Origin of the sequence: Furfurilactobacillus milii (assembly GCF_009864005.1) — a bacterium.
In the GTDB taxonomy this organism is placed as follows: domain Bacteria; phylum Bacillota; class Bacilli; order Lactobacillales; family Lactobacillaceae; genus Furfurilactobacillus; species Furfurilactobacillus rossiae_B.
On record NZ_WEZQ01000001.1, the window covers coordinates 1 to 57,671 of the forward strand.

Annotated in this window: 59 protein-coding genes and 9 pseudogenes (1 of these 68 running past the window's edge); 24 read left to right on the top strand and 44 right to left on the bottom strand. The window is 42.1% G+C overall.

The features are described 5' to 3' along the window. A pseudogene (locus GB993_RS00005) lies at nt 1-118 on the top strand (IS30 family transposase); the annotation flags it as partial. Nucleotides 119-180: 62 nt separating this feature from the next. Here the strand turns inward: GB993_RS00005 and GB993_RS00010 are convergent. From GB993_RS00010 to GB993_RS12965, 3 genes are all read right to left on the bottom strand, one after another. After that, nucleotides 181-1,515 carry a dihydrolipoyl dehydrogenase family protein gene (locus GB993_RS00010; RefSeq protein WP_161002571.1) on the bottom strand — a complete coding sequence of 445 codons (1,335 nt, stop codon included), beginning with the start codon at nt 1,513-1,515 and terminating at the stop codon, nt 181-183. Between the two features lie 152 nt (nt 1,516-1,667). Beyond that, a complete protein-coding gene (locus GB993_RS00015; protein WP_005919347.1) occupies nt 1,668-2,198 on the bottom strand; it encodes an MFS transporter in 531 nt (176 codons plus the stop codon). Nucleotides 2,199-2,212: 14 nt separating this feature from the next. Continuing rightward, complete coding sequence (locus tag GB993_RS12965; RefSeq protein WP_238331548.1) at nt 2,213-2,596, bottom strand: hypothetical protein; 384 nt, start codon at nt 2,594-2,596, stop codon at nt 2,213-2,215. 217 nt (nt 2,597-2,813) lie between these two features. Here GB993_RS12965 and GB993_RS00025 point away from each other — a divergent pair, with 217 nt between their 5' ends. The 5 genes and pseudogenes from GB993_RS00025 (at nt 2,814) to GB993_RS00045 (ending at nt 6,296) form a co-directional block, all read left to right on the top strand. Next, complete coding sequence (locus GB993_RS00025; RefSeq protein WP_161002572.1) at nt 2,814-3,530, top strand: hypothetical protein; 717 nt, start codon at nt 2,814-2,816, stop codon at nt 3,528-3,530. 14 nt (nt 3,531-3,544) lie between these two features. Beyond that, entirely contained in the window at nt 3,545-4,183 is a 639-nt protein-coding gene (locus tag GB993_RS00030; protein WP_186337665.1) for a hypothetical protein, read from the top strand. Between the two features lie 128 nt (nt 4,184-4,311). Beyond that, nucleotides 4,312-4,608 carry a DUF5839 family protein gene (locus tag GB993_RS00035; protein WP_161001706.1) on the top strand — a complete coding sequence of 99 codons (297 nt, stop codon included), beginning with the start codon at nt 4,312-4,314 and terminating at the stop codon, nt 4,606-4,608. 380 nt (nt 4,609-4,988) lie between these two features. After that, entirely contained in the window at nt 4,989-5,168 is a 180-nt protein-coding gene (locus tag GB993_RS00040) for a hypothetical protein (protein ID WP_347877334.1), read from the top strand. A 3-nt stretch (nt 5,169-5,171) separates the two neighbouring features. Continuing rightward, a pseudogene (locus GB993_RS00045) lies at nt 5,172-6,296 on the top strand (hypothetical protein). A gap of 155 nt (nt 6,297-6,451) precedes the next feature. Here GB993_RS00045 and GB993_RS13220 read toward each other — a convergent pair. Together GB993_RS13220 and GB993_RS00055 are read right to left on the bottom strand one after the other, a co-directional pair. Continuing rightward, complete coding sequence (locus tag GB993_RS13220; protein ID WP_072672334.1) at nt 6,452-6,541, bottom strand: putative holin-like toxin; 90 nt, start codon at nt 6,539-6,541, stop codon at nt 6,452-6,454. Between the two features lie 140 nt (nt 6,542-6,681). Continuing rightward, a pseudogene (locus tag GB993_RS00055) lies at nt 6,682-7,631 on the bottom strand (magnesium transporter CorA family protein). A gap of 102 nt (nt 7,632-7,733) precedes the next feature. On the opposite strand from GB993_RS00055, the pseudogene GB993_RS00060 reads away from it, so the two are divergent. Beyond that, nucleotides 7,734-7,907 (top strand): annotated as a pseudogene (locus GB993_RS00060) (IS30 family transposase); the annotation flags it as partial. 376 nt (nt 7,908-8,283) lie between these two features. On the opposite strand, the gene GB993_RS12895 reads toward GB993_RS00060, so the two are convergent. The 6 genes from GB993_RS12895 to GB993_RS00085 form a co-directional block, all read right to left on the bottom strand. Beyond that, complete coding sequence (locus GB993_RS12895; RefSeq protein ID WP_003681696.1) at nt 8,284-8,424, bottom strand: hypothetical protein; 141 nt, start codon at nt 8,422-8,424, stop codon at nt 8,284-8,286. A 10-nt stretch (nt 8,425-8,434) separates the two neighbouring features. Beyond that, entirely contained in the window at nt 8,435-8,686 is a 252-nt protein-coding gene (locus tag GB993_RS00065; RefSeq protein ID WP_003680323.1) for a GlsB/YeaQ/YmgE family stress response membrane protein, read from the bottom strand. 14 nt (nt 8,687-8,700) lie between these two features. Next, the gene (locus GB993_RS00070; protein WP_161002574.1) at nt 8,701-9,243 is read right to left on the bottom strand and encodes an Asp23/Gls24 family envelope stress response protein; all 543 of its coding nucleotides are present in this window, start codon (nt 9,241-9,243) and stop codon (nt 8,701-8,703) included. 28 nt (nt 9,244-9,271) lie between these two features. Continuing rightward, nucleotides 9,272-9,457 (bottom strand): DUF2273 domain-containing protein, encoded by a 186-nt coding sequence (locus GB993_RS00075; RefSeq protein ID WP_003596522.1) that lies wholly within the window; start codon nt 9,455-9,457, stop codon nt 9,272-9,274. A gap of 11 nt (nt 9,458-9,468) precedes the next feature. Further along, the gene (amaP, locus tag GB993_RS00080; RefSeq protein WP_056946814.1) at nt 9,469-10,029 is read right to left on the bottom strand and encodes an alkaline shock response membrane anchor protein AmaP; all 561 of its coding nucleotides are present in this window, start codon (nt 10,027-10,029) and stop codon (nt 9,469-9,471) included. A gap of 541 nt (nt 10,030-10,570) precedes the next feature. Continuing rightward, nucleotides 10,571-10,786: a CsbD family protein gene (locus GB993_RS00085; RefSeq protein ID WP_057870351.1), complete on the bottom strand. Its 216-nt coding sequence runs from the start codon at nt 10,784-10,786 to the stop codon at nt 10,571-10,573. Nucleotides 10,787-10,939: 153 nt separating this feature from the next. Between GB993_RS00085 and GB993_RS00090 the strand changes: the two are divergent. Next, nucleotides 10,940-11,257: pseudogene (locus GB993_RS00090) on the top strand (HNH endonuclease); the annotation flags it as partial. Between the two features lie 150 nt (nt 11,258-11,407). Here the strand turns inward: GB993_RS00090 and GB993_RS00095 are convergent. Further along, nucleotides 11,408-12,094: an MgtC/SapB family protein gene (locus GB993_RS00095; protein WP_161002575.1), complete on the bottom strand. Its 687-nt coding sequence runs from the start codon at nt 12,092-12,094 to the stop codon at nt 11,408-11,410. 306 nt (nt 12,095-12,400) lie between these two features. Here GB993_RS00095 and GB993_RS00100 point away from each other — a divergent pair, with 306 nt between their 5' ends. Then, nucleotides 12,401-12,988 (top strand): recombinase family protein, encoded by a 588-nt coding sequence (locus GB993_RS00100; protein ID WP_010622482.1) that lies wholly within the window; start codon nt 12,401-12,403, stop codon nt 12,986-12,988. An 81-nt stretch (nt 12,989-13,069) separates the two neighbouring features. Then, nucleotides 13,070-13,786 carry a minor capsid protein gene (locus tag GB993_RS00105; RefSeq protein WP_161002576.1) on the top strand — a complete coding sequence of 239 codons (717 nt, stop codon included), beginning with the start codon at nt 13,070-13,072 and terminating at the stop codon, nt 13,784-13,786. Nucleotides 13,787-13,903: 117 nt separating this feature from the next. On the opposite strand, the gene GB993_RS00110 is transcribed toward GB993_RS00105, so the two are convergent. After that, nucleotides 13,904-14,152 carry a GlsB/YeaQ/YmgE family stress response membrane protein gene (locus tag GB993_RS00110; RefSeq protein ID WP_003606447.1) on the bottom strand — a complete coding sequence of 83 codons (249 nt, stop codon included), beginning with the start codon at nt 14,150-14,152 and terminating at the stop codon, nt 13,904-13,906. Nucleotides 14,153-14,496: 344 nt separating this feature from the next. On the opposite strand from GB993_RS00110, the gene GB993_RS00115 reads away from it, so the two are divergent. Next, on the top strand, nt 14,497-15,180 hold the full coding sequence (locus GB993_RS00115; protein ID WP_238331549.1) for a DUF4355 domain-containing protein: 684 nt from the start codon (nt 14,497-14,499) through the stop codon (nt 15,178-15,180). Between the two features lie 12 nt (nt 15,181-15,192). After that, nucleotides 15,193-15,756 (top strand): hypothetical protein, encoded by a 564-nt coding sequence (locus GB993_RS00120; RefSeq protein ID WP_238331550.1) that lies wholly within the window; start codon nt 15,193-15,195, stop codon nt 15,754-15,756. A 28-nt stretch (nt 15,757-15,784) separates the two neighbouring features. Here GB993_RS00120 and GB993_RS12900 read toward each other — a convergent pair whose 3' ends face one another. The 3 genes from GB993_RS12900 to GB993_RS00130 form a co-directional block, all read right to left on the bottom strand. Then, nucleotides 15,785-15,955 (bottom strand): hypothetical protein, encoded by a 171-nt coding sequence (locus GB993_RS12900; protein ID WP_162853996.1) that lies wholly within the window; start codon nt 15,953-15,955, stop codon nt 15,785-15,787. A 71-nt stretch (nt 15,956-16,026) separates the two neighbouring features. Next, nucleotides 16,027-16,335 (bottom strand): DUF5388 domain-containing protein, encoded by a 309-nt coding sequence (locus tag GB993_RS00125; RefSeq protein ID WP_161002577.1) that lies wholly within the window; start codon nt 16,333-16,335, stop codon nt 16,027-16,029. Then, a complete protein-coding gene (locus tag GB993_RS00130; RefSeq protein WP_238331551.1) occupies nt 16,328-16,792 on the bottom strand; it encodes a ParA family protein in 465 nt (154 codons plus the stop codon). Before GB993_RS00130 ends, GB993_RS00125 begins: the two co-directional genes overlap by 8 nt. A 100-nt stretch (nt 16,793-16,892) precedes the next feature. Between GB993_RS00130 and GB993_RS00135 the strand changes: the two genes are divergently transcribed. Beyond that, the gene (locus tag GB993_RS00135) at nt 16,893-17,879 is read left to right on the top strand and encodes an IS30 family transposase (protein ID WP_186337666.1); all 987 of its coding nucleotides are present in this window, start codon (nt 16,893-16,895) and stop codon (nt 17,877-17,879) included. Between the two features lie 9 nt (nt 17,880-17,888). Here the strand turns inward: GB993_RS00135 and GB993_RS00140 are convergent, their stop codons facing one another. Then, nucleotides 17,889-19,661 (bottom strand): oleate hydratase, encoded by a 1,773-nt coding sequence (locus GB993_RS00140; RefSeq protein ID WP_161002579.1) that lies wholly within the window; start codon nt 19,659-19,661, stop codon nt 17,889-17,891. A gap of 355 nt (nt 19,662-20,016) precedes the next feature. On the opposite strand from GB993_RS00140, the gene GB993_RS00145 reads away from it, so the two are divergent. The 4 genes and pseudogenes from GB993_RS00145 to GB993_RS00160 all read left to right on the top strand — a co-directional run bounded on the left by GB993_RS00145 (nt 20,017) and on the right by GB993_RS00160 (nt 22,985). Then, a complete protein-coding gene (locus tag GB993_RS00145) occupies nt 20,017-21,459 on the top strand; it encodes an IS5 family transposase (RefSeq protein WP_161002580.1) in 1,443 nt (480 codons plus the stop codon). Nucleotides 21,460-21,523: 64 nt separating this feature from the next. Next, nucleotides 21,524-21,637 (top strand): annotated as a pseudogene (locus GB993_RS00150) (recombinase family protein); the annotation flags it as partial. Then, a pseudogene (locus GB993_RS13160) lies at nt 21,636-21,962 on the top strand (DDE-type integrase/transposase/recombinase); the annotation flags it as partial. The pseudogenes GB993_RS00150 and GB993_RS13160, both read left to right, overlap by 2 nt. Nucleotides 21,963-22,056: 94 nt before the next feature. Next, a pseudogene (locus GB993_RS00160) lies at nt 22,057-22,985 on the top strand (IS30 family transposase). Between the two features lie 48 nt (nt 22,986-23,033). Here the strand turns inward: GB993_RS00160 and GB993_RS00165 are convergent. Together GB993_RS00165 and GB993_RS00170 are read right to left on the bottom strand one after the other, a co-directional pair. Next, complete coding sequence (locus GB993_RS00165; protein ID WP_161002581.1) at nt 23,034-23,333, bottom strand: hypothetical protein; 300 nt, start codon at nt 23,331-23,333, stop codon at nt 23,034-23,036. 1 nt (nt 23,334) lies between these two features. Continuing rightward, nucleotides 23,335-24,195, bottom strand: a complete 861-nt coding sequence (locus tag GB993_RS00170) for a ParA family protein (RefSeq protein ID WP_161002582.1) — start codon at nt 24,193-24,195, stop codon at nt 23,335-23,337. A gap of 881 nt (nt 24,196-25,076) precedes the next feature. On the opposite strand from GB993_RS00170, the gene GB993_RS00175 reads away from it, so the two are divergent. The 4 genes from GB993_RS00175 (at nt 25,077) to xylB (ending at nt 29,797) form a co-directional block, all read left to right on the top strand. Then, nucleotides 25,077-25,772 carry a D-lyxose/D-mannose family sugar isomerase gene (locus tag GB993_RS00175; protein WP_161002583.1) on the top strand — a complete coding sequence of 232 codons (696 nt, stop codon included), beginning with the start codon at nt 25,077-25,079 and terminating at the stop codon, nt 25,770-25,772. A 105-nt stretch (nt 25,773-25,877) separates the two neighbouring features. Further along, nucleotides 25,878-27,236 carry a sugar porter family MFS transporter gene (locus GB993_RS00180; protein WP_161002584.1) on the top strand — a complete coding sequence of 453 codons (1,359 nt, stop codon included), beginning with the start codon at nt 25,878-25,880 and terminating at the stop codon, nt 27,234-27,236. A 15-nt stretch (nt 27,237-27,251) separates the two neighbouring features. Continuing rightward, on the top strand, nt 27,252-28,292 hold the full coding sequence (locus GB993_RS00185; RefSeq protein WP_161002585.1) for an aldose epimerase family protein: 1,041 nt from the start codon (nt 27,252-27,254) through the stop codon (nt 28,290-28,292). Nucleotides 28,293-28,294: 2 nt separating this feature from the next. Beyond that, on the top strand, nt 28,295-29,797 hold the full coding sequence (gene xylB / locus GB993_RS00190; protein WP_161002586.1) for a xylulokinase: 1,503 nt from the start codon (nt 28,295-28,297) through the stop codon (nt 29,795-29,797). A 177-nt stretch (nt 29,798-29,974) separates the two neighbouring features. Here xylB and GB993_RS00195 read toward each other — a convergent pair whose 3' ends face one another. The 10 genes and pseudogenes from GB993_RS00195 to GB993_RS00240 form a co-directional block, all read right to left on the bottom strand. After that, nucleotides 29,975-30,778 carry a MetQ/NlpA family ABC transporter substrate-binding protein gene (locus GB993_RS00195; RefSeq protein WP_161002587.1) on the bottom strand — a complete coding sequence of 268 codons (804 nt, stop codon included), beginning with the start codon at nt 30,776-30,778 and terminating at the stop codon, nt 29,975-29,977. 443 nt (nt 30,779-31,221) lie between these two features. Beyond that, nucleotides 31,222-32,586 carry an MFS transporter gene (locus GB993_RS00200; RefSeq protein WP_161002588.1) on the bottom strand — a complete coding sequence of 455 codons (1,365 nt, stop codon included), beginning with the start codon at nt 32,584-32,586 and terminating at the stop codon, nt 31,222-31,224. Further along, entirely contained in the window at nt 32,579-33,127 is a 549-nt protein-coding gene (locus tag GB993_RS00205; protein WP_161002589.1) for a PadR family transcriptional regulator, read from the bottom strand. The genes GB993_RS00200 and GB993_RS00205 overlap by 8 nt, the downstream gene beginning before the upstream one ends. A 114-nt stretch (nt 33,128-33,241) precedes the next feature. Further along, on the bottom strand, nt 33,242-33,829 hold the full coding sequence (locus tag GB993_RS00210) for a DJ-1/PfpI family protein (protein ID WP_161002590.1): 588 nt from the start codon (nt 33,827-33,829) through the stop codon (nt 33,242-33,244). Nucleotides 33,830-33,902: 73 nt separating this feature from the next. Beyond that, entirely contained in the window at nt 33,903-34,292 is a 390-nt protein-coding gene (locus GB993_RS00215) for a hypothetical protein (protein WP_161002591.1), read from the bottom strand. Nucleotides 34,293-34,303: 11 nt separating this feature from the next. After that, on the bottom strand, nt 34,304-34,882 hold the full coding sequence (locus GB993_RS00220) for an NAD(P)H-dependent oxidoreductase (RefSeq protein ID WP_161002592.1): 579 nt from the start codon (nt 34,880-34,882) through the stop codon (nt 34,304-34,306). Then, nucleotides 34,872-35,471 carry a TetR family transcriptional regulator gene (locus GB993_RS00225; protein WP_161002593.1) on the bottom strand — a complete coding sequence of 200 codons (600 nt, stop codon included), beginning with the start codon at nt 35,469-35,471 and terminating at the stop codon, nt 34,872-34,874. The genes GB993_RS00220 and GB993_RS00225 overlap by 11 nt, the downstream gene beginning before the upstream one ends. A 133-nt stretch (nt 35,472-35,604) precedes the next feature. Beyond that, nucleotides 35,605-36,975 carry a branched-chain amino acid transport system II carrier protein gene (brnQ, locus tag GB993_RS00230; RefSeq protein WP_161002594.1) on the bottom strand — a complete coding sequence of 457 codons (1,371 nt, stop codon included), beginning with the start codon at nt 36,973-36,975 and terminating at the stop codon, nt 35,605-35,607. 516 nt (nt 36,976-37,491) lie between these two features. After that, nucleotides 37,492-37,749, bottom strand: a pseudogene (locus GB993_RS00235) (tyrosine-type recombinase/integrase); the annotation flags it as partial. A gap of 322 nt (nt 37,750-38,071) precedes the next feature. Then, on the bottom strand, nt 38,072-38,629 hold the full coding sequence (locus GB993_RS00240) for a TetR/AcrR family transcriptional regulator (RefSeq protein WP_161002596.1): 558 nt from the start codon (nt 38,627-38,629) through the stop codon (nt 38,072-38,074). Between the two features lie 108 nt (nt 38,630-38,737). Between GB993_RS00240 and GB993_RS00245 the strand changes: the two genes are divergently transcribed. After that, nucleotides 38,738-39,559, top strand: a complete 822-nt coding sequence (locus tag GB993_RS00245) for a DAPG hydrolase family protein (protein WP_161002597.1) — start codon at nt 38,738-38,740, stop codon at nt 39,557-39,559. 342 nt (nt 39,560-39,901) lie between these two features. Here GB993_RS00245 and GB993_RS12975 read toward each other — a convergent pair whose 3' ends face one another. The 3 genes from GB993_RS12975 to GB993_RS00255 are packed head-to-tail and all read right to left on the bottom strand — an operon-like array spanning nt 39,902 to nt 41,976. After that, entirely contained in the window at nt 39,902-40,918 is a 1,017-nt protein-coding gene (locus GB993_RS12975; protein ID WP_347877331.1) for an MFS transporter, read from the bottom strand. Further along, nucleotides 40,911-41,450: an MFS transporter gene (locus GB993_RS12980; protein WP_238331552.1), complete on the bottom strand. Its 540-nt coding sequence runs from the start codon at nt 41,448-41,450 to the stop codon at nt 40,911-40,913. Before GB993_RS12980 ends, GB993_RS12975 begins: the two co-directional genes overlap by 8 nt. Next, a complete protein-coding gene (locus GB993_RS00255) occupies nt 41,434-41,976 on the bottom strand; it encodes a PadR family transcriptional regulator (protein WP_161002598.1) in 543 nt (180 codons plus the stop codon). The genes GB993_RS12980 and GB993_RS00255 overlap by 17 nt, the downstream gene beginning before the upstream one ends. A gap of 174 nt (nt 41,977-42,150) precedes the next feature. Between GB993_RS00255 and GB993_RS00260 the strand changes: the two genes are divergently transcribed. Both GB993_RS00260 and GB993_RS00265 read left to right on the top strand, forming a co-directional pair. Further along, complete coding sequence (locus GB993_RS00260) at nt 42,151-42,612, top strand: NUDIX hydrolase (RefSeq protein WP_161002599.1); 462 nt, start codon at nt 42,151-42,153, stop codon at nt 42,610-42,612. A 19-nt stretch (nt 42,613-42,631) separates the two neighbouring features. Beyond that, nucleotides 42,632-43,306: a hypothetical protein gene (locus tag GB993_RS00265; protein ID WP_161002600.1), complete on the top strand. Its 675-nt coding sequence runs from the start codon at nt 42,632-42,634 to the stop codon at nt 43,304-43,306. Between the two features lie 92 nt (nt 43,307-43,398). Here the strand turns inward: GB993_RS00265 and GB993_RS00270 are convergent, their stop codons facing one another. From GB993_RS00270 to GB993_RS00325, 12 genes are all read right to left on the bottom strand, one after another. Then, nucleotides 43,399-44,226, bottom strand: coding sequence for a histidine phosphatase family protein (locus GB993_RS00270; RefSeq protein WP_161002601.1), 828 nt, complete (start codon nt 44,224-44,226; stop codon nt 43,399-43,401). 122 nt (nt 44,227-44,348) lie between these two features. Continuing rightward, nucleotides 44,349-45,389: a zinc-dependent alcohol dehydrogenase family protein gene (locus GB993_RS00275; protein ID WP_161002602.1), complete on the bottom strand. Its 1,041-nt coding sequence runs from the start codon at nt 45,387-45,389 to the stop codon at nt 44,349-44,351. A gap of 16 nt (nt 45,390-45,405) precedes the next feature. Further along, on the bottom strand, nt 45,406-46,011 hold the full coding sequence (locus GB993_RS00280) for an NAD(P)H-binding protein (protein ID WP_161002603.1): 606 nt from the start codon (nt 46,009-46,011) through the stop codon (nt 45,406-45,408). A 69-nt stretch (nt 46,012-46,080) separates the two neighbouring features. Then, entirely contained in the window at nt 46,081-47,415 is a 1,335-nt protein-coding gene (locus tag GB993_RS00285) for an MFS transporter (RefSeq protein WP_161002604.1), read from the bottom strand. A gap of 161 nt (nt 47,416-47,576) precedes the next feature. Beyond that, on the bottom strand, nt 47,577-47,990 hold the full coding sequence (locus GB993_RS00290; protein WP_161002605.1) for a MerR family transcriptional regulator: 414 nt from the start codon (nt 47,988-47,990) through the stop codon (nt 47,577-47,579). A 108-nt stretch (nt 47,991-48,098) separates the two neighbouring features. Continuing rightward, nucleotides 48,099-49,418 carry a HEPN domain-containing protein gene (locus tag GB993_RS00295; protein ID WP_161002606.1) on the bottom strand — a complete coding sequence of 440 codons (1,320 nt, stop codon included), beginning with the start codon at nt 49,416-49,418 and terminating at the stop codon, nt 48,099-48,101. Next, complete coding sequence (gene pepI / locus GB993_RS00300) at nt 49,411-50,289, bottom strand: proline iminopeptidase (RefSeq protein ID WP_161002607.1); 879 nt, start codon at nt 50,287-50,289, stop codon at nt 49,411-49,413. The genes GB993_RS00295 and pepI overlap by 8 nt, the downstream gene beginning before the upstream one ends. A 376-nt stretch (nt 50,290-50,665) precedes the next feature. Next, the gene (locus tag GB993_RS00305; protein WP_161002608.1) at nt 50,666-51,676 is read right to left on the bottom strand and encodes a WxLIP family cell surface protein; all 1,011 of its coding nucleotides are present in this window, start codon (nt 51,674-51,676) and stop codon (nt 50,666-50,668) included. 41 nt (nt 51,677-51,717) lie between these two features. Beyond that, nucleotides 51,718-52,446, bottom strand: coding sequence for a WxL domain-containing protein (locus GB993_RS00310; RefSeq protein WP_161002609.1), 729 nt, complete (start codon nt 52,444-52,446; stop codon nt 51,718-51,720). 111 nt (nt 52,447-52,557) lie between these two features. Further along, a complete protein-coding gene (locus tag GB993_RS00315; protein ID WP_161002610.1) occupies nt 52,558-55,050 on the bottom strand; it encodes a pectate lyase-like adhesive domain-containing protein in 2,493 nt (830 codons plus the stop codon). 516 nt (nt 55,051-55,566) lie between these two features. Then, entirely contained in the window at nt 55,567-57,099 is a 1,533-nt protein-coding gene (locus tag GB993_RS00320) for a glycosyltransferase (RefSeq protein ID WP_161002611.1), read from the bottom strand. After that, nucleotides 57,096-57,671, bottom strand: partial view of a glycosyltransferase gene (locus GB993_RS00325; RefSeq protein WP_161002612.1) — the 3' end only. Its footprint extends 1,005 nt past the window's final position; the window shows 576 of its 1,581 coding nt (coding positions 1,006-1,581); the start codon falls outside the window, past its right edge; the stop codon is at nt 57,096-57,098. The genes GB993_RS00320 and GB993_RS00325 overlap by 4 nt, the downstream gene beginning before the upstream one ends.

The following is a 57,671-nucleotide window of genomic DNA, read 5'->3' on the forward strand; positions in this document are numbered from 1 at the left end:
TAGTGCTCAAGATTTAACGACGACGTTACTCCAAATTAACCAGCGACCGCTTAAAATACTCGACTGGCAAACACCGTATCAGGTTATGCTGACAAATTTTTCCAAAAATTCGGATTAAATTTGCAATCTACCAAATAATAAAAAAATGCCGAGTCTCCTTAAAAGAGGCTCAGCGTTTTTTTAAATCTGTGACCAGACGTCCGCTCCCAAAGTAGGGAAGAGAGGTACGATGCGGCCTAGTTGTTCAGCTGTATATTGAAACTCAATTGCTGGTAATAAAACGTTAATTGCATCGGCAGCATGTTCACTAACTTCAGCTGCTCCTACAAGATGATGGTCTTGATCGTAAATCAAGGTGTTATCACCAATTGTTTCCTTATCAACTTGGCGGAACCATCCGTCAGGAAGATGATTAGTTTTAATGGTGTAATCAGGATTTTGCTGAGCTTCTTCGACGCTCATACCAACCTGTGCGATTTGTGGTGAGGTAAAAACAATGGTTGGGATGGGCGGATAGTTGATTGCGTCAGTAGTCTTTCCTGTGAAAAGTTGGGTTAAATAACTAGATTCAAAGATCGCAGTCGGGGTGAGCTTAGGCTGTTCTTTATCAAGCACATCACCAGAAGCATAGATGTTATCAATGTTAGTTTGAAGATGATCGTTAACTTCGATCCCGTTAGCATTGTAACTAACGCCTACTTCGTCTAATCCGATGTTTTCGATGTTAGGAATTCGTCCGGTAGCATCCAAAATCCAGTCGGTGGTGAGGGTTTCGTGATCGTTATAAGACACGGTAAAATGAGAACCGTCTTCCTCAAAACGATCCACCTGAGCGTTGTAAATGAACTTCACCCCTCGTTTTTCGAGGTCGGCAATGACTTGTTTTATGTAATCTTGATTAAATTTGCGCAACGCCCGATTATGGCGTAAAAGTACAGTGACGTTCGCGCCGGCAGCATTGGCAATCGTGGCAAATTCCATGCCGATATAGCCCGCGCCAATAATTACGATATTTTCAGGAAGCTGTTTGAGGTTCATAAAATCGGTACTGTCATGCGTAAGTTCTGAGCCCATAACATCTAGATGGTGGGGACGTAGCCCCGTTGCAATCACGATTTTGTCAGCGGTGTAGCGCTGTTGATCCACTTCGATGGTGTGAGCATCAACAAATTTTCCACGACCGTGAATAATTTCGATGTCAACAGAGTCGAGTAAACCAGTAATCATGTCCGGCAAGCCGTCGATGACTTCGTGTTCATGTTCTACATTGGCAGTCCAATCCAGCTTTAAGTCACCATTTACAATGCCATCAAGGCGTTCTTGGTGGCGTAAAAGTTGAACCGGGTTGTCCAGCGTAATTTTCGCGTTGCATCCACGGTTTGGACAAGTTCCCCCGATTTTGTCCGCTTCGATAATGGCGACTTTTTTACCACTATTAGCTAGTGGAACCGCCCCGTCGAAGGCACCATGCCCCGCGCCTAAGTACAAAACATCAAATTGATAACTTTCAGTCATTTAATTACCTCAATCCTAAATTTAGGTGAATAAACAATTACCATTGTTGGCACGAGCATAGCAGAGGATAGGTGCGAGTTGCAAGCGATTGCAACTGAAGAGAACAAAAAGCAATCCTTAACTTTAAATAAGGATTGCTAAAAAATATCTTACTAACGTTTTAATGATTTAATCGATAGCATTGAAATACCACCAATCAAGGAAAAAATAAATGAAACAATAAAAATTCCAGAATAACCAAAAAGACTTATGACGGCAGCGGCTAAAACGGGTGCGATAGCTTGTGTAATTGTATTACCTAAGTTGTAAACACCTAAGAAAAATGCAACACGATTTTGATCGGGGATAACTTTTAAGTTTAATAAATTATCAAGTGCGTTCCATAAGCCCATTCCTAAACCGGCAGCTAAGGCGTAAAGAATAATACCAGTATTATTTCTTAAGAAGAACAGGGAGAGACCTGCAATTGCTAATAAGATAGTTGAGAGACCTACTGGTAATTTCAGTATTTTAAATTTATTAGATAGTGGCCCAGCGACTAATCCCATCAAAATGCCAAAAATAAGCATAATCATGTTAACAAGTTGGATAGAAGATTGAGTTTGATTACCACGATGAAGAAAGTCGGTCATTATATATAAAATGTATCCTGTAATTGCAAAGTTTCCAACTCCCTGAAACATTTTTCCTATAAGAGCTAGGTAGTAGTCGCACCAATTTGCCAAGAAGGAAAAATTAACTTTACATTTTTTAAAGAAAGCTTTTCTTTCTTTTTAGTTGAGGTTTCATCTAAATTAGAAGGCTCATGGACAATCAAAGTTGCAATTAATACGCCAGCAAATGTGAATATACCAAAGACTATAAATCCTAGTCGAAACTGGCTAAGGAACAAAGCACCGATAACGTTAAATTCGTTATTACCTAAAGCCATGCCTAGACCACCATAAGCAGAAGAAGCAGTCCCCTTTCCATCTTCAGGTGCAAAGGCTAATCCAGATTTGAAAAAGCCAAGAGCTAAAAAAGCCCAACAAACTTTACAACAATAATCGTAAAAAGCGCCTAGAAATAGGCGTTTTTTCATGTTTTGACGTTTGAGAAACGCATTCTAAGTCCAGTTTTTATTAATAAATGGGTTAATGTCCGCTAAATGAATATATAAACTGCGTCATAACTTAAGAGTTATGTGCTGACTGATAAGGTTCAAAAAGAACTCACCATTAATCAAGCAAAAACTACCAAGCCCAATACTAGGATCGGTACCAGAAGCTAAGTTAGTCACAACCGTCAATGCCGACAATGTGACCATTAAGAGTCAATTCAATACGAAGATCAACGATGTGACCACGAATTCAAACACGCCAAGTAACTCAGTTGAGAAGCTTTCACCATCATTAGTGGCCAAGCGCGTGGAAGATGCCCAAGGCAAGCTCGCAACAACGAGTGACAACGTTAATATCTTGACGGGTAAGGACGTTTACTTTGATATTTTCAATCAGTACGATAACAACTCACATACTGACGATTTAACGGATACTGATCAATTGCCGAAAAATGTGCAGGTTGATACCAGTAAGATCAAGGTGATGATGAGCGATGGGAAGGCCGACGCCTTTAGCATGACGGCTGATAAGCTCACGGGGCTGAGCTATACGAAAGACGTGACCAGCGATGTTACGATTGCTTATAAGGACGGTAAGTTAACCGTGACGCCGAAAGCGGGTAAGGAAAATGAGTTTAAGAGCCAGCAAACGAAGGTCCGGTTTGCGGCTAGTTTGCCAAAGGATAAGACCGATAGTGAGTTAACTAAGAAAGATAACGATTATACCTGGTCAAATAAGGTAACTAAGGGCGATAAACCATCAAATGATGTGGCATATCATTCAGAAAAGGATCCGGACTTGATTGTGAAAAAGGTTGAAACACAAGATGGTAAGTTAGCTGACAAAGTGGCCAATGCTAATATTATCAATGCCAAAACCGTTCCTTTCAACATTTTAACCAGTATAACAATTTAGGTGAAACCCAATATATGACCGATACCGATCAACTACCAAAAGATGCGAAAGTTGATTTGAAAGCGGTGAAAGTTTATCTAGCTGATACCGCAACAAGCGATACCAATTCATCATCTAAGGCCGATGACGAGTCAGCAGGTGCGATGAGTGCCAGTTCAGCAACTAAGACTGACCAATCATCAAGCGCAACGAGTGCTAGTTCGTCAGCTAAAGCTGATGATCAGTCGGGATCAACTAGCAAGATTGATGCTAAAACAAGGACTAAGGAAAAACTAGCGACATTGACTTACACTAAAGATGTGCCCGCTGATTTCACAGTCAAATTTGAGAACGGTCAGCTAACCGTGACGCCAAAAGCTGATAAAATCGCTGAGTATGCTGGTAAGCAAACTAAAACACGCTTTGTTGCGAGTTTGCCAAGCGACAAAGCTGATCGTGAGTTGACCAAGCAAGGTCAGACCTATAATTGGAATAACCAAGCCTCTAACGGTAAGGACAAGACCAGCACGGTTAAGTATCATACCGACAAGCCGGTAACTCCGGCCAAACCAACGACTCCAGCACCTAAGCCAACGGTTACTAAAATAGTTAAGATGGCCCAAATTGGTCATCACCAAACTTGGTTTGATCGATTGGTGGCTTGGTTCAAATAATTGCTAGTCTGAGGTTCAGCACGTATACTAAAGATATTAAGGAATGACCGATGGCCAAAAAATGGAACAATGTAATCCTTACATTCCAATAATTCCACCAACTTTCTTTTTTCTTAGGAGGAATCAACATGGCTGATAATGTGTTAATGGCCTATCATATTGTGCATGATCCTGATGAGCGGGCAAAACATGTTTTGAATACGAAAAAGTTGTATAAGTGGCGGATTACCGAAAAGACGAAGGGCACCCCGGTGGTTGGTAATGTGGCGTTAGTCCAAACCCAGTTTGCGAAGCGTACCCCAGTTATGATTTATGCGACAAAGGAAGTTGCCAATGATTTAAGTGACTTACAACCAGTTAAAGCATTTACGAACTATCGTGATCAAGAGACGGTTAATCAAACGTTTGATGACCTGATGAAATAACTTAACGGCCCATAACAATGTGGAATCAGTAACATTGTTATGGACCATTTTTGCTAACAAGAAGTGCTAATGTAAAACATACTTGAAATAGCCATGGTGGCAGTTATGAATACATGTTTTGCGCCCAGTATGTAAGTTTAACTTAGCTATTATTCAATTAGATCTAGAATGCTGATACTTGCTGATGGATATAAGAATTTAAATAAATTGATAGAATGATGGTAGTAGTCGCCAAAAAAATTGACTGGTTAACAGTTGATTTATATGTGCCAGTTATGTTGATGGACTATTCTCTAATGAATAGTGGATCCTATACATGTAATAAGAGTGAAGGTCTAATAAGCTTGAGCAACTTAAAAAATAGTTTTTGTTCAAGCTTCATTCGGATTGATTTTACAATCTACCATAAGTATTTAAAAGAAATTACTGAAAATGGGGCTTATTATCAAGTGGCTTGGCAAAAATTAGCCGATGGCTACGTTGCCCCTTATGGCACGACCCCGATTCAAATAAGATCATTGCCGACATTGAATGATACTTTTGAAGATGAGGAGGGGTAGACAATGCCGAGTAAAGCCGACGTTAAAGCCTGGAAAGCACAATTAGTCGCCCAGGCTGAACAGCAAATCCTAAAATTAACCGATAGTGACCGATTTAAACAGTATCTCAATACCCTGGCTAAATTTCATCGTTATAGCGCCAGAAACATTGATTTAATTTATGCGCAAAATCCTCAAGCCACTCAAGTCGCCGGTTTTAAGCAATAGCAGAAGGCTTTTAACCGCACCGTCAACCGGGGCGCAAAAGCGATTCGGATTGCGGCTCCGATCATTAAGAAGCTAACACCAGCCGAGCAGAAGCATCTTGATACCACCGATGAGCGCGCCATTGTCGGTTATCGCTATCTACCCGTCTTTGATGTGGCACAAACTAGCGGTGAACCAGTGTTAAGTGCTAAAGACTTTGTCAAAGAAAATTTGGCCGATCATCAGAATGTGACAAGCTTGTATAACGCATTCAAGGACTATCTAAACCAGCAAATCGACCTTAAAGTCAGTGAAGTGCCCTTAGCAACGCTAAATGGGGCTAAAGGGTATTTTCAACCCAGCACTAATGAAATTGTTATTGGTGGTGATGAATCCGATAATGCTTTAAAATTGAAGACGTTATATCATGAATATGCACATAGTCAGTTACATGGATTAAAATCAGCCTTTAAAGATCGGCCACGAGCCTATCAGGAAACCCAAGCCGAAGCGGTTGCGTATGTTGCCATGCAAAATATTGGCGTTGATACCAGCAACTACTCACTCGGTTACGTGGCCACCTGGGCTAAAGATAAAGCCGTGATCCATAGTGCTTTAAGTGAGATCCAGCAAGTGAGCAACAAAGTGATTGAGCTTAGCGACGGGTTAACCAAACAATTAGGCTTACAAGAAGCCCAAAAAGAGCCTGAGCATGATCTAAAAAAGTTATCAGCCCATGATCTTAATAAGTCCTATCAAGGCTTGCAACAACAAATTCAACAAGCAACTAGTCCACAACAGAAAGCACAATTTAAAAAACAGTTAAACGATGTGCATCAGGAAATCAGTGAGCGAACACAGAAGCAACTGAAATCCTTTGCTGAACAGCATCCAGAAATCAAACAACCAGATTCTGAACCTGATCAAAGCCTAAAACGTTAGCCAGTTTTTAAGGGACATGCTATAATGTAATAGAAAAAGGAAGTCTTGCGCTAACAAGACTTCCCGCGCAAGCCGCTTCAAAGGCGGTGGCATTAGTTAAGAAATGATAGTTGAGTCACCCTGTAACCTAGCCAAAGTTACGCAGGGCGGCTTTTTTATTTGTTCCTTTTGTCGATGTATGTTAGCAACGCTAAAATAAACATTGCAAACAGCAACATCAACGAGAGTGTCTGGAAGACGCTCATTGACTGTGAAACCTTCCTGAAGATTATTCCATGTTCCCATGGGCCTCACCTCGCAAGGGAAAAGACAGCCACCGCCCTTAAAACTTCCTGCGTAATCCATGCAATTCTGCTTTAAATCATATTAGGGTATCACAAATACTTTACAAATATTTTTTGCGTCGCATCAAAAACCAGCAAATTAGGCTTAGTATAACAGAGATAATCAGCACAGCAAAAGCACCATAAAAAGATTTTTCAAACGGGACATCGACATTGATTCCCCAAAAGCCAAAAATAATCGCTGGAATAGTCAAAACGATTGATATCTCTGTTAGAGTTTTCATAATCATGTTAAGCTGATAAGAAATCATATTGTTTATCATATCTTCCAAATCATCCAAATATTGGCTGTAACCTAAAATAATTCTATCCATTGTGTCGCTTGTATCGTATATCTCATCAATTATTTTTTTGGTGGTAAAATCAATATCATTAATAGTTGTGAAATTTTTTTAACGAAATCCAGCGCTTTGTGATTAGCGCCATAGGTTGTTGACAAAGCTATCATGTATTTTTGAAGAGTCAATAAATCATTAAACGTTGGTCTGAGTGGACCGGACGTTGATATTTTTGAGTCTAAATCATCAATTTTTTCCTTGACTCCACGAAGGTTGTTAAGCATCACATGGAAATCTTTTTGCATGATCTTTAAAAGTACTTCCTCCATGAAATTATTGACATCACGTAAAACCATATTGGATAAGAGTTCGGGAATGAATTTTAATTTTTGTTTTGTAAAAATTATCAACTTATTTTTAAATACCAAGAAAACAACAGATGTCATCAGATTATCTAGATGCCCACCTTCATGTACCTCGGGAAACAAAAAACTTACGAGCAAACTTTTTTCATCGTTCTGATCTATCATCGTGTCATATGCAACTTGATCATCAAACGTTAGTATATTGCCTATTTTAAAGTTATATTTATGTTCAAAAGATTCGATATATTCTCGTTCGTCACCATAAACATAAACAACAGAAGAATTTTTGATATTTGATTCTGACGAAACTTCTAATGTATCTTTTGTTAAAGAATAAGTTTTCAGCATTGTAATCCTCCTGCTTTATATTTTTATCAAAAATAAATGCCTAATTGTTGTGAAATAAATACGTTATCAGTTTTAAAAACATTTTATCTTATGGTAGATTGCAAATTTAATCGGAATTTACGTTATTTTTATCCTAAAGGGACTCGTTTTGAGCACATTAGTGCTCAAGATTTAACGACGACGTTACTCCAAATTAACCAGCGACCGCTTAAAATACTCGACTGGCAAACACCGTATCAGGTTATGCTGACAAATTTGTCCAAAAATTCGGATTAAATTTGCAATCTACCTTATGGGCTTTAAAGGTTTAACACCATAAGCACCACCTCCGATTGGAAATAGCCACCGCCTTAACTTCTCTACTGGATCTATTATACAGGCAGTCTAGCTCTTTAACCAAATATAAAATTAAAGAATCAGTAAGAATACTATATTTATATCTGTAAAAACAGTTTTTAACTGCTAGGTCATAATGTATAGATAAATAAAAGCAAGCACCTATGTAAAAAAGTGCCTGCTTTGATTAATTATCGAAAAAATTCCAATCTATATTTATAAAGGGTCATCTCACCAATTTAAATATTGATTAACTGATCTTCAATTGCTCAATTATTTACGTTCTAAGAAGCCTAATACAGATAAATTTGGCTAATTATCCATGTAATTTTTGTTGCAATGTATCACCAATGCCATCTACTTTCTTAGCAGCCAAGACGGTGCCACCGATGAGGACACCACCTACAATGAGCGTAGAAGCGATCATAAACTTAAATACACTTTTCAAGACGTCCATAAAATTCCCCTTACTTTTTACTAGTTCGACCAACAACTAATGAAACAATCAGAACTAAAATAATTGCCCCGATGATCGATGGTATCAATGCCATGCCAGCTAACGAAGGGCCCCAAGTGCCAAGGAGCCCTTGGCCAATCCACGCACCGATTAAACCAGCTACGATGTTTGCAATCCAGCCCATAGCAGCACCACGGTTAGTGATTGCGCCAGCAATGGCACCAATGATTGCCCCGACGATTAATGACCAAATAAGTCCCATATTTACTCACTCCTTTAGTTAACACGACTAGATTTATTGTCAGACGTTACTTTATCAACGCTGTCACCTAATGTTTCCTTCGATTTCTTTGCGCCCTTACTGACGGCTTCCTTCGTTTTGTCTGTGGCATCGCTCACGCGATCTTGCAGAGAAGTCGAATCTTTTTCATATTGCTCCTTTGTCTTGATATCAACAACATTCACATTTACCTCAATTACTTCTAATTCGGTCATATTCTTTACTTCCCGAACGATAACATTTTTGATCTTGTCATACAGTTTAGAAATATCAATGCCGTATTCAGCAACAATGTCGAGATCCGCTGCAACCTGCTTTTTTCCAACCTCTACATCAATTCCTGATGTGACATCTGAAGTATTAACTAGTTTTTGAGCAACATTTGAGAAAAAGCCGCCATCCACGGTTAATAAGCCATCTACTTCAGAAAGTGCGATACCAATGATCTTTTGAATAACCTTATCATCAAATGTTAAATTGCCTTTAACACCAGACTTTTCGTTAGTTGTTGTTTTCTCACTTGGCGTTCCATTCTGCATAATTTTTCCTCCTTATAATTCAAACAAGTTATTTAAAAACATTTGTTAAGATACCAGTTTTTTGAATATAATAACCCGCGGTAATCCCGATTGCCATAAAAATCAAAACAAAAAGCGTCTTGAAAAATCCAAAAGTGATGATAAGGACCGCTAAGAGCAATCCCATAATTCCACCAATTAGTGGCCAAAAATAGGCTTTAATGAGTTCGGTCACGATATCACCTCCTAGACAACTCGAGATTTATGCACATTAGCGTCCAACTCATTAAAATCAACGAGTCTGATTTTAATTTTTTTCTGTTCAGAAATTCCAAGACAAATACGCAAATCTTTTTTTAATTGATTAAGAAAATTTGCAGTCTGTTGCTTGGCATTGACTGAATTTAGTAGATCACCCGATATTTTAAGTGTGATCCCTTTTCGTGATAACTTAGATGATACCTTGGGGTTGCCAATAAAGGGTTCATGTTGAAGTGCTGAAAGCGCAAAATGTTCAATAGCTTTCTTACTGATGGTCACTTGACCATCAGACTTTTGATGAAGATATAATGATTGTGACCGTGGCCAAAAAAGTGTGATAAGCAAAAAAATAATTAACAGTACCGCCAGAATTACTCCACTCCAAAAGAGATATATCGGTTCGTACTGCTCCAACCAACCAAGCTTTAATGACATGGGTGTACTAGTACCAATGGCCGTTGACCAATTTTTAAAGACAAGAACTATGGATAAAGGAAATGCAAGGATAATAACAACTACTATTAATGCCTTAAATATAAATCGCAAATCATCACCTCCTTTGCCATAATTATAGCACAACAGGTAGTGATGATTTGCGATTTATATGTTCTTATAAGGAACCAATTAAGATTTTTGTTTGACTAAACCAATCTAGCCAATAGGGTATATTTAAAATTAAAACATCCAGCTCGCTATGATAAATACCTGTTGTTGGAAAAATAAAATAGCGCTAAATTATTTATTGAGAAGATAAATTCAAATATATATTCAACGATTGATACTAAATAACTAAGAGCCACAACCGATATAAAATTGGCTGTGGCTTTTTATTTTTATGATGCAGCATTTCTTGAATTTTGTACCATTAAAACCAGAATAAAGCCGATGGTTGCTAGTGGTATCAAGAGCTAAGCGCACAGATTACGGATTGGTCAGTTGCCAGTATGAGCGTGACGTGATTGCTGGAATTGACAGAAAATGGGAACGGGAGCGTCGTGCTAAACAGCATGGCGCTTTTAGTTTGCATAAAAAAGTGTACAAAAAAGACGGAGCGCCCACACAAACTCCATCTACGTTACATTAACTATTAATCTTTATTATCGGACAACTTTTCTTTTACACTTTCTGTAGCACCTTTTACCGTATCTTTTGCATCGCCAAGTTTTTCCTTAGCTTTACCAAGCACACCCTGAGATTTTCCTTCAGCTTCCAATTCTTTGTCACCGGTCACTTTTCCACCGACTTCCTTAGCCTTACCAGCTAATTGATCCTTTTTGCTCTCAAACTTTTCCTCTTGAGTCATAAATGAATCTCCCTTCGTTGAAAATGTAGTATGTGTACATCATTAGAATAACAAATATGTATTTAGCTTATCAAAAGATACGCTTGAAAGGAAAAAATATGAAATGGTTAATGATAATTCTCACGGCGGAGATGCTTTTATCTGGTAACTCACATGACTAGAGTGCGTAGGTGTCGTCAACAAGGATGCCATCAGATGGTGGAACTACCGGATCATTACTGCGCTAAACACTATGCGCACGAGGCGGAGTATCTAGCATCCCGGCAGAAGCGGGCGCGGTCAGGCGACCAAATGGCGAGGCACAAGTACAACACAGTCACTAGGTATCGCACGTATGACAAGCGAGAACAGTATCAATTCTATCGTGGCAAGCAATGGCAATCATTGCGCCAATTGGTATTGGACCGTGACCACTATGTCTGCCAGTACTGTGGACGACCGAACAGCAACACGGTGGATCACATTGTGCCAGCTGGTTGGCTTTTTGCTGTAATAAAGTTTTGGCTTGCTCAATAAAGGAATTTGTTAGGGAACAAACTGATACGATGCCAGGAAGCAATACGACATATTTTTAAATAGGTCGTATCTACCAATTCATAATCATTTTTTTGTTTGTCATTGTTAATCCAGCACATCAATCTTTTTCACATCGGCCAAATGACTCATTTTCAAAATAAAATCATCAGGGTCAGTTCGGCGGACTAATCTAATTTGCATTTCAAGGAAAAATGAATCCGGTTTGTATGCCAGAATTCGCATGTGGACGTGACTGCTGCCAATGATTTTTAGTCTTTCTGGTAAGGCGTCCATGTCACTTAGTTTGCCATTAAGCGTAACTTGTAGGCGGATCATCGAACGATTCGGGTAACGTTTAAGCGCCTTGATTCGCCTAACAATTGTTTGGGCGATTAGGATGCAGAGCGTCCCGGCAATACCGATTACGTACATATCCGCGCCAACTGCCAGACCAATCGCGGCAGTCGCCCATAAGCCAGCTGCAGTTGTTAAGCCGTCGATCTTGTGATTAACGGTCATGATGGCTCCGGCGCCGATGAACCCGATGCCAGTGACAACCTGTGAGGCAACTCGGGATGGATCCAGGCTGACAGAATTTGCATGATTGAGGACATCAAAGAATCCATATTTGGAGATGATCATGAAAAGAGCGGCTCCTACCGCAACCAACATATGAGTCCGCATCCCAGCGGTCTTTAGGCGGACCTTTCGTTCATAGCCGACAAGGTCGCCGCAGATTGCCGCCACAAATAGCCGTAAAACCCATTCTAGTTGATATAACCAGTAAGCCATCACCATCCACCTCCTTGTTCCTAAATGGCTGTATAACAGTTATTATACTGCGTTGTGTCGTCAAGGTAAAAAATGCCGTCTAATCTCAAAATAAACCACCCATATTTAACTTGCCAGTTAAACGGGTCTAGAATTTTTGGTGTTGGAAAGTATTTCCATTCCAAAAGTACTAGGCCCTAATTTAAAAAGCCATTGATAATGGATCAAAAAAAGGCCACTAGGGTATACCCTATTGGTCTTTTTTATTTCTGTGCTATACTAGGAATTACAAGTGTTCATTAGAACTGTCCAAAAGGAGAACTGGAAATGGCTAAAATCGGTTATGCGCGTGTGAGTTCCAAGGAGCAACATTTAGATCGACAGTTAGCGGCTTTAAAAGACGTTGATAAATTATTTACGGATAAATTAAGTGGGGCTAACACTAATCGGCCAGAACTGCAAAAAATGCTGGCCTATATTCGTGAGGGTGATATTGTAATGGTCACTGAATTAGATCGCTTAGGCAGAAACAACCATGATTTGACTAAGATCATGAACTCCATTCAAAATAAGGGTGCCACCCTAGATGTGTTGAATTTACCGTCCATGACAGGGATTGCTGATCCTAACTTACGTCAACTGATGACTAACCTCATCATTGAACTGTATAAGTATCAGGCTGAAAGCGAACGTAAGCGGATCATTGAGCGCCAGCAACAAGGGATTGCATTAGCTAAGCAGCAGGGTAAATATCACGGGCGCAAACCCCAATACACCCAAGACGATCCCCGCTTGCAACATGCTTTTAAGCTTTATCGAGCTGGCATGAGTGACATTGATGTGTCCCGAAATACAGGTATTAAACGGACGACCTTTATTCGATACCGTGTGAAATACGGTATTAAAAGAAAATAGGGCCCCCTTTTGGTTAGCACATATTAACTGAAAGGGTCCCTATTTTCTTTACAATCTACCTTTTACCAAGCAATTGATGAAATGCTAGCTAACGCTAGTCCTAGTGACAAATTGTCTAAACGCTTGCAAGCAATCTTTGCCCAAGCATCTATTTCTCGGCGTGATATGTTGGGTGCAATGATTGGCGCCGGTATGAATATTGCTACAGCAAAAAGTGAATCATTTGCAGTGAATGAACTCAAACAGCAGTATATCGATGGCTATAATAATTCAAGCCCTAATAAACTATCAACAGTTCCAGATAAAGTAGCCAACCAAGCTGAGAATTCTCAACGAATTTGGGTGCATGGCGACGTCATGACGACACGAATGAAAGAAACCCTGAACAAGGGTTTGAGTCGCCGCATGAAAAAATCAGACATCAATAAAATGACCCGCAGTATTCCTCAAAGCGGTGATCGAATTGATGACAATTTAGCAACGCCTATGAACCAAATGCTATCCAGAATTCATACGTTAACAACTAATGAAGCTATACGCAATAGCAACGGTGGTAAGAATAGAGCGTATGATGAACAGAATGTTCAGTATGTGATGTGGTTAACCGAGGAAGATGATCGTGTTTGTGATATTTGTGAACCACTTGATAGACAAACATTTGCCTATGGACAAGCACCGATTCCAGTCACGGATACTCATCCAAGGTGTCGTTGCCAGCTGGTAGCCTGTGATGAAGATGGGAATCTGCTGTCTGGTGAACTTAATAGGGTATTTAAGGAACAAAAAAAGCCCACTTAGTTTAAAACTAAGTGGGTCAGGAATATTATTAATTGGCTTCGCTCACAACAAAGTCGAGGGGTGCTAACTAAGTTAGCATCTATAATTAGTATAAGAACCTTAAATGAAGCTTAAAAACTAATTCTTTGATTTACCGACAAAGAAAGAAACTACAGCAACAACAATTACTGCTCCAATAATTGAAGGAATAATTGCCATTCCGGCTAATTGAGGACCCCAAGATCCGAGTATAGCTTCTCCAATAGAGGAACCAACTAATCCGGCAACAATATTAGCAATCCACCCCATTGATTTTCCTTTGCTAGTAATTGCTCCAGCAATAGCACCAATGATGGCACCAATAATTAAAACCCATAACCAATGCATAAAACATCATCCTCTCTTATTTTTCGAAGGATGTTTTTTAGATTTGTTATAGTTTTGAATTTCTTTAAAAATGGCTAATAAAAGTTGAGATATAGAAATGATAATTGATATTTTTGACCAAAGTCTAAATCTTTTCATATGAAATCCTCTATTATCTAAATTGCATCCTTCTAAATCTAATTATAGACAATTGAATATTTGCATACAAGTTATTCGATTGTGCCATTCTTTTTAAAATAGGAATTTTTGATTTGCCTTTTTCTCAATTACAGGCGTTAAAGAGTAATCGATTTATTTATTGCGCTTACAAACAATTTAGCATACGGACTTAAAAAGGAGTTTTGATGATGAAAACAAATTTGCAATTTTTTGCTGATCCTAACCCAGAACCTAAGCCAAACGATTCCAACCCAAATCCTGATGGTAAAAATCCAAAGCCAGCTGGCAAGACCTACACACAGGATGATATTGGAAAGATGATGGCCTCTAAGGCTAAAGAAGTAGAAAGCAATCTGCGGGATGATTTTGAAAAGGAGCTTAAGCAAAAGGAACAAGAATGGCTTGAAAAGGAGCTTAAGCAAAAGGAACAAGAATGGCTTGAAAAGGGTGAAAAACGAGCCAGCATGAATGCTAGTGAGAAGGCCCAAGCCGATTTAGAAGAGCAACGACAAGCTTTAAAAGAACAGCAAGACCGTCTTCAAGAAAAATTAGATGAAGCTGATCGTAAGGATGCTTTAGCTGCAACTAAAACTGTTCTAACTGACCAGCACATTCCAGCTGAATTTGCGGAGTTTATTAGTGATGTTAAAGAAGATGTTCGCAACAATAACTTAGATAAGTTCACAAACTTATTTAACAAAGCAGTTCAGGAAGCTGTTGAAAAGAAGGTTATGGGTAATCAATCACCACAGAATGGCGGTCAACAATTTAACGTTTCTATGACACGCGAAGATTTTGCGCAGATGAGCCTTGAAGAGCAGACTAACCTTTATCGTCAAAAACCAGATTTGTACAACAAACTTAAATAGGAGATGTAGGTAATGACCGTAATTAACGGAAACCCTACGACTTTTAGTAATTTAATTGAACCAACAGTCTTTCTAGACTGGATCTATCGTCAAAATACTCAAACTAATCGATTTGTTCAATCTGGTGTGCTAAAAAACGATCCAGTATTAGGTGGCCGATTGCTTCAACCAGGACGATCAGTCGAGATCCCTGCAATGAATGATTTAAGCGGTGATGCAGATGAATGGAATGATACTAACGATATTCAAACTAATGGTGTTGATTCTGCTATGGAATACGGCATTAAGATGTATCAAAACAAGTCATTCGGTAATACTGACTGGGGAGATTTAATTTCTGGTGCAAGTACCCAACAGCAGATTGCTAATCGCTTTGGCAACTGGTGGACTCGCCAAGATACAAAGATTCTTTTAGATACTGTTAAAGCCACTTTTAACAATACTGATATCGCGACTGCCAAGACTTATGGTGTGGGTTCTGAAAAAGAATTATCCGCCTCAGACTTTGTTAAAGCACTTGCCCGCATGGGTGATGTAATGGATAACGCCTTATCGACATTAGTTGTTAACTGGTAGATTGTAATAAACTTCCGAACATTTTTCATTATCTCTTCTCTTTATCGGCCTCATTAGGGACCATTGCACTGGCAACATTATCTAGCCAGTCCTCATTAGAAGACTCCTTATTAGTATCGTAAATTCCTTGGATGAAGTCTTCAAACTTTTTATCGGCCAACCTTTGTTGTTCTTCTTTCTTTTTATCTTCTTCATTCATGCGTTAGCCTCCCATTTATCTCTCTACTATTAATAGTATAACGATTCCATCTAAATTGTGATTATTGCTAGTTATTTTGAGCGTCTGCTAGTATATATCTTCTTCACCGTTCGATATTCAGCACGTTCCTCATTTGTTAAACCTTCTAGCGTGCTATTAATTGTGTGTTCAAGCATCTCATCCACACTTTTAAAATTAAGCACTGCGGATAATGCATTTAGCATATCGGCTGTCTCAACTGAGCATCTAATTGTAGTAGTTTTAGGCTTAGACTTTTTAGTGTTTGCTTTCACTTTCATGTCCCGCGAAAATATATTGCTAGGTTTCGGAACTTGAGTAACATCTGAGTTAAGGCTTTTCTTGAGCAGGTCTTTACTCATCTTTACCAACCCTTTCAACAAATTCATTTGTAATTTTCTTATATAGCGCATCTACTCGCATATCATGCATATCATGTTTTTGTGTTTTTAAATCTGGATCAACAATGCCAATAATGTCATAACGTTTTAGCCGTTCCATATTTTTAACAACATTTTTAAAAATATTATCCTTGTCAAACTCAGCCTCGGCTTGTTCTAGTATCGACTGATCAACCTGGCTGTTGTTCTTTAGCAGAACCGGTAGTATTCCTGCAATGTTGAAATCTGCGTCATAATTAGAGACAAGCTCTTGCAGGTAAGATATAAAGGCCTCAGCACCTACATACGACCGTTCTTGAGTTTGAAGCACAATTATAACGCTGTCTGAGGCCATTAACGCTGAGTCAGTGTATACACTAACAGTTGGTGGCGTATCAATGATAATGTAATCGTAGTCATCTTTAATTTTATCTAGCAAAGGCGAATTTACAATTGAAATGCAACACAAAGTAAAAAAATAAACCCATACCGGGTAGAATATGTTTAACGACCAAATCAAACAATTCGAGGTATCCGGTATGAGCTATAAACATCTTACTATAAAAGAACGTGAAATACTTATGTTTTTACGAGCTAAGGGGTTATCTATCCGGGCTGTTGCGTTACGGCTGGGGCGAAATCCAAGCACTATTTCACGGGAGTTAAAACGTTGTGCAGGTAATTATTCCCCAAGCAAAGCAGATAATGACTATCATCAAAAGCGGCAGAATTGTCACAAGAAGCGGCTATTAGACAGCCATCCACAATTACGCCGTCAAATTGTTCATCACATCTTAGATCTGCACTGGTCACCAGAGCAGATTACCGCTCGCTTTAATAAGGAACATCAATGGTGTGTTAGCTACAACACAATTTACCGTCATATCTATCAACACAATTTAGGTGAGAAGTACTCCTCACGTGGTGATACCGGTATTCAGCGCCATCTCAGACATAAACATCGGACTCGGCATTCAAAGAATACTAGACGACATCGAGAAGTACAGACCGACTATATCTCGATCCATGAGCGCCCTGGTTTTATCAACCAGCGTCAACGTATAGGTGACTGGGAAATTGATACTGTGATTGGTCGAACGGGTCACTCCATCCTTTTAACGGTTGTCGATCGGCTTAGTCGGCTTACGCTTATCAAAAAGGTTGTGCAAAAGGACTCGCAGGAGATAAATAAAGGCTTAGTTGAACTGTTAGGGGCCATTCCTAAAGAATTTGTTCATTCTATTACACCAGATCATGGGACTGAATTTCTTCATCTTGATGAAATCAGCGAAAGGTTAGGTGTTACTGTCTATTGGCCCGATCCATATTCGCCTGAACAGCGTGGAACAAATGAGAATACAAATGGATTAATCCGGGAATATTTTCCCAAGCGAACAGATATTGGTAATTATACAGAACAGGACGTTGAACACTGCCAAAAGCAGTTAAATCAACGTCCTCGCAAAGTGTTAAACTATGAAACCCCATATGAAGTATTTTTTGACAAACCGTTGCACTTAGTTTGACAATTCACCCTAAATTAAATGGGCCTCTTCCAAAAGCTCCTTAATCCAAGTTTTTTCAACCTTCTTCAAGCCTAATTTTCGAATCGGCTTTGGTAATGGTAGGTCAATTTCTTCGAGTTTTTTCTTGTCGTTCATATAATATACCGATTTCAGCAACTCACGAATATCATAAACTGAGCCAAATACCTCTGGAACCCCTCGTTCAATATTTAAGAGCGTATAGACAGATTCCATAGCTGTTCTAACCGAATATTCCGTTGTAAAAACCGTATCTCGAGATAGTGATTCAGCAAAATTCCCAATAAAGGCTAAATTAACCGATCCAACCGGCACCACTTTTGGTCGATCACCCTTAGCTCTGGGCATAAAATAACTGGTAATAAACGGCATATAGACTGGTACTACATTGATATACTCCTGACTTGAAAGTTGATCGATCTTGCTCTCCGGAACGCCTAGATGATAAAGAAACTCTTCAGCAATTTCTTTTCCTGAACAATTTTCAATTGGTTTTCGAATGTAATTCCCATCGACATCTGAATACAATCCATAGATCCAAACGGTGGTTTGATTTGGCTTTTGTTCTTTAAAATGAGGTTGCCGATGAACCGCAAAACTCATCATCCAATTAGAATCAGTGACTGTAATAATCCCGCCCGAATTGATTTTGTGGGCATGCAGATCCCGTTTGGTTAATCGTTCAATGTAAGGGTCCAACTCGTCGTTTTCAATCGTTGCCGTTGCGGACACAAACCAACTCTTCTTCGGCAAGTTCTGATAGAAGACTTTAGGATGACCAAAATCATCAGATTGAGCTGCCAAATTTTCCCACAGCATCCATGAACCACCCGGTTGATCAGTAATCGGCGCCGGTTTATCATGACTACCATAGGTTGAACTTTCCGTAATTGATCCATTGGTGACAAATACCAAATCATTTGGCGTTAACGTCACGGTTTGTTTTTGACCACTAACGGTGAGTAACAATTTCCTGGCAACTTTCTGGTTTCCTTCTAAATCAACCAAAACATTATCAACCGTTGTCTCAAATTGGACATCGACATGGTGATCGGTTAAATAAGCCATTAACGGTTTAACCATCGATTCGTACTGATTGTATTTATTGAATTTCAGTGCCGTGAAATCCGGCAAGCCATCAATGTGATGAATGAATCTCATCACATAACGTCTCATTTCAACAGCTGAATGCCACTTTTCAAAGGCAAACATGGTTGACCAGTACACCCAAAAGTTACTCTCAAAAAACGCATCAGAGAAAAATTCTTGAATGGTTTCGGTACCCAATTTTTCTTCCGGCGTCAATACCAACTTGATTAGTTCTTTTGAGGTCTTACCAAGCGTGTACTGACCATCGTCTGGAACCTCATTACCACGATTATAGATTAAACGGCAATTAGAAGAATTCGGATCATCTTTATCCAGCCAATAATATTCGTCCAAGTACGAAGCACCTTTAATTTCAAGAGACGGGATGGACCGATACAAATCCCACAAACATTCGAAATGATCTTCCATTTCTCGTCCACCACGGGTTACAAAGCCAACATTGGGCCGATCTGTGCCATCCAAAGAACCGCCAGCTACCGGTAATTCTTCATAGATATGGATTTTTTCACCGGCCATCTGCCCATCACGAATTAGAAAAGCTGCAGCAGCTAAACCAGCCAGCCCCGAGCCGACAATATAAGCCGACTTCTTCTCGACGTCTTTAGGTTTTCGGGGCGTTGCAAACGCCTCATAATTTCCTTTACTATAATACACGAGAAAGACCTCCTCATTTTAAAACAGAGAATCAATCAACTTGAACTACGCGATAAATGAATTTATCGTTACATTTGTTATTATCATATTCTTAATAGGCCAACTATTTCAAGCTTTAAGCATCTCTGTTTTGATTGCGCCATCATAAATTGTCCTGATTCAATCTATTACAAAAGCGTCAACCAATTTGGTTAACACAACTTATTAAATGTAAAACACATTCTTAGTGTCTCCTGAATAACCATTTTTTAGCATTAGGTCGCCTTTTAGACGGCTTTTTGATTATAATGGATGCAGTAGTTTTGTTGGAATTTTAGAAAAAAGTTGGTTCTGAAAACTTAGAGGCGAATCATTCATGTATAAAAAGTTAAACTCGATGCAAATTTCTTTAGATGATTTTGGTCAACCGGCTGGTATGCATCTTTCACCAAACAATCGTTGGGTGCAAAAAGCCGCCGCAATTCCTTGGCGCACGTTAGAGAAAGATTACGCCAGACTTTTTCCCGCCCACACCGGCAACGTCGCTAAAACCTTTCGCATGGCGTTTGGCGCACTGATCATTCAAACCAAATACCATTATCCCGATGAAGAATTGGTCCAACAGATTCAAGAGACGCCGTATCTGCAGTACTTTATCGGCTTACCCAAATACACCGAAGAACCGCCTTTTGATCCCTCAACAATGGTTTGGTTTCGTAAACGCCTGCCAATTGATCAGTTAGCGGCCATCAATGAACAGATCATCGCCTTCAACCAACGGCGACTAGCCGCCAATTCAGATCAGGCAAAGGGTTCTGAGCACCCAAAAGCTGACCGCCCGGATGCGGCCAATCCGCAAGGATTGCCTAATCGGGGCACCTTAACTCTGGACGCAACCTGTGCCCCGGCAAATGTGGCTTATCCTCAAGACATCAATCTCTTGAATCAGACCCGCCAGCACTGTGAAAAAATCATCGACGCCCTTTATAAAACCGGTGCGTTGACGCGGCGACCGCGCATTTACCGTCAAAAGGCTCATAAAGACTACTTGGCGTTCGCTAAAACCAAACGGCGATCAACCAAGAAACGCCGCCGCGCTATTCGAAAGAAACTTCAGTATATCCGTCGGGATCGCAAAATCATTCATCAGGTGATCGCTCAAGGGACCCAGTTAACTCAGCGCCAGGCGCAGATTTTCGACATCTGTGAGCAGATTTACCAACAACAGCACGCCATGTATGTCCAAAAGACCCATCGAATTGGGCAGCGGATTGTCAGTTTTCAACAGCCTTATGTTCGGCCGATCGTCCGAGGAAAAGTTAAGAATCCCACCGAGTTTGGTCCCAAGATTAATGTTAGTAAGAGTGACGGTCTCTTACGGATTGAACGCTACAGCTATGAAGCCTTCAATGAATCGAAAGATTTAATCATGGTCATTGAGCGTTATCACCAGCGCACTGGTGTGTATCCACAACGAGTGCTGGTTGATCAAATTTACCGAACGCGGGAAAATCGCCGTTACTGCCACGACAAGCACATTCGGATCAGCGGTCCCAAGTTGGGCCGGCCAGCGAAACACGATCAACAAAATCTAAAAGTTGAACATCAAGACGAACGTGATCGGACGCAAATCGAGCGCGACTTCAGCCTCTCTAAGCGTTGTTATTCTTTGGGAGGACTAAAAACCAAGCTGACAAACACCAATCTCAGGCAGGTCGGGCTGTCAATCCTCTGTGTTAATTTAGACCGGCTCCAGTGCGTTGTTTTGGTATGCCTATTTTTCGAAAAACGGGCTCTCACCAGTGATTTGACCGCCTGAAAGTACATAATATTCATTGGATTCGTATAAAATACTACCAGCATTAACTATTACGGTTATTCAGGAGACACTATTTACGGATAAATTAAGTGGGGCTAACACTAATCGGCCAGAACTGCAAAAAATGCTGGCCTATATTCGTGAGGGTGATATTGTCCTGGTCACTGAATTAGATCGCTAAGGCTAGTGGAACCACTCCAGAAATGATCCATACGGATCGTGGAGCGGCATATACGTCCACCAATTACAACGAAGCTCTCCGTCAGGAGAAAGTAAGGCATAGCCTATCGGCGCCTGGGACACCAGCGGATAACGCCGTAATGGAACACTGGTGGGCAGATTTTAAAAGCATCTGGCTCGAGCATCGTCCAAAGGCGCAAACTCTAGCAGAGTTACAGGAACAGGTTCGTGCTGGAATAATGTACTTCACGAATCAGTTCATTTCCGCTAAAAGAAATGACCAAACCGTGGCGGAATATTACCACGATTTGGTCGGATGGTAGATTGTAAAATTAATCCGAACGCTGTTCGGACAAAAAAGATCAGCTTCCTTTAAAATGGTGTTTACCACAAACCCATCTTTTAGGAGCTGATCTTTTGTCTAGTATAACCTATTCCAAACGAATTAAAATCGAAACCTTTTGTGAACTAGGGCTGTCCAATATCCAAATGGGCGTTCGGCTGAACCGATCACCGTCAACAATTTCTTATGAATTATCTCGATGTCAACCTTATCAGGCTGAATTAGCCCAAACAGATGCCGAATACAAGCGATCACGATGTGGTCGGAAAACTAAGCTGAGCGATGAGTTAAAGCAAAAAATTCTCAACCATTTACGTCTAAGCTGGTCACCAGGAATGATTGCTCACGAATTTAAACTAGCTACTAAATCTATTTATAATTGGCTAAATCAGGGGAGAATTGATTTCTCCTTGAATGATCTACCTGAACATGGCGTACCCAACGGCGTAACGTTGACCAACGATCCAAATATAATCAATCTTTGGGGCGATCAATTGAACAGCGTCCCATGATGATTAATCAACGTAAGCGCATCGGCGATTTTGAACTAGATACAGTCGTTGGTCCTCGTGGGCATAGTAAGGCAGTTTTATTAACTTTAATCGATCGCAAATCACGGTTCCTTTGGGCATACCGGTTAAAAGATCGGACGACAGCGACTGTTAATGAAGCACTAACTAAGTTCCTAACCACTTTTAATGGTCCGGTGCACAGCTTTACTGTGGACCGTGGCACTGAGTTTAGTAAGCTAGTATCACTTGAATCACAATATGGTATTAAGACCTATTACTGCCATGCTTATACGCCAGCTGAACGTGGTAGTAATGAACGCTTTAATCGGAATTTACGTTATTTTTATCCTAAAGGGACTCGTTTTGAGCACATTAGTGCTCAAGGCTTGAAAACCACCTTACTCGAAATTAATCAGAGACCGCTTAAAATACTCGACTGGCAAACACCGTATCAGGTTATGCTGACAAATTTGTCCAAAAATTCGGATTAAATTTGCAATCTACCATTACTTCTTTCTTTTATTTTAATGTAGCACTGCTTACATATTCTCCCGCAATACGGTATACCTGCGCTGTTGTTCCTCGGTCATATCCTTGTAATACTGGTCAATAAGAAGCTGGATAATCTCGTAGTCGAAGCTAACATGTTCAATTGTCTTCAGGACTTTCATATCCTTGTAAGTCTCTGCGGATACCTTAAGGGATTTTTTCTGATTTTTTGGTATAGAGGAAGATCTATTCTCTTTTTTCGTAGCATTATCTGTTGCATGGTACTCTTCTGATGGCTTTACCGCTCCGGTAACCCTTCGTTGAAGAATATTAGGCTTTTTACTTGGCATCTTACTTGGCCTCCTTATCATCTATAAATAAGCCAATCCGGCTTAATAACTCATCGGTAACTTGCTGGTACTTGTCTAACACTCGCTTATCGAAGCGGTCCTTATCGGTAATTCCATTAATTGGGAATCGTTTAATCCGGGCCATTTGAGTAACAATATTTGTGAATACATTTTCTGCTCCAAACTCATCCTTAGCAGATTGTATGATTGTCTGATCGACACCGTTACGGGCATCGTGAAGCATTGGCAAGATACCAATTACCTCTATATCTAGCTGATACTCTTGCTGAAGTTTGGAAAGGGTATTCACATACTCTTCTGCACCGGATAGACTATCATCGTGTGTTTGCAAGCTGATAAGTGCAAAGTCTGAGAAGATAACAGCATTACGGGTAATCTCAATACTAAATGGTGGCACATCCAACAGAATTACATCATATTTCTTCTTCAATGGATTAAACAAGGGTTCCAACAGATGTGTTTCTTCGTACTCATTATTCGTATTCTGATATAAATATTTCGTGAAATCTTGGAAATCAATATATGAAGGAATTAGGTCAAGGTTATCCATTATCTTAACTGGTAAGTCTGTTAGATCTTTCTCCTGTACGCCTACCATCAGAGTTTTTTTAATTGAGTACACGGTATCTTCCTGCTGACTTTTCGTTAACATTAGTGTTTTAGTGGCGTTGGCTTGTGGGTCTAAGTCTGCAACCAACGTATGTATTCCCATTTTAGCTAAGGTATAAGCGATGAGATACGTGTTAGTTGTTTTTCCCACGCCACCCTTTTGATTACCAATCACAATGGTTAATGCCTCATCACGAGACTGTATAGCCTTTACTACGTCTGGAATATCCATAACAACGACCTCCAATTGATTTTTAATTAGTATACCACAATTTAATAGCAAAAGGGAAATTTCCCTAAATAGTTATTTAGATATATAGAATTAGGGATATATAGAAATTGGGATAAAGGGAAAAAGGGATACTTATCGACTGAGAACACTGTTAGAATGGGAATTAAAAATATCCCTAAATAGAAAAAGGGATATAGGGATAATTCTATTTAGAGATAATTCTATTTAGGGAAAAATAGATAAAGGGAAAAAGGGAAATTAAATATAATTGTTGACAGATATCCTATGAAAGGGCTATAATCATTGGTATTGACAGTCCTATTATATGATGTGCTTTTAACATTATTTCCACCGTTTGCTGTACTAACTGTGAATCATGGGGGACACTGTCAGTAGTTCAAAAGAAGTAATACCTAAAAAACTGCATAAAAAAAAACACCCACCGACTGGCATCGGTGAGCGCCACATAAAAGTCAACTTGTTTAATGACTATTATATCATGGCCGGTGCGATTTTTAAAGCCCTAGGGGACAAGCTGGGGTCTAAATCCAAGGGGACACGTTTGCCAGTGCGACTTCAATAAGTCTGGCTATACCACAACAAGGCTATCTGTACGGCTGGGTGGTGAATGGTGAGCGCGACCATTAACGGCGCGGGTGGTAAAACGAAGCTTCGGCTTGGTGCCACTGATTAGTTGGTGATCGAACTCACAAAAGGTTTCAATTTTAATTCGTTCAGAATAGGTTATACTAGACAAAAGATCAGCTCCTAAAAAATGGGTTTGTGGTAAACACCATTTTAAAGGAAGCTGATCTTTTTTGTCCGAACAGCGTTCGGATTAATTTTACAATCTACCTTATATCTAAGGAGATTTATATATCATGAAACGTTCACAAATTAACACCATTTTGGACAACTTAATTGCTTTTGCCTCAGAACACAAAGTTTATTTCCCAGAATTTGCCAACTGGACAACCGAAGACGTGAAGAATGCCGGCCCAGAATATCAGGAAATCTTTGACAACATGTTGGGATGGGATGTCACAGACTTTGGCAGTGACGACTTTGCTAAACGTGGCTTGGCTACGTTCACTTTCCGTAATGGTAATTTCAATGACAAAAAAACTTATCCAAAACCTTACTGTGAAAAAATTTTGATCCTTGAAGACGGTCAAGAATTACCAATGCACTTCCACAAGATTAAGGAAGAAGACACTATCAACCGTGGCGGCGGTATTCTCGACATTACCGTTTACAACGCAACAGCCGATGAACAACTCGATAAAGAATCAGATGTGCATTTAGTTAAGGATGGCAAGAAAATCACGGTTCCTGCCGGTGGCGTCATTTCATTGGAACCCGGAGAAAGTGTCACGATGACACAACGTATCTATCACCGTTGGATGGGTCGTAAAGGCACAGGCAAGATCATGGTTTGGGAAGTTTCTTCATCAAATGATGACAACGTCGACAATCGCTTCTTTGAACCAGTACCACGTTTTTCGAACGTGGACGAAGATGAACCTATTCGTCATGTTCTATTCGCTGATTATCCCACACTGCGTGGTAACAAATAATCGTCTTTTAATAGCTGGTATTCATGTTCTAACTAATGTTTGAACATGCCGTGTCCTCGTTCCCGAGTTAGGAATAAGGACACTTTTCTTGAAAGGAGAAGCATCATGACAAACAAAACGGCAAAAAGCCGCAGCAGTTGGTATATTTACTTTTTTGGTGCGCTAGGCGGATTATTATTTGGTTACGATACAGGTGTTATCTCTGGTGCATTGCTTTACATTCGAGCAGAAATGAAACTTACCTCCCTTGAGCAGGGCCTGGTCGTTAGTGCTGTTCTTTTAGGTGCCATTATTGGGGCTGCTATCATCAGTCCAATGTCCGATCGGTTCGGGCGCAAGAAAATGGTGATGCTCTCAGCATTAATTTTCTTAATTGGTGCCCTACTATCAGGTTTTTCACCTGATGTGATAGTCTTGGTCATCGCCCGGGTCATCTTAGGTGTCGCCGTCGGTGGTGCGTCGGCACTAGTACCAATGTATCTAGCTGAAATCTCGCCTGCTCGTATCCGGGGCACGCTTTCCAGTCTTAACCAATTAATGATTATGACTGGTATCTTACTGGCCTACATCATTGACTATAGTTTTGCTAACGTCACGAACGGCTGGCGTTATATGTTAGCATTTGCTGCACTACCAGCGATCATCCTATTGATTGGTGGTGTATTGCTACCTGAAAGTCCACGATTCTTATACAAAGTTGGGCGAACTGAGGATGCTAAAAATGTATTGATGCGTCTCCGGGGAGACAATGAAAAAGAAGTTAACGATGAACTCTCAGTTATTGAAAAAGCTAACAAACAAGAATCCGGTACTCTAAAAGACTTATTCTCAAAACTTGTCCACCCCGCATTGGTAATTGCTGTTGGACTATGTATCTTCCAACAGATTACTGGATGTAACACCGTTTTATATTACGCTCCAACCATCTTTTCACAGGTGGGTCTCGGAAATTCGGCTGCCATTTTAGGGACTGTTGGGATAGGTGTCGTTTCCGTTATTACCACCGGTATTGCTGTCATTATCATGGATAAGTTTAACCGCCGCACGCTGCTTAACTTTGGTTCCGTTGGTATGGCGGTCTCGCTATTTACACTTGCAATCGTGACTAATTTTGCTGAAAAAGGTTCTGGACTCTCTGCCTGGATTGTTATGATTGCTCTTGCCGTGTACATTGTTTTCTTCTCTGCAACTTGGGGACCAATTGCTTGGGTCGTAATGGCAGAAGTCTTCCCGTTAAATGTGCGTGGGTTAGGAACTGGTTTCGCGAGTGTTATCGACTGGTTTGCTGACTTAATCGTTTCATTAACTTTCCCAATTTTATTAACTTGGTTAGGAACATCAATCTTCGCTATTTACGGGATCATTTGTATTTTAGCAATTGTATTCGTCTCAAAATTCGTGTTCGAAACTCGCGGCCGCAGCCTTGAAGACATTGAACAAGAGCTGCATAATCGCGCTAAATAATGGTAGGAGGACATTATGATTACTAATAAAATCGAAGAATTTGATCATCATAACGGTCATCTTATTAAGAAGTTTACATTAATCAACAAACGTGGTTCGAGTATTAGTGTATTGGATTTTGGGGCAACCTGGTACGAATACCGTTTAGCACGTCATGATCAAACGACACAAAATGTGTTATTAAATGAACCTGATATTGCGCATTATTTAAACAATCCATTCTATTTAGGCGCCACAATTGGCCGTGTAACCGGTCGAATTAAAAATGGTCGCTTTACACTTGGTGGAAAGCAGTTTCAACTACAACAAAATGAAGGCGCTACCACTCTGCATGGCGGCCCCCACGGATTTGCTTATTTACAGTGGGAAGGAACTATTTTGTCCACGGATGAGGGTGATAACTACCTTCAATTCAGTCGACAAGTAGACCAGTCTTTGGACGGCTTCCCTGGCACCATGACAGTCACAGTCACTTATTCGCTTTCAGAAGACGACACTGTTGACATCACTTACCAAGCCATCTGTGATACTGACACTTTGTTCAGTCCCACTTGTCACGCCTACTTCAACTTAAATAAGGATAATCAAGATATCAGAAACCATGACATAAAGAGTAATGCTCAATTTGTTGAAGCATTGGATGAGGAACATGTGCCAAACGGCATTCTGGCCCCTATTGACAACGACATGTATGATTATAGAAATTTTAAAAATGTTGGTCAGGCAATTAAAAGCATTATTGACAGTAATCACGGCGCTGGGATTGATGATACTTTTCTCACGCCTGCAGGTGCCGACGTTACCATTCGTGATCAAGAAAGCAACTTAACATTGCAAACGACTGCGGATCGTAACGGGGTTACTATTTTTACAGCCAATGGGTTTACACCAACCATGCAAACTAATAAGGGTGCAGGAAAACCATTCCTTGGTATTGCAGTGGAACCACATATTCTTTCCAATGCGATTAACCTCGAAGGTTTTGGTAACATGATTTTAAAAGCAGGCGTTAATCAAACCTACCACGCGCGGTATCATGTTTCTGAGGGGGTCTAAGCATGAGTTATGTATTGGGCATTGATCTTGGCACCAGTGCAGTCAAGGTTTCAGCCGTTAATCAGGAAGGTGTGATTGTTGCTCAGCAATCGTTTGATTATCCACTCAACCAACCACATCCTGGGTACAGTGAACAAAATCCTGAAGACTGGGTATCTGGGACTACTGTTGCCATTGTAAATTTAATCTTGAAAGATCATCTCAAACCAGAAGACATTGAAGGCATCAGTTATTCCGGTCAAATGCACGGCCTCGTCCTGCTTGACGAAAATCATCAAATACTGCGGCCTGCAATCTTGTGGAATGACACCCGCGCAGCAAAACAGCGTCATGAAATTACAGACATTTTGGGTGATCGTTTTGAAACAATCACTAAGAATCAGCCTTTAGAAGGGTTCACGCTGCCCAAGTTACTGTGGGTCAAAGAAAATGAGCCAGAAATTTATAAACAGATTGCCACAGTTTTGCTTCCCAAAGATTATGTTCGTTTTAGAATGACTGGCAAATTAGCTATTGACTACTCTGATGCCACTGGAACGGTCATGCTTGACGTTAACGAAGACACTTGGAGCAAAGAAATCCTGGATGCATTAAACATCGACATCGATTTATGCCCGCCGTTAATTAATTCCACGGATTTCGTCGGCAATATTACGAGCAGTTACGCATCCTTCTCTGGTCTATCTACTAGCACTAAAGTCTTCGGAGGTGCAGCAGATAACGCTGCAGGCGCGATTGGCGCCGGTATTGTTGATGACAAACAAGTTATGGTAAGCATTGGGACCTCTGGCGTTGTTCTGAAGACGGAACCTAAAACAAGCAATTACCGTGGTGTGCTTCAATTTGAAGATCATGGGATCACTGACCAATACTATTCCATGGGCGTTACCCTAGCCGCGGGTTACAGTCTTGGCTGGTTCAAACGAACTTTTCTTCCAGACCATTCTTTTGATGAGCTCACTAGTCTGGCCGCCGAGCGGCCAATCGGCGCAAACGGGCTTATCTTTACACCATACATTGTAGGAGAGCGAGCACCCTACGCAGATGCCGATATTCGCGGCAGTTTTATTGGCGTAGATGGTGTTCAGACTCAAGACGACTTTATTCGATCAGTGCTGGAAGGAATCACTTATTCTTTTAAAGATATTTTGCAAATTTATCAGAACAACCATCGTACATTTTCACAGGTTGTCTCTATTGGTGGTGGCGCCAAAAGTTCGTTTTGGCTGCAACTACAGGCAGATATTTTTAATGCACCAGTCACCAGCCTTGTTAATGAACAGGGTCCTGGATTAGGAGCTGCCATGATTGCCGCCATGGGATTGGGTTGGTATCCTGACTGGAAAAATTGTGTCGCAAAGTTTGTTCAATACGGTAAAATATATCAGCCGCAACCGGAGCATGTCGCACAATATGAGCAATTTTACGCTGTTTACCATCAAGTTTACGAGGCAACGGCATCTCTAAGCCATCAACTGTTGCAATTGCGTCGTCAAAACAGTTAGTCAGTGTGTGACTAACCTTACACTCGTGCACGCATGACTATTGATTCATGTTACACGTGGAACATTTATTAACTGCTTAGACATTAAATACCCCTGAATGAATCTCGAATCGGATTCATCCAGGGGTATTTTTGTGTCTGATGAAGTTCTCAGATACTCGTTAATTTGGCATTAATTCTACCAGGCCGGTAACGTATTTCCTTTGTAGTACTTCTTCAAATTCTGCTTAGTTGCCTCCGTCTGGTAGGCCTTCACGATCTTTTTGTACGTTGCGTTGTTCTTATCTTTCTTCAAGGTTGAAACAACATTGATGTACTGACCACCTGTCTTTAAGTGTTCAGCATACAGAGCATCCTTAAGTGTCAGCTTAGCAGCCGAAGCGTAATTACCATTGACGACTGCAGCATCCGCACTGGATAGAGAACGCGCTGTTTGTGCCGCATCAACAGTTGTAAACTTTAAGCCCAATCGATTCTCAGTGACGTCCTTAGTTGTTGGCAAGCTAGCCTTGTTCAGTTTGATAAATCCAGCCCGTTTCAAAAGCACTAATGCCCGTGTTTCGTTAGCCGCGTCATTCGGAATCGCAATCTGCGCACCGCGTTTGATTTCTGACAATTTCTTCAACTTATTAGAATACAGCGCTAATGGTTGAAAATAGGTATTCCCAATAGCAACGATGTTAGTGTGATGTGCTTTGTTCCACGCATCTTGGAAGTTTAAACTTTGAAACGCATTAATATCTACGCTGTGGTCTGACAGCGCGGCATTCGGCTGAGTATAGTCGGTAAAGTTCACAATCTTTAAGGTAATGTGGTCCTTCTTTTCAGTCTCCTTGCCGACGGCCTTCCAAATGGCCGCATCCTGGTCGCCCACAACACCGACCTTTACGGTTTTATTGCTGCTCTTTCCACAACCTGCTAATGTCAACGCCAATCCAAGCGTAATGCCTAACGCTGCTAATAAACGTCCCGTTTTTTTCATATTAAACCTCTCCCTATCAAATCAAATTCACGACGGTTAACTAAACAAATAATCGACAGCTTTAAAATTGAACACAAAAATAAGCGCTCCCTAAGTCCATCACTTAAGAAGCGCTCACGCACGATACCATTCTTGTTTCACCAAGACTTACATCTTGATGCTTACTAGCCACTTTCATGGCGTGCACAATAATGAGTGCCGGTCATTGCCACCTGTCCTTGCGGTTCAGTGACACCAATCACAGGCCATTTTCATGTTGTGCCCTGCGACCTCATTTCAGCTAAAGAGGCTCTCTAAGCGCTGGTAATCAACATTACTTTCCTGATCAATTCGTTTTGTTGTTTGATTGACAAAAATATACGCCCGTTACCATTAAAAGTCAATGAGAAAAATCGAAGAATTAAAACAACAAAATCGATCTATTGAAAGCAAGTCGTTTGAAACTAAATCGTGCTGTCACCGATATTTCGGCTGACCGTCGTTAACTCAAACATTGGCCACAACATGAGCAATCCTAAGAAAACAAACCCAAACTGGTAAGCGTGTCCCAACGTCATTGTTTGACTGAGAACGGAGACAATCACCGTAATCAAGGACACCCCTAAACCTTGCGCTAAGGTCATGATCACAGCCGTTAGCGTGTTCGCACTATTACGTTCAGCTAATGGAACATCGGCAAACGTCAGCCCATTGTATGCGGTTAACGCTAAGGAACGTCCAACACCGGAAATAAAAGCCAGCAACGCGATAACCCATGACCATGTTGACGTCGTAATCAATGCCAAACAGAACGAACTGACCATCACCATCAAGAAGGCGCTAAAGAGTGCGCCACGATATTTTAGCGTTTTGATAATCACCGTCGTGAAGGGTTTTATGCCAATATTTCCCAGAAAAATAAAAATCACAAAACCTGATGCTTTAACCGGTGACCACTGAAAAATCGTTTGCAAATAGACCGTCATTAAGTATGGCATGGCCCCGACTGATAACCACAAAACGCTATCGCCCGTTTGTGTGAACCGAAATGATTCAATTCGTAGTGATGAAACGGAAAACAAAGGATTTTCGACTTTGCGTAAGTGAAAGTAGGAAAAGACTAACATCCCCACGCCAATGACCACCATCAGTGCTGCTAATAGCCATTCCGAATGACCATGAGTCGCTAATTCTGCCCCAGCTAAAATCAATCCTGATGCAATCGCGATCTCAACAAAACCGATAACGTCAAACTGGCGATGTTCTGCTATTTGAGCATCTTGATCAATCAGAAAAAGCCCAATCAAGATAATAATGATTCCCATCGGTAAATTAATCAGAAAAATCCAGCGCCAGTTCCACCATGTCACAATCAAACCACCGATTAACGGCGCAATCGCTGGCGCAATTAAAGCCGGCCATACTAAGTAACTCGTCATTCGCAACAATTGTGACGGGATCGTCTTTTCCACCACAATCAGTCGAGCCGTTGGTGTCATCATTGCGCCTGACATTCCCTGGATCACCCGCATCCCCAGCAGAATGGCAAACGTAGGCGCCAGCGCACTGCCCAGCGAACTCAACGTAAATAAGCCAACGGCCAATAGCCACATGCGTTTCTTGCCAAATCGATCAGCGAGCCAACCACTTAACGGAATAAAAATCGCAACGGTAATTAGGTAAATACTCACTAGTATTGCAACGGTGGCTGAGCCAGTCCGAAAATATTTCGCCATACTCGGCAACGCCGTGGTGACAATCGTTCCATCCATGATTTCCATGAAGAGGCTCGCCGCCATTAATAACGCAATTTTGATTTCTTTAGTCATTCGACTGAAAGCCCCCGTTCTTCTCCAGTGCTACTTTAAAGCCTTGGATCCACTGCTCTGTCACCTGCGCTTGGCGGAGACGTAACTGCATCTTCTGTGCCGCATACCAGTGATCTTTGTGCTCGTGCTTCTTTAAGTGCTCCAACTCCGTTTGACAGTCATTCACAATGGCGATCTGCTCGTTCATATACTGATCCAGCAATCCCTGTTGATCAGTTAATGGCAAATGCTGCATTGAATCCAGCTTGATTTGAAAAATATCATCCGTGTGAGCGCCCTCAGGAACTGGCGCATACATTAATTCCAAGAATCGCACTTCACCCTTTTTTGTAATGGCTGCCAGTTTTGTCGACCGTTTGTCGTCGCCTTGGACCTTTAGCGTGATGTAACCTTCTTTTTCCAAACGTTCGAACAGCGGATAAATAACACCAAAGCTAATTTTTCGGTGACGACCAAGTGACACCTGCATTGATTGACGCAAACGATATGCCGTCTTTGAATTCTCCATCAATTCTCCTAAAATATATAACTCATTCATCATTTTAGTGTTTACCGTCCTTTCATATCTTTTAGATGTAAATAATGTATATCTAAAAGATATAAAAAACAAATAAAAAACGGCCACATTTTGATGTGTCCGCACAGTTCAACATCATTATTGATAAGGGTTGCCATACTTTGTCGTATAAGCATAAAAACCAAGTTTATGTAACTCGACGCCCATCGCAATCTCCTTTGCTGAGGAACCAATCATTTTAAGAACCTGTTCCGTAAAGTCTAATGCGGCAGTCCCATTGGCAGTAACGAGGTTTCGATCGCTAACAACCTGAACGTTTTGAAAATCAGTTGGGTTTTTATAGTCCACATCGTCTTTCCACAAATATTGGGCATTCCCGGTATGCTTAAATCCTGTTAACAAACCAGTTCTTGCTAGGAAATCAACGGCCCCACAAATGGCCCCAACTGGAATTTTGTTTGCTAAACTGTGCGAAACAAGCTGATAAAGTGCCTCGTCGTTAATGCTCCAAGAATTGCCACCTATTAGAACCAATAAATCAATGTGCTTAGGGACAGCAGGAATCAGATCATCGACTTGGGTGGTAAACCCACCAATAAATTTAACTACAGGCTTGATTGATGCCGTTCTAACCTGCCAATCTTTCTTCTGATTCAATTGGCTGGATAAATACGCTCCCTCCCAGTCAGCAAATTGGTCCAAAACAACAAATTCTGCTATTTTCATAAATAATCTCCCTTTTCCCGAATGTATGTTCGCATTTATAGTGTACACCTTTTTGGAAAATATTAGAGTCGCTCTAGATTGTCCTTGCTACTAACTGATCATAAGCTTCCTTCAATTCAGACTTATCTGTTTTACCGACAGCCGCCTTGTTGGCAGTCACCAAAAACAGTTCGCTAGCCTCCAAGAGTTCACTGACTTGCTGATTGCCAATCGGTGTTAGCACAAAGACATAGATCCTCATTGTATGGATAGCGCTCAATGAATCACCATCGCTAACGCTGTCAGTCAATCCGTTAACTTGACGAATCACATCCAGGCTTAAACGTGCCATGGCTGTCTTAGCCCTGTAAATACTCTGTTTGGCCGCCCGTCGTCGTTCAAAAAAGTTAAAAAGTAATGTCGTGAGCACCGCTGCAAACGTCGCTGCACCCGTAAACCAATCCGCTAAAGATCCAATTTGCATTAAGATCACCCTCAAATTTGATTCACAATCTGTTTTAAAAACGCTTGTCGTTGACTAAAATGGCTGTTTGTAATACCACCACAATTGGTCCAATGCCGCTGCTTGATTCCCAGCTGTTTAAGCGTTGCCCCCATAAAAACACGCTTAATTGCATTCCCGGAAAACAACTTCAAATACCAGGTTGGTGACGTAGACGTCGTTAAAACATCGACCCGTTTGATATTCGTCATCCGACCCTTAACGCCTCTAGGAGTGTTGACGTAAGCAAACTGGGGCTTCATAACTTTATCAAAGAACCCCTTCAACATACCCGGTAGGTCGTTCCACCAAATCGGCGTAATGATAATAAGACTCGTACTACTCCGCAACCCCGTTTGATATTTAGTAACTAGTGGATCCGTGGTGTCGCCATCTTTAAACTTGGCCAGTTCAGCTACAGAATAACGTGGATCAAATTGATCCTTATACAGGTCAATAACGTTATACGCCGCACCTAACTGATCTAACTTTTCTTGAACCGTCATCAACACCTGATGATTAAAGCTTTTATCATACGGATGGCAATAAACAATCGTTGTTTTACTTTGCATCGTTAACGCCCCCGTTTTTCACAATGTCATCAATCATGCTGTCCACAACAGCCTCATCGTAAGTTAGCGCACCGTTAACAATGAGTTGTGCGTAGCCAAAGATGAAAGACCACAGTTTGGTAAACAACAAGTCACTCTCTTCGGTCAGATGATAGTCATGCTTTAACCCAGCGACTTCCTGACTCATATAACGTAAAAAGGGTTCCTTGGTATTAGTGAAAAAATTCTGCTGCCGATACTCGGCCAGTGCCCTAGGACTGAAGAAAAGAAACGCCACTGCATGCGGTCTTGTACCTGCCCAAGACACAATCATTTTACCTAGTTTCGCAATAATCTCCCTGTGTTCCTTGGGACTAAGTTGCGCCACACTTTGAATAGCTTCAGTTTCAAACTGACGTGAGACCTCTTGCAAGGCTGCGTCCAACAAATCATCTTTGGATTTGAAATGCTTATACACTGCCGATGGCGCAATACCAACGGTCTTAGCCGCCGTACGTAAAGATAGCAGGTGAAAGTCGTTCTCACCGACAAACTTAACAGCATACTCAACAATTCGCTGACGTGTATCCGTCGTCCTCAAATCTGCCACATCTATCATTTCCTTTGAATTTTGATTTTAGGATAACACCGTTCACCTAAATTGACAATAAAAAAGCGAACTTAGGCCTAATTCTCGTTAGACAATAAAGTTCGCTTCGTTAATTCACTTTAAGTGCAACACACTATTCAACCGAATTTTGTTTTGGCTCTCGTTGCAAGGCGACTAATCCCAGACCGACAATTAAACCGATAAGCATAAACGGTAAGAAATCCAGTCCATCTTTGAACAAGGGAAAGAACTGTTGGGCAAAATGATTGCAGGCTTTAACCACCGTCAATTTGGCAAACACTGGTGGCAAAGCGTGAATGAAATCAAAGATTGCCGGAATTAGTACTAGATAAATCGTCGTCCGATAAACTGTAACATTTTGATGAATCAAAGGTTGCAAGATTCCCAGTACAATCAGACTGATAGCCAATGGATATAACAACATTAATAATGGCGTTGAGAAGGCAATAATCTGAGTTAAGCCGATATTAGCAATCAGAAAAGCCCCCACCGTCGTCCCCAGCAAAAAAGTTCGGTACTGAACACGTGGAAAACGACGACTGAGGTCTTGTGCCAGTGATGTGATGAGCCCGATAGCGGTGGTCAGGCAGGCTAGCAATGTCAGTGCAGCTAATAAGGCCGTTCCTATTAGCCCCGTATAATGTTCCATAATTTGACCAAAGGCTAGCCCACCGTTAGCACTCATTGATGTGTACCGTAAACTAACGGCACCAAGCATGATCAAAAACGTATAAATAATTGTTTCTAGTGACATTGAGAAAAGACCAATCTTTGCGATGGCCCGTGACTGAGCGCCCTCATTGTGCACGCCCATATACTTGAGTGCATTGACAATCGTTACCCCAAATCCGAGGCCGGCCAGAGCATCCATCGTGTTATACCCTTGTAGAAACCCGTTTGTCAGCCCGCCGATTGAATTAGCCGCACTTACAAACGGCACATGCGTTAAATCACCCTTGATTACCAAGGCCCAGAAGAAAATAAACGTTAATAACAGGAGAAACATTGGATTGAGGAGTTTGCCAACATACAGCGTGATTTTTTGTTGATTACTGGCCAGCAGGAATGTCGCCAAGAAGAATAAAAATGAAAAAATGGCTAAACTGATTGTTTCAGTCCCTTTTGGAATAAAAGGAACGACGCCGATTTCAAACGTAACCGTCGCCGTCCGGGGCGAGGCAATCAACAGTCCCAAACTGGCGTGGGTCGTTAGCAGAAAGAAAGATGCAAATCGTCTACTCACTGGCCTAGCCAGATCATACATGCTGTCGCTACGTGTCACACTGATAGCAATAATCGCCAGCAATGGCAATAAAATTGCAGAGAGTAGGAAACCAATCGTAGCGGTGATCCACCCTTTACCAGCCAGTTGACCCAAGTGAATTGGGAAAATTAAATTGCCGGCACCAAAGAATAAACCGAATAATAATGATCCTAAGACGTAGTAATCGCGTCTTGTTAAATGTTTTTCTCGTTGATCCATATGGTCAACCTCGCTTTCTGTGGTCCAAGTTTAAGGAGACTAGTATCTTTGGAATGGTTACTGCTACATGGCTATAACGCGCTCCCAACTCCTGAATCCTGTGCATAAGCTGAAAGACAAATCATTCGGAAATTCACCGAATGGTTCGCCTTTCTTCTTATTGCTCGGCTTCAAACCGGAGTTGGTCACACTCACATACAAAAAACGCCCCCACAACATCTCTGTTGCGAAGGGCGCGAACGCGGTACCACCTTGCATCGTTACACTGTCACCAGCATAATCTCATAAACTGCAGCCATCAACCGGCTAGAGTTTGGTGACGATAATGGGCACCACCCCACTGAATTTCAATTTGGAATTCAAAAGCTCACAGGTTACTTTCACAAACATTGTGCCACCCATTCTCATCACCTAGGGCTCACTTCAAGCACATCTTGCCTGTTACTCCTCTGCTTCATAACTTGTTTAATCTATTGTTAGCTATTTTAAATAATTGATGAGAAATGTCAATAGATTTTAATCTGAAGCAAAATAAAATGTATTTCCCGGGAACAATGGCACATCTCGCACCTCTTTGGAGAAGATTCCATTGAGCTTTTTTGCGACTTCAAAGTTACTGTTGGGGTAGAGATGACCGTAAGTGCCAAGCGTCGTTTCGATGTCCTCGTGTCCCAGACGTTCTTTGATCTGGAGTGAATTTTCACCAAGGCTGATCAACAGTGACACATGCGAGTGGCGGAGACCGTGAACAGTAATTCGCCGAACCTTAGCGAGCGTACTGTACGTGTCCACAGTATCAACGAATTGCTAGTCAGAGCACGGAATTCCATCACGGGAGAATACTCACCCGGAATTCGCCATCGCCGCTTGTGCGGCCTGCCACGCGCCGGGTCCAACCACGTTGACGCAATCAATTACGCCGTCGACTTCAAGAGTAGCCTGTCTGATCAAGACGCGATCATCTTCATCAAGCAAGTGCAGACGCTGCCCAATTGCCCTCGCACTTTGCGTTCCTGTCCACCTTGAGTTCGAATGAGCCATTTGATTACTTTATCGCAAACGGTTAGGTAAAGACCGACCGCCAAGCGTGATTATCTTAGTGATACAACGCAGCCAATACTTGTGTGCTGGCTTTGATCTGCTGATACACGGTCTCCGCATCTTCTACGCGGCCATGCACCAACCAGACAAACATCGCTGATGGCAAAATATCAGCCAAAATGCTGTTCACGTAATCGCGAGTGGCCTCAGAGATGGCCTGATCGATGTGCAAATTTTCAAAGATAGATGAGAGCTGACGCCGATGGGCTGCGCGCAACAGCGCCGTCAGTTCACTATTGACTAATGCGCTGAGCAAATCGACGTGCTGCATACACGCTTCTATAAAGAGCAGCTGTGCCTGGTGGGTGCTATCGTCCGTTGGTGCCGGCATTGCCACGGCGATCTCTGATACCATCTGGTCGCACGCATAGGCCAACACATCAGCTGGCGTGTCGAACAGGCGGTAAAACGTGCTGCGGCTCACCGTAGATTCACGCTGCAACTCGGCGATTGAAAGCTCATTGAGCGGTTTCTGATTGGTCAAAGTGATCGTCGCCGCAACTAATAAGTCTGCCGACTTCTTGGCCCTGGCGTCGTTGACGATATGATACATAATCGGCCTCCTGTGTTGTATAAGTTGTGATACTATTGTTTCATAAAATGTTTTACGCTACGATTGTCTCATAACTTAGCAACCACGACAACTCGAAAGGAAGCCTTTATGATGAAAATCGTCCCATTACCAGATAACGCACGCGAAATGCCCTACTACGATGTGATCCACACGCCCCTTGCCAAGCCCACCGAAGCGGCAATCACCAAAGCCAAAACCTTCCGCGGCGACCCGACCCAAGGACTGAGATTCGAAGACCGTGCCCAAGTCCAAGCGCCTGACTTCCAGATCCGCCCGCAAGCCACTTACTTAATGGACGACGGCAGTATTTATCTCAGCTCATCGACGCCCACCCCTGATATCACCGGCCCGATGATGGACTGGTGGATGATCTGGCATCAGCTGGAACCACTGCGCTACGCTCTGTGGAACCCAGAAGACCACTACAACGTGGCCCTTTCCGCCGAAGACCGCGAGCAGTTCCTGAACTCAGACAAGCCTTACGTGCAACGCATCTGGAACACCTCCAGTATCGTGACGGAATCCTTCAACGGTGAAAAGCCAAACACCGCTCCGCTGAACTTCGTTGAACCAAACGTAGTCGGCTTGAACAACGCCTTGCTAGGGACTGACGGCTGTATGTCGATGATCATTGCCAACAACACGATCTCTGCAGGGCCAGTCAAGATTCCGGTATTCATGATCGAATCTGTTCGCCTTGATGGTGAAGGCAACAAGGTCTGGAACGTCAACGCCTGGGTCGGCCGCGGCTATAAGAACGGCAAGCCGGTATCGATGAAGCTGCCAATGCGCGACAAGATTGCCACGAACGTCGGCATGCTGATCGTGCACAGCAACAAGGAAATGGCCCACCTCAACACAGTGCTGCCAGGCCTGTATCGCGATTACAGCAACAAGCCGCTGATCTAACTAAAGAAATAGGATTAACCAACACGCATCTTGCCACTTGGTTAATCCTATTTTTTGATGCTACACAGTTTTCAGATTGTTTTTATTTTGAATTTTTTCAAACGGGCCAAGCCAAGGTAAACTCAACAATTGCGATGATCAAAACAATATGATGAAAAATCATCTTAAGTAAATAAGACTGCCTGAGTAGTGGCAGTCTTAATCATTAGGGTAGCACACGTGGCACAGTCCATAATCGTTTTATCTAATGTTAGTATCGTAATGCGCCTCAATAAGTGCATTACAGCAAGATTCTGTAAATTAGTTGGCCGGCTAATTTATTTCCTAGGAAATATCACATCTTTATTTTTGCGCGTGATGTGGTTCCTTAATCATAAAGCCTGCGGCAACCGCACCCACAACAACTAGGGTAATAGCTGTCACAAGAACGCCTTTATAGCCTTGATTAAATGCGCTGAACACTGCTTTGTTCATTTGTCGTAAAACTTCTGGTCCATTCGCATAATTTTCAGTAAATCTCTTTGCGCCTTCGACAACACTATGGCCAGCCATTGGTCCTGCCTGGTGCAAGCCTTTCGTTATCCCCGCCTCTGCTTGTTGTGGTAACTGGCTAATTGCCTTTATGTTTGTCGTAACTGCCGGGTCATAAATATGGCTCAAACGTAAACCGTAAATAACCACTCCAAAACTGATCCCTAATTGCCGAAAGACATTCATTACGCCACTTGCCATACCAACCTGACTCATTTTCACGCTATCCATCGCTGCCGAGGACAAAGGCGGATTCACAATTGCATTACCGATGCCTAAAAGCGCAAAGCCAGCCACAAAGTCAATATACATAACGTTGAGGCTAACGGCGTGGTAAATAATCAAAAAGCCACAGCCAATTAACAACAGCCCACCACTGATCATCCAACGTTTTTGCCAACGACCGGACAGCATGCCAGCAATAGGACCCAAAATCATACTGAAAATACTGATTGCTAACTGTCTAACCCCCGTTTGCATAGCAGAATATCCAAGATAGTCTTGCATCCAAATCGTCAAATAGGTGAAGAAGGCATATAACCCGGCACCCAAACAGAAGGCAGCAATAATGGTGCCATCGAAGGAAATTGATTTAAAAATGGCTAGGTCAATCATCGGACTCTTAAGCTGATGTTCCAGCAAAATGAAGCCAATCAATAGCACAATGCCCGCAATCAAATAACCAGCAACATGCAAGTTTGACCAATGCCATGCGGAATGGGTCTCCTTTTGAACCAGCCCAAATACGAGACTAAAAACCATGGCAATGCTTATCAGCATGCCAATCCAGTCAATTGAGCCCTGCCGATTACCGTAGCTTTCATCCACAAAGTAGATGGCCCCTAGTAATGCGATAACGCCAATTGAATAGCTGAATCAAGTAGCCGCCGAGTAGCGGTCCCATAGCGGTGGCAACTCCAATCACAGAACTCCAAATCCCGAAAGCCAATCCACGGTCACGCCCGACAAAAGTTGATGCCACAATCGTCATTGACAGGCCCATAATGCCCGCGCCACCGATTCCCTGAATTGTTCTGAATAGATTCAGTTGTAGTCCTGTTGTAGATAGCGCAGAAGCTAATGACCCGAACGTGAAAATTGTTAATTCAATAAAGAAAATTCGTTTGCGTCCAAAAATATCGCCGAGTTTGGAAGCAACTAATAAGACAACAGCATACGCCAAGGTATAGGCATTGATAATCCATTGAACGTCGCTAAAAGATTCGTTAAAACTTTTTTGGATTGTTGGCAACGCCACGTTAACGATCGTCACATCCAGCAGTGACATAAACACCGCCACACACAGCGTTGCCAAGCTCAACCAGCGGCGAGCCCCACCGGCATTAGTTCTTGTTTCCATTCTGTACCTCCTCAATTGTTGACTTAGTCCATTTCAATGCCGCCGTTGCCTGAACCTTAGTTAACGCCATCAGCCGAATGGCATCTTTAAGATCGTCTGGCGTGATCTTCGTCTGCCGTAAATAAGCTTCGGCATCTGCAACATCTTCAATTTTATTTTCCAAATAATGTTCAAATTCGCCTAAAATACTGAGTTGCAGGCTCACGTCAATCTGATGAAAATTACGAAATTTAACTTCATACGTAAAATCAGTGTTTTGATTCAATGGAACTGGATCCGTCATGAGCTCTTCAAAGCGCTCACGCCCCTGCTCCGTCAGTGTTGCATCCTTTTTGCCACGATTAGCGTCATCCTGACTGTCCGTCAATGTAATAAATCCCTTTGCTTCCAATCGATCCAATAACGGGTAAATCATGCCAAAACTAATTTTTCGCCGGTTACCAACGATTCGTTGTAAAACAGTACGTAACAGGTAGCCAGTCATCGGTTTATCTGTCAGTTGTCCCAAAACAAATAATTCATACATTACGATGCCTCCATATATCAGTTCGATATGTCACTCGTGAAATTATCATATATCAGACTGATACATCCGTCAATAATTAACTTAAAACGATTTTTTTGAATTAATTACTTTCATCCTTAGCGGCACACTTGTACGATAGGTTTAAAATAGCGCAATATGAAAGATGACGGTCTGATGCTTTTAAAAGATTACGCAAATATAGCTGATCCATCACAATATCCGGATGACCTATTTTCCAGTGCATTTGTCATTTGTCAATTTCAAGCACGTTACCTCATTGGCTTCAACAACTGGCGTTTGCAATGGGAAATTCCCGCTGGCAAACGTGAACCTAAAGACGCGCCCACTGAACCGGTTTTACAAACGGCAATCCGTGAATTACACGAAGAAACACATCAAACCGCACAAGATCTAATATTATGTGGCGTTGCCAGTATCTTCGATGAAACAAAAATGGAAACTCGAAAGCGGGCCGTTTTTACCGGCAAAATTTTGCGGCCAACGCCCTTTATTTTTCACAAAGGTGACGAAATGGATAAAATCCAGTTTGTGCCCAGCCAAGACCTGAATACAATCAATATTGATCCAGTCGACTTGGCAATTGTGCGACAGTTTGAAAAACACGTTAACTTCTAATGAAGGGACCAATTGCAACATGGTTAAACAAGGTAAATACGCCGGCAGCAGTCGACAAAAACAACTTCGTAATTTACGACAACGAATTAGCAATAAAGGCCAACACACGATTGCCGAGGCTGATTTAGTCGACTTTTTACTCGTCCGCTGGCACCTAACTCAGCATAATCAGACGCAGTTGGTTGAACAAACCACGCAGCACTTCTTACGCACTTGGCTCGAACAGGCTCAACAAACTAACACGTCTGTTTGGAACATTGCGACAATTACAACCAATACTTTGAAAGCTTTCGCCATTCAGGTGCCATGGCAATTCTACGCAATCATTAATCACGAATGGTCACATCTGCAGCACTTTTTAACCAAAGAAGTGCCTGCAGTACCGCTTGCAGATCAACATCTTACAGACAATCAACTAACTCCAAATGATTGGCATACATCGCTTAGCACACAACTGACAGTCAACAGTTTCTTGTTGATGTTTAAGGGGAATCAACAGCTGTTAAGCAATGTATCCAATCAACAAATTGATCAATTGCGTCACAGTTTCCAGACTGAGCAGGGTCTGGATTGGCGAGCCGTCGCCACTGTTTTTCAGCCGCTCGCGTACACTATTCCAGCTGATGCAGACGAAGACAGTGTTCAATGGCTGACGGAGCTAGACTCGCTTACTCCTGATGCTTTACAAAAGTGAACTGAACTCAAAAAAGCTCTGCTAGACTACCAATGTTTGGTCGCCTATGCAGGGCTTTTCGCGGTTTCTAAATTTGTTTCATTATGTGAAAATTACTTGCTGGCTTTTGCGCCTTTATCAACGTAGCTTAATGTTCCAATTGGACCAGATACTTGGAGCTTACCATTCTTGTAAACAAGCTTAGTAACGGCGGCATTCTTTAATGGCTTACCCTCATACTTTTTACTCATTGTGGACAGGTATTCGTTGATGGACATTCCTGAACTAACGACCAGAACATTACCGCCACCGTCTTTTGAAGTCGTCTTCGCAATGTGATTAAGTTCCGTCGTCATCCGTTGCTGAACTTCTTTAGCACTTTCGGCGCGGTCGGCCTTGACTAATTTAGTATCCTGACTGTTTTGTGTGTCAAGCTTGTGGTAAGCGTCCTGCAGCTGATTCCAGTAGTCCTTACCCGTTTTCTGCATGAACTCATCGCCAGTCTTGTAGCCATATACACCGGCAATCTTGTTATTATCGGCAGCGATACTGTCACCTTCAAAACTACCGTAGCCGCCTTCGCGCAAATCTTTATTCTGACTAACAGAGACATGCTTATTGCCTGAGTACTTCAGTACTTCCTGCGCCGTCACTGTTTGACGGGTTAAGTCCCCAGTGTAAGCTGCCTTGAACTTAGTATTTTTCAGACCACGACCTAAATCATCGGCTACTTTAATCCCGTTCGTAGTCAGTGGAAAGTTGCTCCAACCCTGGACGCGCATCATAACATTTGCAGTCGTTTCTCCGTGACGAGTTAAGTAAATGGTCACCGGTTTTGTGCTAGCAGCCGTAGCCGGTTCACTAGTAACGTTGGCAATTCCAAACGTCCCTAAAGCTGTAATCGTACCTAGAATAAGTGCAAATTTCTTCTTAAATGACATGTAAAAATCTCCTCAATTAAGTATTATAGAAACCGCTTACATAAGCATATCAAATAAAATCGGCGAGTTCTTCGTTTATTAGAGAACTCGCCGATTTTATTAGGAAATGTTCATAAAGTAAATTATTGACTCACTATGAGTAACGACTTGATGGCTTCACGCTTGTCCATTGCGGCATATGCGTCCGCAATGTGGTCCAAGTCGAACCGCTTAGTAAACACCTGGCCTGGATGAATTTCACCCTTTAACACTGCGTCCAAGAGAATGTTCCGGTCATCAGTCGTCACTGAAGCAATCCCACCACGGAGACCAATGTTTTTCCAGAATAGGTTATTGGTGTTCATATCCGCTTTTTGAGGCACACCAACACGACCAACAACGGCTCCTGGACGGGCGACTTGAACTGCTGTGTCAACTGATTGTTCAGTACCCACACATTCCAAAACGGCGTCTGCTCCAGCACCATCTGTCAGGGCCATCACGGCCTTCACTGCGTCATCCCCACGCTCTGCAACGATATTTGTTGCACCAAACTCCTTGGCCAATTTTTGACGATCTTCATAACGACTCATCGCAATTATCCGTTTGGCACCGCGCAGCTTAGCAGCAATGACACCACACAGACCAACCGCACCGTCACCCATGACAACGACAGTATCATCCTTCTTAACCTCGGCAGAGGCCGCAGCGTGATAGCCTGTTGCCATAACGTCGGCCAATGTTAACAGATCGGTCAATTGGTCATCTGTATAATCTGATGGTTGTCCAGGCACCTTAACTAATGCCCAATTGGCATTCTTAAATCGTAAATATTCACCCTGATAGCCGACTACTTCGTCATCACTTGGCTTCAAGCAATCACCATCAAAGCCAGCCAAACAAGCCGCACAATGACCACAACCATGTGTGAACGGTGCAATGACAAAGTCACCAGGTTGGACGTCAGTTACCTCTGAGCCGACCTCCTCGACAATGCCGATGGCTTCATGCCCGACTGGCGTATTCTTTGGTCGGTCAGAAATGCCACGATACCACCACAAATCCGATCCACAAACGCAGGCACGAACGATCTTCAAAATAGCGTCAGTTGGCTGTTTAATTTCTGGCTTAGGTAAATCCTGTGCTTCAACTTTTCCTGGTTCTACAAACACTGCTGTTTTCATTGTTAAGGTCCTCCAATTATTTTCTGTTAATACCGAGGCTATCACGTGAACCAAGCGCAGAATCATGCGCGAGATGCATCACTAAGGCAGCAATGCTTTCACGTGAAACATCATGACCACCAAACGGTTCTCCTTTTTTCGTCACCTGATAGTCCGTATCGTGTCCGTTGTCAAACCAGCCTGGGCGAATAATCGTGTAGTTCAGATCAGATGCCTCAATAATGTCGGCAGCATCCCGATACGTTTGCAACATTGGGTTATGTTCAAGATTCCCACTCTCGCCAACGCTGGCTGGAATCTCATTGTAGATTCCCATCGACGTAATGAATAATAAGCGATCAACGTTAGCGCGATCCATCGCTGACACAATTGCCGTTGCCATTTCTGGTAGATTGCCACTTAAAGCAGCGAATACAACATCCTGATTTTGAAGTGCATCGTTCAAGCTTTGAATGTCAGTGACATTTCCTTGAATTGCTCGCTCCCGTTTGCTGTTCAGTTTGCCTAATCGGGTTATGTTTCGCGCCATTAAGGTTAACTGATCATCCGTGTGTTCCAAGAAATATTGACGGGTCACCTGACCAATTGAGCCAGTGGCGCCGATAATAAGTACGTTTGCCAATTAATTTACCTCCTGTTTCACGTGTAACAATAGTTACTTTACAACTTTACAGTAACTTGAAGGCAACACTTATTTTTGTTTTTCTGGCAAAATCAAGAAAATGGCTGCCAACAACGAAATCAGTAATAAACCTGCGCCGATTAAAATAGCATAGTGAAAGCCTATTACCTGATTTTTAAACAGACCTTGAACGCTAACCAAAATTGATAATCCCACGGATCCGCCAATCTGATGCATCACGTTGACAACACCGGACGCCGCACCCGCATCCCTTACATCAGTGTGAGCCACACCTGCAGCAGTAAACGGACTGAGCGAAAGTCCTTGCCCAATGCCAATTGCAATCATCGGTAGGGCGATGCCGAGCCAGTAGCCAGTGTTAACCGTAAAGAAGCTCATCCATGTCATCCCAATAAACGTTAAAAATATGCCGATTGTTAACAAGCGCCCGTTACCAAACTTCGCCGTTAAACGCGCTACCTGTAAAGCCACAATAAAGTTAACAATCGTCAATGGAAAGAAAGCAACACCAGCCATTAACGCGCTAAAACCTAATTGTCTTTGCATCAGTTGTGGTGTGATAAACCAAAAGCCAAGCATTGAGCCCAAATATAAGAAACGTCCTAAGTACGCGCCAATGCGTTCACGATTCTTAAACAACCGTAACGGCATGATCGGTTGACTTGTCCGATACTCTTGGTAAACAAAAATTACCAACAGCGCAATTGCCAGTATGAACGCAGATAACTTGCCCCAAGTACCAACAATGCTGTACACCAATGCGCTCATTCCAAATAAAGAACTTAATGTGCCAAGCCAATCTAGATTTCCAGACCGGCCAGCAGCCTTCTGTAAATGACGCACAGATAAGTAGTACATCCACATACTGATAGGCACGTTGATGAAAAATCCAACACGCCATGTCAGCAAGCTTGCAAACACACCGCCAATAACTAAGCTAACACTCGCACCAATTCCGGCCATAGCACCATAATACGCAATGGCACGTACACGTGCAGGTCCTTCATAAGTATCCATCAAAATAGCCAAGGTCGTCGGTGCAAGAATGGCCGAGCCAATTCCTTGAAAGGCTCTGGAAGCGATAATCATCGGTGCATTAACTGATAATCCAACAAGTAGCGAACCTATTCCAAAGATAACCAGACCAATTTGAAATACACGGCGCCGGCCAAACAGATCCCCTGCCCGACCGCCAAGCAGCAGAAATCCACCAAACGTTAACGAGTAGGCGCTACTGACCCAAGATAAAGTTTGCTGATTTAACTGTAAATCTTGAGCAATTTTAACAGTTCCCGTAAAAATAATTGAATTATCAAGCAAAATCATAAAATAACTCATCAAAATAACTAATAGTATCCAATCGAATCTTTTCTTCGTTGCCATGTTGTCCTCCTGTTGTTATGCAATGTTTGAAAGCTTAGACCTTCAACTGCACTTCAACGCAACAAGAAAATTTTCTTTTTTCGGCGAATCGCCATGCAATGTATAAAAAAACTGTTAACCATAATGTCCTCATCAGACATCATCGTTAACAGCTTTCATTTCTATTGATTTGCTTTTTTCTCCGCGTGCTGTCGTTCCAGCTCACGAAGCTCTTCTTCAGTCGTTTCCATATGATCATAGAAATGATTGAGTTTGTAATTCAAGTGATCGATAGCAGACTGCAAATCATCGCGCTTTTCTTCCATCACAGCGAGTTGTTCCTGCAGAATAGCCTTCTGCTCTTTCGTATTATCTTCTTGCGCATCGAATAACTGGATGTAACGTCGCAAATTTTCAATACTCATGCCGGCAGCTCGCATTTGCGTCACAAACTTAATGCGACGGATGATCCGATCATCAATATCACGATTGCCAACCTCTGTTCGGTCAATTTCTGGAATCAGCGATTCTTTTTCATAATACCGAATAGCTGCCGATGATACGCCTGTTTTTTCACTAGCTTCTTTAATATTCATTGCGTTTTCTCCTTGTGGATCATAGTAGCACAATGGCCTAAATAACCGGCCAGTCTCATTGATGTATTCACAATAGACCTTAATGTGTACTTGAAGGCAAGGGAAACATTAGAAATGAAGTTCGTTATTGAAAAATCGTGTATGAAATATCTCTGCAATGTCTGCACCAACACTCTGTAAAGATCTCTTTGAAAATCCAATCTCTGACAAAAGAAAGTATCGAACACTTAATTGTAAAATTCTTGTTGCAATTATTAGCTTCTCATCTTTATAAATACCTGGTCTAACTTTTCCATGTGTCAAATACACTCTTGTGTTGACTAAACTTTTAATAAAATCATCTTCACTGTCAATACTCTTTTGTAAAACATCTCTATTTAAAATTTCATTTGGCACTCTCTTAAAAAGAAATGTTAGCTTGTCTCGTAAACAAGCATCACGGTTACGGAAAAATGACTCAATACCTTCCGTTAAATTGATTAAAGTGTTTTCAATAATACTTTCCTGCGTAACTGTCAAAATATAATCATCGGCCAGTAACTTTAATTCGCTAGACATATCAAACCATTTAGTCAAACTATTAGGTAATTCATCTTCAACATCATTATATCTGGGCGTGATTCTAAGGTCACTTTCTCTCTCTACACTTCTTATGGGATAAGTTTGATTGAACAACACATTTGCTTTCAAACCGTTTGACAAATTGCCCTGTAAATATTTAGCACTAATAGTCTCACCAAGTAAAACAGTAAAAAATTTCGCAGTTTCATTAACTATTTTGGTCGATTGCAGCATCGATACCGCATTAGAATTAGGTTCAATTATTAATCCTGTTTCATTTTTTATATTAACTTTTAGAAGTTCACGGGGGTAATTAATTGTGCCAGATTCGTCCAAACTAACACTGAAATTGCCTCCATCAAAGGCGAAACTAGTTAAAAGTTTTCGCTCAGGTTTCTTGACTTCAAAAATTTGTTTACCGCTCTTTGGTTCTTTTTTGATGGTCAACATGTTGTTTGGCAGCCACACATTTAAATCGGTTAAAGAAAATCTAAAAAAAGATAAATACTGGCGCTGAGTAACCTTGTTGAAATTTCCATTTGTAATAAGCATATCTGATACTTGGTATCTCTCTGAGATTAATCCAGGTATAGAATTTGTATTGCCAATCATGCTCACCGTGGATAAAACAATATTTTCGCCGGTTTGGGCAAAGCCAAATACTGATTCATAATCCTCAAAGTTGAGTACATCTATCGCCGATGTCTCACTAACATTTAGCGTTCCAAAAACTTCGAGAAGTATATTTCCAGAGTCATAATGAAGTTTTCCCGGAATCCAATTTTCTGGATTAATTTCCTTTTTAACAGACCAAATTCCTTGGAATTCAAAGCGATCAAACATATTTTCATTAATTAATTTAGTCATTTTCCTTCAACCACTTATCCAGCACACTGATAAACTCATCATGCTGATCCAACAAAGCCAAGTGACGGCTGTTGGCAAACAAGTGCCACTTAGCGCCTGGAATGTGATCGTAAACAGACTTAGCAATTAATGGTGTACATAGATCATCCGTCCCATTAGTAACCAATACAGGCACATGAATGTTCTTCAGATCATCGGTTACATCGTAGTCACTGATGGTCCCGTTCTCAGTAAATTCGTTTGGTCCCTCAGCGATTAGGCTGGCACGTTTACCATTCGTTTCACGACGCAGTGGTTCTGGTGAATTTTCATCCGGATCATCCCAGCAATAGCGCTCCATGTAACGGTCGTTAGCAGCCAAGTACTTAGGACCGGAGAAGTCCCCTGTGCGCTCAGCCTCGGCAATTGCCTCGCGATCCTCATGACTCAAATAAGAAATTAACCGGTGTTGCTCTTGCGTCCACAACTTGATAGAAGCAGGCGAACCATCGATCATGACACTCTTAACCCCCGTTTGGTCATAATGCGTGAGGTAAAGCATTTCAAGCATGCCACCCCAAGATTGACCCAACATGTGAATTTCATCCAGGTGTAAGTACTTACGGAGCGCGATTAATTCCTCAGCCCACGTTTCCTTCACATAAACGGATTCGTCCTCAGGCAATGATGACTTCCCACAACCAACTTGGTCATACATAATCAACTGACGGCCTGTTTCTGCGTAGTCATCCAGCAATTCAAAGTAGTTATGCGATGAACCAGGACCGCCGTGAATCAGCAATAATGGTGCCTTGCCCGGCGTCTTCTCACCGACAATTCGATAATATGTTTTATAACCGCGAAATGGCATGTAGCCTTCTTCAATCTTCATGAATCGCAACTTCCTTTATGTGTGAAATATGATGCTTATGTTGATTGTACGCCTTGCAACAGACATCGAAGCATCCTGAAATAATTATTTTTCAATCATCTTAGACAAATTAAAAACATGTTAGGCGAAATTATCATAACCCGCCTAACACGTTTTGAAATTCTAGATTATTTTCTTTTTTCTGTTAATTTTAACGTCCACTTCTAACTGTCAAGATATCTAGCAGCGTAAACGTTGGACCTAATAACGTAAACTCGCCACCATGAGAAGGATACGCATACCTATTTTAAACATTTTTCTAGCCGTTACGATCGTTGCCTCAAGAATTGTAGATGGGAAAAAGTATTAATTGTGTTCACATCCGTCTCAAATTAGCCTAGCGTTTACGTTTCATTTTGATAACCACCCAGCTCAGCACCCCGATGATGATAATCATCACGCTACCGACAGTCCAGTAAAGCATCGTGTGATCCGGTTTCAGCGTCACGTCTTGGTTATTGTATTTTTCGGCCTGCTTCTTAGTAATCGTGAATTCACGAACAAAATGCCACTTCTTCTTAACGGCAGTGACTGTTAAATCAAGCCGGTAGCGCCCTGGTTTAAATCGTTCCCCGTTCAAACGGATCGGGTAATCCATGATCGAGTTTGGTGCAAACTGAACGTGATCCTTTGTCGACTTATACAACGTCCGTTTGCTCGTTGTTTGAACCTTTGCCACGATTTTTGCCTGGCTTAAGTAACGTTTTTTTACATTGCGCAATTGAGCTGTGACCAGATTACGACCCGCTTCAGATTTAGCTTTTACATCCCCCAGTTTTAACATTGGTGTTAATTTTTGCCGACCTTGATGAAGGACCATTCCCACCACGTACTGATAATTATTCGTGACGGAAATTCCTTTCGAGGTCTTTTTCTTGTCGGGCGCTACTTTTTTAAACGAAATTCCGCCGGCAATCACACCGTTAAACTTTTGTTTAGGTGCATCGATTTCAAAAATCGCCATCTTCGAACTTTTGGGCGCCAAACTGAGCTGCTTTGGGGCAGTCGTCACAACATCCGTTAACGGTATCGTCAGCGTTTTGTCGGACTTAAATCGTGACTTGCTATACTCGACAACGCCGTTTGGATTCGTCTTCGCCACGTTCACATTTGTGTTGATCTTAATGCGTTTGTCAGACGTATTGGTAACCTTCACCATGACACTTTCTTTTTGACCCGGCTTCACGTTTAAATCAAAATACGTTTTCGATTGATCCCGTTGTAATGACGACTTTTGTGGCTCCACGCTGAAATCCATGCTTTGTGCATGAGCCACTTGACTATGTAGCAGGAGGCCAACCACCCCACAAAGCATCACTATAATTGTCGTTAATGTTTTCTTGGTCATGTTGAACCCTCCTGTGTTTCGCATATTTGAAACATTTAAAACTAAACGGCTTCATCTGGTGTATCTTCTAGTGTCCAAGTCAATGTTCCATTGTAGGTGCCCGCACGAGCGGCACCAGCTGGAACTACTAGCTGAACACCAGTTGTTTCTTCTTGTTCAGTACCAGTCACTTCACCGCCAAAACGATGGATGGTCGTTCCTGTTCCCTTACCCGTTGGCGCGTTTAATAATTTCACATTCGCGCCATCATCAAGAACCGTCACATTGCCGCCAACCATAGTTGGTTCCTGGCCAGATTCAGTGCCTAATACGGATCGATCATTGAATAGAATCTTAGTACCGGTCATTTGATGCTCCTCGCCGTTCTTAAAGGGCAGGCTCTGCTTGACTGCTAATTGCCATCCAAGTCCGCCACCCCGTTTGTCGGTGACCTGAACGAAGTTGGAACGTTTGACTGAACCTTCAATACCGTCGATTTGAACTGTATCTGTTTTGGCATTGAATGTTTGTTCCTGCGTATTGGATGTCGTCCGTTGACCGAAATCTAGTTTGGACGCGTAATCAATGGTCAATGAACCACTCTGATTAGTCGTCCCGGATCCTGTCAGCTCAGTTGCTGCGTCGTTAGGATCTAATGGTGTCGTAACGGTACTTGGATCTGTAAACGAAACCGTCGCTGTAGAATCCCATGACGCGGCCATGACCGGTGTCGCCAACCCCAACGTCAGTAATGATGTCGCAATAATGGTCGTTAGTTTGCTCATTTTCATGATTTTTACCTCACTTTTTTATCTGCAAAGGGACGGCCATCGTTCATTGTTATCGGCCCGAATTGGTGGCAAACGGACGTGGTGCAAACACTTCATTTTATTCATGTGTCATCACCCCTCCGTTTCGTCTGGTACATCGTTCAGGTTCCAAGTGATTTCGCCATTGTAAGTACCTGCCTTGGCCTCTGAGGGAGAAACTTGGAGCATGAGTCCCTCTTCGCTATTCCATTGATTAGAAACGACATACGGATCATTGTCAGGATTACGTGCTGTTTCAATCTCAATGGCTGCATGACTTACCGGCAGTAGTTCACCATTCTTTTTATACTTAATTGCGTCCGGCAACACATCACCAGTCGTATTTGTTAACGCCTGCGTCAGTGTCAACGTTAACGACCACTGTTTGGTTACATAACGTTGATCGGTCACACTCAACGGCTGATCCCAACTTACTAACGGAAACAGTTGATCGGCTTGCCGCACAATCAGATCACGACCAAAATTCAAATTTTTGGGGACACTGGATAATTGCAGTGTCCCGGGCGGATTGTAAGCCGCCATTCGGTGCAACGTTTTGCCCCTGACGGCAGTTGCCATCGCTTCCGGATCACTGGTGACCGTGCTACCAGCAAATTTTCCCCACTCAATTCCTTCAAACGACTGTGTTGGATCACCGCTGACTGCAGTGGTATCCCAATATGCAAACGGCGAATTCGATAAGGTTAAGCTGGAATTAGCATTCAGATTCAATGCCCGAGAATTTGTGCCAGTCCCAGTGTTTTGTAAATCGAATGCAGCCGGATTCTCAATGACAGCTGTTGTCGTACCCGTGCCTAAGTCTACGGTTGCTGTAGCCGCACTATTGTTTCGCGCAGTCAATGATCCTCGGGAAGCAACGGTAATATTATTGTTTCCCCCTGAGGAACGAATAGCCGCAATTGACCGATTATCGGTATCTAAATTCATTTGAGCATACTTACCAATCGTTAACGAGGCATTGTCATTGGCGATTTGAAAATAAACATTATTCCCAGGCCACTCTGCATTAAACTTTGTCCCATTTCCTAACGTAATGTTGTTGTAGTACAGATAAACAATTGGATAACCTTGCGTCCCGTTAGTCCCAGTCAAATTCAGCGTACAGTTTTGACCAGTTGTGAATTCGCGACTCTCACCGGTCTGACCTTCAGACGGTCGCAAATCATAATAAAACATCGAATAGTTCGTATTGTTGACGTTCCCGGTGTAGACCGTATTGTCTGCCATTTTCACGCTCCCGGTATAAACATTTTCTGCCCGCGTATCTATGTTGCAGGTTCCTGAAAACGTGATGTCTGAATACGTTGCAATGGCCAGTCGATTAACCGTTGTAGCCGTGCTAATATTGCTGAATTCAAAGTGCCATTGACCTCGAGCAGCGCCACTATATGTGACGAAAGCTGCGGCCGTGTTTGCCACCTGAATATCATGCACGTTCAGTGTCGGATTGCCTGAAACCGGCACACCATAACGTAAGGCGCCACTGCCGATGTTTAGGGTATGTTGCTGCCCATCGATTTCCAAGCTCCGGGTGATTGGATTAGCAGATATTGAAGTGGCAGAAATGTTATTCTTCAAAAAAATCTTGGTTACGGATGGCTCGTTAATCGCAGTCTGTAATTCAGAAATATTGCTAACCTCACGTTCTGTCTCGCCAAGTTTTGTGTCTTCCTCTACCCGGGAAGTTTGCGTGCTTTCTGGTCGTGAACCACTTTTTCCGTCAGTCTTGCTAGACTCATTAGCTGACTGTGAATTAATTGAATTGGTTTCACGTGAAACGGTCGTGTCACTTTCCAAATGTTTTGAACTAGCCTTGCTGCCTTCACTAACATCACTGTTAACATCCAGATCATTTGATTCACGACCGCTTTCACTGGATTGACTACTCTCACTCATTGAAGACACCGAACTACTATCTGAGGATTCACTTTCACTGGCCGATTCTTCAGCAGCAGGATCAATCGTTTCAATCAGCGACACTTGTTCAGTGGGCAGATTACTGAGTTTGGTTACCTTTTCCGTGTCCACATGTTCAAACGTCAACAACCAGCCAAGTTCGCCATCTTGAGCAGTTACAAACGAACCACTTCGGTCGTTGTTAATGCTCAAATTTCGAAAAGTTAGTCGTGTGTTATCACCTGATTTACCCAATGGAAGTGCACCCTCAGTTAAAGTTAACTGATGTTGCTTTCCGTTAATCACGAGCGAAGTTGTTCGTGCAGCTAACTGACGCCCATCGCCACTAATGTCCGTGGCTAATGTAATCTCTTGAACATCGGCATTTTCATAGGCAGCTTTGAATTCAGCAAACGTATGAACGGTCGGCTTAACCTCAATAGCATCAGTTTTATCGGCTGATGAACTATCCGTAACCGCGGTTATCTTATTTGTCATAGAATCACTGGCCACTGAAGCACCAATTGAATTAGCCGTCTGCGAGTCATCTCGGGAAGACTGTTGTGCATTCTCTACTGATTCATTAGCCTGCGCCATCATCTGCGGGCCAATTTGACTAGCGCCAATAACCCAAAACGCAATCATAAACAAAGTAAACAATCGTTTCATCGGCAAATCTCCGTTAATGCTGATTTTTTCACAATATATCAATTAGCATTTTTGAATTCAAATCATAACTCTTTGATTATCGATAAAAGATGCGAAATTTGTCATCAATAAGGGCTCTTCGCAGCAAAAAACGGATCAAATATGAATTAACATATTTGATCCGTTTTTGTGATTTAAATTTTGTGTTTTACTACTCAGTTCATCAAAACTGACAACATTAAATTATCTAGTGATCTCAGATGAATCTTGCCGCTTATATCAGCTGAAGGGCGGCAACATTGATACCGAGCCGTGAAGGTGTTGTTAATCCGAATGGCGCTCTCGGATTTACAACACGGACAGTCGCAAAGACTCGCGGTCTTCACGAGGCTTGGCGGCGAGGTGATAGACGGCGCACTTCCGGCTTGAACCGGTCCCACGGCGAGCGTGTCAATTTTGCCAACCGCAGGCGACATCCAGCGTCTCTATCCTAAATGTTGATAATAATAACACCCAGCGCATCACTACTACTAACAACTAGTGTTTAATGTGCAATGCCCGCTTCCATTTGGCAAACACGATTGATTCCGTACGCGGTGTAATGCTGTCGTATGCGTTACGGCTCATCGCTTCCCAAACTTGGTCATCTTTCATGACCCGTTGGATGGCGTTTGCTAAACCGACGACATCGTTATCCGCTACAAGGTAACCGTTCTTACCCTCATCAATCATATCTGACGGACCATAATGCACGTTATAAACGACAGATGGAACCCCATGCGCCAAAGCTTCTGCCAGTGCCAATGGTTCGTTGTCACTTTCTGTGGCGTTAACGTAAACCTGTGCGCCATCGTAAGCTTCGTCCAAATCTGGATGATAACCTTTCAACGTGACACTGTCCGTTAACTCAGCCTTCTTGATTTGTTCAGTAAGTGGCTTCTCTTGGTCACCATAACCGTAAATATCCAGGGTTGCGTCAGCGATGTGCTTCTTCACCGTTACAAACGCTTTGACGACGTCTTCCGTATGACGTTCCTTAGTTAACCGCCCAACGACAATCACTTTGTGAGCTGTCCGTTGAGGCAAACGAACACGTTTAGCATGTGCCTGTTCATCATTGACCACACTGAATGGCACAACGCTGATAGGTGCCTTAACTTGCGCCTCACCGCCCATCCACCGCGTCAAATCAGCCTTTTGCTCATCAGTTGCGACAATAATACCGGAGAGCTTATCAATTTGGTTAACGATCGGATTGGCGTAGATACCAGACAAGTTAGCGTAGACCTGATCTTTAGGATCAATAGTATGTGTCGTCGGCAGTGTAATAAACCGGCCGACCTTGGTTGTCATGCTTAACATTGCATCGTAAGCCGCACCCGGACGGTCAGCAACAAACGTCGAGCCTTCACCATCGCGACGGTTTAATTCGTCGAGGAAGAAAGTGAACAACTCATCATAGCTATCAAAGAACAGGTCCTGTCCTTTGTAATCTAATAATTGGAGTAACGACAGGAAGTTGTGCCCATCTTTGTCGTGACTGAAGTATTCCTCAATCACCCGTTTGCCATCTGGTGCGTAGGTAACCTGACTGATAAGTTCACCTGCATCACTAAAGAACTGATCACGTGTTTTAAAACCACGGAAGTCCCACAATTCTGTTTGAACCTTTTTGCCAGTACGGTCAAACGCATCAACGCTGTATAACTGACCAATGGTGCCGGGCGCGAAATGAACATTCATGACTAACTTATCGCCATCATAAACGTGACTGACATCAGCCCCAGGATCCACATTATAATCAGCCGCTAAGTTCAACGATTCAATCTTTGGCTCGTTCTTGCCAACTGGCTTTAGATCTTCAATGCCCTGGAAATAGTCATACATATTAACAATCTGATCATCTTCGATGCCAAACCGTTGCTTGTTGGCATACAACATTTGATCAAAGTTCCGCGTCACCAACTTGGCAGAGGCGCCTTGATGTTTAAACAATTGTAGCCGCTTGATTTCGGCATGTTCAATCCCAGAATTCAAGGCCATCAGATATTCATTTACGAAATAAATCATTTGTTGGCCTCCTGTTGTTTGTCCGCCTGTGTTCTTGAGTCAGCTGCAGCAAACGCCTTAACATCGTCTAAAACTGGCCGCCATTTGTCCCACACAGCATCTTCTGAGAAACGTTTAGCATCCTCGTAGGCATTTTCACTGAACTTTTGCATTAGCCGGTCGTCTTTAAGTAACTTCGTGATGGCATCCGCCAAAGCATCGACGTTATCCAATTCAACCAAGTAACCATCGCGATCATTTTCAATGATTCCCTGAGGACCATACTTTGCGTCATACGACACTGTTGGCACACCATGAGACTGTGCTTCCAATAGAGCCAATGAAAATCCTTCAGCTCGTGACGCCAGCACGTTAATTTGTGCACCATCGTAAACCTTACCAACATCCAAGGTGTAATCGTGGAAAGTAACTAAATCGCCAAGCTTTTTATCAGCAACGATCTTATTCAATCGTTCGCCTTCCTTACCGTTTGCGTATCCCCAGAAATCTAGGCGCGCTGCTGGCACTTTAGCATGAACCTTTTCATAGGCTTCGATTACTTTATCTTGCTGCTTTTCGGGAGAAAGACGAGC

Bases quoted from the DNA above. Each gene is read 5' to 3' on its own strand.
- GB993_RS12900 (WP_162853996.1), bottom strand. From the start codon at position 15,955: ATGAATGAAGAAGATAAAAAGAAAGAAGAACAACAAAGGTTGGCCGAT.
- GB993_RS13220 (WP_072672334.1), bottom strand. From the start codon at position 6,541: ATGAGCGTCTTCCAGACACTCTCGTTGATGTTGCTGTTTGCAATGTTT.
- GB993_RS00270 (WP_161002601.1), bottom strand. From the start codon at position 44,226: ATGTCATTTAAGAAGAAATTTGCACTTATTCTAGGTACGATTACAGCT.
- GB993_RS00180 (WP_161002584.1), top strand. From the start codon at position 25,878: ATGACAAACAAAACGGCAAAAAGCCGCAGCAGTTGGTATATTTACTTT.
- GB993_RS00305 (WP_161002608.1), bottom strand. From the start codon at position 51,676: ATGACCAAGAAAACATTAACGACAATTATAGTGATGCTTTGTGGGGTG.
- GB993_RS00255 (WP_161002598.1), bottom strand. From the start codon at position 41,976: ATGTATGAATTATTTGTTTTGGGACAACTGACAGATAAACCGATGACT.
- GB993_RS00085 (WP_057870351.1), bottom strand. From the start codon at position 10,786: ATGACTCAAGAGGAAAAGTTTGAGAGCAAAAAGGATCAATTAGCTGGT.
- GB993_RS00145 (WP_161002580.1), top strand. From the start codon at position 20,017: ATGTATAAAAAGTTAAACTCGATGCAAATTTCTTTAGATGATTTTGGT.
- GB993_RS00260 (WP_161002599.1), top strand. From the start codon at position 42,151: ATGCTTTTAAAAGATTACGCAAATATAGCTGATCCATCACAATATCCG.
- GB993_RS00295 (WP_161002606.1), bottom strand. From the start codon at position 49,418: ATGACTAAATTAATTAATGAAAATATGTTTGATCGCTTTGAATTCCAA.
- GB993_RS00170 (WP_161002582.1), bottom strand. From the start codon at position 24,195: ATGGATATTCCAGACGTAGTAAAGGCTATACAGTCTCGTGATGAGGCA.
- GB993_RS00290 (WP_161002605.1), bottom strand. From the start codon at position 47,990: ATGAATATTAAAGAAGCTAGTGAAAAAACAGGCGTATCATCGGCAGCT.
- GB993_RS00095 (WP_161002575.1), bottom strand. From the start codon at position 12,094: ATGGCTTACTGGTTATATCAACTAGAATGGGTTTTACGGCTATTTGTG.
- GB993_RS00110 (WP_003606447.1), bottom strand. From the start codon at position 14,152: ATGCATTGGTTATGGGTTTTAATTATTGGTGCCATCATTGGTGCTATT.
- GB993_RS00030 (WP_186337665.1), top strand. From the start codon at position 3,545: ATGACCGATACCGATCAACTACCAAAAGATGCGAAAGTTGATTTGAAA.
- GB993_RS00100 (WP_010622482.1), top strand. From the start codon at position 12,401: ATGGCTAAAATCGGTTATGCGCGTGTGAGTTCCAAGGAGCAACATTTA.
- GB993_RS00165 (WP_161002581.1), bottom strand. From the start codon at position 23,333: ATGCCAAGTAAAAAGCCTAATATTCTTCAACGAAGGGTTACCGGAGCG.
- brnQ (WP_161002594.1), bottom strand. From the start codon at position 36,975: ATGGATCAACGAGAAAAACATTTAACAAGACGCGATTACTACGTCTTA.
- GB993_RS00210 (WP_161002590.1), bottom strand. From the start codon at position 33,829: ATGAAAATAGCAGAATTTGTTGTTTTGGACCAATTTGCTGACTGGGAG.
- GB993_RS00320 (WP_161002611.1), bottom strand. From the start codon at position 57,099: ATGATTTATTTCGTAAATGAATATCTGATGGCCTTGAATTCTGGGATT.
- xylB (WP_161002586.1), top strand. From the start codon at position 28,295: ATGAGTTATGTATTGGGCATTGATCTTGGCACCAGTGCAGTCAAGGTT.
- GB993_RS00200 (WP_161002588.1), bottom strand. From the start codon at position 32,586: ATGACTAAAGAAATCAAAATTGCGTTATTAATGGCGGCGAGCCTCTTC.
- GB993_RS00010 (WP_161002571.1), bottom strand. From the start codon at position 1,515: ATGACTGAAAGTTATCAATTTGATGTTTTGTACTTAGGCGCGGGGCAT.
- GB993_RS00070 (WP_161002574.1), bottom strand. From the start codon at position 9,243: ATGCAGAATGGAACGCCAAGTGAGAAAACAACAACTAACGAAAAGTCT.
- GB993_RS00240 (WP_161002596.1), bottom strand. From the start codon at position 38,629: ATGTATCATATCGTCAACGACGCCAGGGCCAAGAAGTCGGCAGACTTA.
- GB993_RS00310 (WP_161002609.1), bottom strand. From the start codon at position 52,446: ATGAAAATGAGCAAACTAACGACCATTATTGCGACATCATTACTGACG.
- pepI (WP_161002607.1), bottom strand. From the start codon at position 50,289: ATGAAGATTGAAGAAGGCTACATGCCATTTCGCGGTTATAAAACATAT.
- GB993_RS00035 (WP_161001706.1), top strand. From the start codon at position 4,312: ATGGCTGATAATGTGTTAATGGCCTATCATATTGTGCATGATCCTGAT.
- GB993_RS00065 (WP_003680323.1), bottom strand. From the start codon at position 8,686: ATGGGACTTATTTGGTCATTAATCGTCGGGGCAATCATTGGTGCCATT.
- GB993_RS12965 (WP_238331548.1), bottom strand. From the start codon at position 2,596: ATGAAAAAACGCCTATTTCTAGGCGCTTTTTACGATTATTGTTGTAAA.
- GB993_RS00220 (WP_161002592.1), bottom strand. From the start codon at position 34,882: ATGCAAAGTAAAACAACGATTGTTTATTGCCATCCGTATGATAAAAGC.
- GB993_RS00285 (WP_161002604.1), bottom strand. From the start codon at position 47,415: ATGGCAACGAAGAAAAGATTCGATTGGATACTATTAGTTATTTTGATG.
- GB993_RS12895 (WP_003681696.1), bottom strand. From the start codon at position 8,424: ATGGACGTCTTGAAAAGTGTATTTAAGTTTATGATCGCTTCTACGCTC.
- GB993_RS00125 (WP_161002577.1), bottom strand. From the start codon at position 16,335: ATGAGTAAAGACCTGCTCAAGAAAAGCCTTAACTCAGATGTTACTCAA.
- GB993_RS00275 (WP_161002602.1), bottom strand. From the start codon at position 45,389: ATGAAAACAGCAGTGTTTGTAGAACCAGGAAAAGTTGAAGCACAGGAT.
- GB993_RS00105 (WP_161002576.1), top strand. From the start codon at position 13,070: ATGCTAGCTAACGCTAGTCCTAGTGACAAATTGTCTAAACGCTTGCAA.
- GB993_RS00205 (WP_161002589.1), bottom strand. From the start codon at position 33,127: ATGATGAATGAGTTATATATTTTAGGAGAATTGATGGAGAATTCAAAG.
- GB993_RS00175 (WP_161002583.1), top strand. From the start codon at position 25,077: ATGAAACGTTCACAAATTAACACCATTTTGGACAACTTAATTGCTTTT.
- GB993_RS00185 (WP_161002585.1), top strand. From the start codon at position 27,252: ATGATTACTAATAAAATCGAAGAATTTGATCATCATAACGGTCATCTT.
- GB993_RS00265 (WP_161002600.1), top strand. From the start codon at position 42,632: ATGGTTAAACAAGGTAAATACGCCGGCAGCAGTCGACAAAAACAACTT.
- GB993_RS00245 (WP_161002597.1), top strand. From the start codon at position 38,738: ATGATGAAAATCGTCCCATTACCAGATAACGCACGCGAAATGCCCTAC.
- GB993_RS00315 (WP_161002610.1), bottom strand. From the start codon at position 55,050: ATGAAACGATTGTTTACTTTGTTTATGATTGCGTTTTGGGTTATTGGC.
- GB993_RS00115 (WP_238331549.1), top strand. From the start codon at position 14,497: ATGATGAAAACAAATTTGCAATTTTTTGCTGATCCTAACCCAGAACCT.
- GB993_RS00120 (WP_238331550.1), top strand. From the start codon at position 15,193: ATGACCGTAATTAACGGAAACCCTACGACTTTTAGTAATTTAATTGAA.
- GB993_RS00135 (WP_186337666.1), top strand. From the start codon at position 16,893: ATGAGCTATAAACATCTTACTATAAAAGAACGTGAAATACTTATGTTT.
- GB993_RS00015 (WP_005919347.1), bottom strand. From the start codon at position 2,198: ATGTTTCAGGGAGTTGGAAACTTTGCAATTACAGGATACATTTTATAT.
- GB993_RS00215 (WP_161002591.1), bottom strand. From the start codon at position 34,292: ATGCAAATTGGATCTTTAGCGGATTGGTTTACGGGTGCAGCGACGTTT.
- GB993_RS00195 (WP_161002587.1), bottom strand. From the start codon at position 30,778: ATGAAAAAAACGGGACGTTTATTAGCAGCGTTAGGCATTACGCTTGGA.
- GB993_RS12980 (WP_238331552.1), bottom strand. From the start codon at position 41,450: ATGGAAACAAGAACTAATGCCGGTGGGGCTCGCCGCTGGTTGAGCTTG.